General features: G+C 43.2%; 57 protein-coding genes, 2 tRNA genes and 1 CRISPR repeat array (1 of these 60 running past the window's edge). Of the genes, 31 read left to right on the plus strand and 28 right to left on the minus strand.

From position 1 onward, the window contains the following. Positions 1-487: 487 nt before the first annotated feature. On the minus strand, positions 488-682 hold the full coding sequence (locus NI461_RS04495) for a hypothetical protein (RefSeq protein ID WP_253156668.1): 195 nt from the start codon (positions 680-682) through the stop codon (positions 488-490). A 564-nt stretch (positions 683-1,246) separates the two neighbouring features. Here NI461_RS04495 and sbmA point away from each other — a divergent pair. Together sbmA and NI461_RS04505 are read left to right on the plus strand one after the other, a co-directional pair. Beyond that, entirely contained in the window at positions 1,247-2,440 is a 1,194-nt protein-coding gene (gene sbmA, locus NI461_RS04500; protein WP_253151043.1) for a peptide antibiotic transporter SbmA, read from the plus strand. 662 nt (positions 2,441-3,102) lie between these two features. After that, positions 3,103-4,020 carry a hypothetical protein gene (locus NI461_RS04505; protein WP_253151045.1) on the plus strand — a complete coding sequence of 306 codons (918 nt, stop codon included), beginning with the start codon at positions 3,103-3,105 and terminating at the stop codon, positions 4,018-4,020. A gap of 102 nt (positions 4,021-4,122) precedes the next feature. Here the strand turns inward: NI461_RS04505 and NI461_RS04510 are convergent, their stop codons facing one another. Continuing rightward, positions 4,123-4,701: a DJ-1/PfpI family protein gene (locus tag NI461_RS04510; protein ID WP_253151047.1), complete on the minus strand. Its 579-nt coding sequence runs from the start codon at positions 4,699-4,701 to the stop codon at positions 4,123-4,125. A gap of 225 nt (positions 4,702-4,926) precedes the next feature. On the opposite strand from NI461_RS04510, the gene NI461_RS04515 reads away from it, so the two are divergent. The 3 genes from NI461_RS04515 (at position 4,927) to NI461_RS04525 (ending at position 7,420) form a co-directional block, all read left to right on the plus strand. After that, positions 4,927-5,451, plus strand: a complete 525-nt coding sequence (locus NI461_RS04515) for a hypothetical protein (RefSeq protein ID WP_253151049.1) — start codon at positions 4,927-4,929, stop codon at positions 5,449-5,451. A 665-nt stretch (positions 5,452-6,116) separates the two neighbouring features. Next, positions 6,117-6,530 carry a TIR domain-containing protein gene (locus NI461_RS04520; RefSeq protein ID WP_253151051.1) on the plus strand — a complete coding sequence of 138 codons (414 nt, stop codon included), beginning with the start codon at positions 6,117-6,119 and terminating at the stop codon, positions 6,528-6,530. After that, the gene (locus NI461_RS04525) at positions 6,527-7,420 is read left to right on the plus strand and encodes a DUF4231 domain-containing protein (protein WP_253151053.1); all 894 of its coding nucleotides are present in this window, start codon (positions 6,527-6,529) and stop codon (positions 7,418-7,420) included. The genes NI461_RS04520 and NI461_RS04525 overlap by 4 nt, the downstream gene beginning before the upstream one ends. 46 nt (positions 7,421-7,466) lie before the next feature. On the opposite strand, the gene gatB is transcribed toward NI461_RS04525, so the two are convergent. From gatB to gatC, 3 genes are read right to left on the minus strand one after another with little or no spacing between them, the layout of a single operon-like run. Continuing rightward, positions 7,467-8,942 carry an Asp-tRNA(Asn)/Glu-tRNA(Gln) amidotransferase subunit GatB gene (gatB, locus tag NI461_RS04530; RefSeq protein ID WP_253151055.1) on the minus strand — a complete coding sequence of 492 codons (1,476 nt, stop codon included), beginning with the start codon at positions 8,940-8,942 and terminating at the stop codon, positions 7,467-7,469. After that, positions 8,942-10,420: an Asp-tRNA(Asn)/Glu-tRNA(Gln) amidotransferase subunit GatA gene (gatA, locus tag NI461_RS04535; protein ID WP_253151057.1), complete on the minus strand. Its 1,479-nt coding sequence runs from the start codon at positions 10,418-10,420 to the stop codon at positions 8,942-8,944. Before gatA ends, gatB begins: the two co-directional genes overlap by 1 nt. A gap of 52 nt (positions 10,421-10,472) precedes the next feature. Continuing rightward, positions 10,473-10,787 carry an Asp-tRNA(Asn)/Glu-tRNA(Gln) amidotransferase subunit GatC gene (gene gatC / locus NI461_RS04540; RefSeq protein WP_151205525.1) on the minus strand — a complete coding sequence of 105 codons (315 nt, stop codon included), beginning with the start codon at positions 10,785-10,787 and terminating at the stop codon, positions 10,473-10,475. 131 nt (positions 10,788-10,918) lie between these two features. Between gatC and NI461_RS04545 the strand changes: the two genes are divergently transcribed. From NI461_RS04545 to NI461_RS04570, 6 genes are all read left to right on the plus strand, one after another. Next, a complete protein-coding gene (locus NI461_RS04545) occupies positions 10,919-11,965 on the plus strand; it encodes a rod shape-determining protein (protein WP_151206476.1) in 1,047 nt (348 codons plus the stop codon). A 16-nt stretch (positions 11,966-11,981) separates the two neighbouring features. After that, on the plus strand, positions 11,982-12,839 hold the full coding sequence (gene mreC / locus NI461_RS04550; RefSeq protein WP_151203039.1) for a rod shape-determining protein MreC: 858 nt from the start codon (positions 11,982-11,984) through the stop codon (positions 12,837-12,839). Next, entirely contained in the window at positions 12,826-13,317 is a 492-nt protein-coding gene (gene mreD, locus NI461_RS04555) for a rod shape-determining protein MreD (protein ID WP_151206474.1), read from the plus strand. Before mreC ends, mreD begins: the two co-directional genes overlap by 14 nt. Next, positions 13,305-13,871 carry a Maf-like protein gene (locus NI461_RS04560; RefSeq protein WP_253151059.1) on the plus strand — a complete coding sequence of 189 codons (567 nt, stop codon included), beginning with the start codon at positions 13,305-13,307 and terminating at the stop codon, positions 13,869-13,871. Before mreD ends, NI461_RS04560 begins: the two co-directional genes overlap by 13 nt. 42 nt (positions 13,872-13,913) lie before the next feature. After that, positions 13,914-15,368, plus strand: a complete 1,455-nt coding sequence (gene rng, locus NI461_RS04565; RefSeq protein WP_151203036.1) for a ribonuclease G — start codon at positions 13,914-13,916, stop codon at positions 15,366-15,368. Positions 15,369-15,501: 133 nt separating this feature from the next. After that, entirely contained in the window at positions 15,502-15,675 is a 174-nt protein-coding gene (locus tag NI461_RS04570; RefSeq protein WP_162850565.1) for a PA1571 family protein, read from the plus strand. A gap of 188 nt (positions 15,676-15,863) precedes the next feature. Here NI461_RS04570 and NI461_RS04575 read toward each other — a convergent pair whose 3' ends face one another. Both NI461_RS04575 and NI461_RS04580 read right to left on the minus strand, forming a co-directional pair. Continuing rightward, positions 15,864-17,216 (minus strand): wax ester/triacylglycerol synthase family O-acyltransferase, encoded by a 1,353-nt coding sequence (locus tag NI461_RS04575; RefSeq protein ID WP_151206470.1) that lies wholly within the window; start codon positions 17,214-17,216, stop codon positions 15,864-15,866. Between the two features lie 175 nt (positions 17,217-17,391). After that, the gene (locus NI461_RS04580) at positions 17,392-18,126 is read right to left on the minus strand and encodes a phosphoadenylyl-sulfate reductase (protein WP_151203034.1); all 735 of its coding nucleotides are present in this window, start codon (positions 18,124-18,126) and stop codon (positions 17,392-17,394) included. Between the two features lie 205 nt (positions 18,127-18,331). Here NI461_RS04580 and thrH point away from each other — a divergent pair, with 205 nt between their 5' ends. Further along, positions 18,332-18,949, plus strand: coding sequence for a bifunctional phosphoserine phosphatase/homoserine phosphotransferase ThrH (thrH, locus tag NI461_RS04585; RefSeq protein WP_151203033.1), 618 nt, complete (start codon positions 18,332-18,334; stop codon positions 18,947-18,949). A 70-nt stretch (positions 18,950-19,019) separates the two neighbouring features. Here thrH and NI461_RS04590 read toward each other — a convergent pair whose 3' ends face one another. From NI461_RS04590 to NI461_RS04640, 11 genes are all read right to left on the minus strand, one after another. Beyond that, positions 19,020-20,405, minus strand: coding sequence for an OmpP1/FadL family transporter (locus NI461_RS04590; protein ID WP_253151061.1), 1,386 nt, complete (start codon positions 20,403-20,405; stop codon positions 19,020-19,022). Positions 20,406-20,807: 402 nt separating this feature from the next. Beyond that, positions 20,808-22,025 (minus strand): OmpP1/FadL family transporter, encoded by a 1,218-nt coding sequence (locus NI461_RS04595; protein WP_253151063.1) that lies wholly within the window; start codon positions 22,023-22,025, stop codon positions 20,808-20,810. Between the two features lie 338 nt (positions 22,026-22,363). Further along, positions 22,364-23,617 (minus strand): OmpP1/FadL family transporter, encoded by a 1,254-nt coding sequence (locus NI461_RS04600; RefSeq protein WP_253156670.1) that lies wholly within the window; start codon positions 23,615-23,617, stop codon positions 22,364-22,366. Between the two features lie 336 nt (positions 23,618-23,953). Next, positions 23,954-24,029, minus strand: a tRNA-Arg gene (locus NI461_RS04605). Between the two features lie 87 nt (positions 24,030-24,116). Then, the gene (locus tag NI461_RS04610) at positions 24,117-25,472 is read right to left on the minus strand and encodes an amino acid permease (protein WP_174659487.1); all 1,356 of its coding nucleotides are present in this window, start codon (positions 25,470-25,472) and stop codon (positions 24,117-24,119) included. 556 nt (positions 25,473-26,028) lie between these two features. Next, positions 26,029-26,952 (minus strand): CysB family HTH-type transcriptional regulator, encoded by a 924-nt coding sequence (locus NI461_RS04615; protein ID WP_151203028.1) that lies wholly within the window; start codon positions 26,950-26,952, stop codon positions 26,029-26,031. Between the two features lie 51 nt (positions 26,953-27,003). Next, positions 27,004-28,065 (minus strand): sulfate/molybdate ABC transporter ATP-binding protein, encoded by a 1,062-nt coding sequence (locus tag NI461_RS04620; RefSeq protein WP_151203027.1) that lies wholly within the window; start codon positions 28,063-28,065, stop codon positions 27,004-27,006. An 11-nt stretch (positions 28,066-28,076) separates the two neighbouring features. Then, positions 28,077-28,970: a sulfate ABC transporter permease subunit CysW gene (gene cysW / locus NI461_RS04625; RefSeq protein ID WP_151206460.1), complete on the minus strand. Its 894-nt coding sequence runs from the start codon at positions 28,968-28,970 to the stop codon at positions 28,077-28,079. Continuing rightward, positions 28,967-29,800, minus strand: coding sequence for a sulfate ABC transporter permease subunit CysT (gene cysT / locus NI461_RS04630; RefSeq protein ID WP_151203025.1), 834 nt, complete (start codon positions 29,798-29,800; stop codon positions 28,967-28,969). Before cysT ends, cysW begins: the two co-directional genes overlap by 4 nt. Before the next feature lie 86 nt (positions 29,801-29,886). Continuing rightward, on the minus strand, positions 29,887-30,492 hold the full coding sequence (locus tag NI461_RS04635; protein ID WP_174659489.1) for an alpha/beta hydrolase: 606 nt from the start codon (positions 30,490-30,492) through the stop codon (positions 29,887-29,889). Between the two features lie 28 nt (positions 30,493-30,520). Further along, positions 30,521-31,540 (minus strand): sulfate ABC transporter substrate-binding protein, encoded by a 1,020-nt coding sequence (locus NI461_RS04640; RefSeq protein ID WP_253151075.1) that lies wholly within the window; start codon positions 31,538-31,540, stop codon positions 30,521-30,523. 706 nt (positions 31,541-32,246) lie between these two features. Here NI461_RS04640 and pabC point away from each other — a divergent pair. The 4 genes from pabC to NI461_RS04660 all read left to right on the plus strand — a co-directional run bounded on the left by pabC (position 32,247) and on the right by NI461_RS04660 (position 35,251). Further along, positions 32,247-33,062 carry an aminodeoxychorismate lyase gene (gene pabC / locus NI461_RS04645; RefSeq protein ID WP_253151077.1) on the plus strand — a complete coding sequence of 272 codons (816 nt, stop codon included), beginning with the start codon at positions 32,247-32,249 and terminating at the stop codon, positions 33,060-33,062. A gap of 1 nt (position 33,063) precedes the next feature. Beyond that, positions 33,064-34,122: an endolytic transglycosylase MltG gene (mltG, locus tag NI461_RS04650; RefSeq protein WP_253151079.1), complete on the plus strand. Its 1,059-nt coding sequence runs from the start codon at positions 33,064-33,066 to the stop codon at positions 34,120-34,122. Positions 34,123-34,124: 2 nt separating this feature from the next. Continuing rightward, a complete protein-coding gene (gene tmk, locus NI461_RS04655) occupies positions 34,125-34,724 on the plus strand; it encodes a dTMP kinase (protein ID WP_253151081.1) in 600 nt (199 codons plus the stop codon). A 92-nt stretch (positions 34,725-34,816) separates the two neighbouring features. Further along, entirely contained in the window at positions 34,817-35,251 is a 435-nt protein-coding gene (locus tag NI461_RS04660; RefSeq protein WP_162850564.1) for a PaaI family thioesterase, read from the plus strand. 56 nt (positions 35,252-35,307) lie between these two features. Here the strand turns inward: NI461_RS04660 and nadB are convergent, their stop codons facing one another. Further along, complete coding sequence (nadB, locus tag NI461_RS04665) at positions 35,308-36,954, minus strand: L-aspartate oxidase (protein WP_253151083.1); 1,647 nt, start codon at positions 36,952-36,954, stop codon at positions 35,308-35,310. A gap of 228 nt (positions 36,955-37,182) precedes the next feature. On the opposite strand from nadB, the gene NI461_RS04670 reads away from it, so the two are divergent. From NI461_RS04670 to NI461_RS04720, 11 genes are all read left to right on the plus strand, one after another. Next, complete coding sequence (locus tag NI461_RS04670) at positions 37,183-38,568, plus strand: Do family serine endopeptidase (protein ID WP_253156673.1); 1,386 nt, start codon at positions 37,183-37,185, stop codon at positions 38,566-38,568. Positions 38,569-38,696: 128 nt separating this feature from the next. Beyond that, positions 38,697-39,158 carry a thioesterase family protein gene (locus NI461_RS04675; RefSeq protein WP_253151087.1) on the plus strand — a complete coding sequence of 154 codons (462 nt, stop codon included), beginning with the start codon at positions 38,697-38,699 and terminating at the stop codon, positions 39,156-39,158. 342 nt (positions 39,159-39,500) lie between these two features. After that, positions 39,501-41,318 (plus strand): translation elongation factor 4, encoded by a 1,818-nt coding sequence (gene lepA / locus NI461_RS04680; RefSeq protein WP_151203015.1) that lies wholly within the window; start codon positions 39,501-39,503, stop codon positions 41,316-41,318. An 18-nt stretch (positions 41,319-41,336) separates the two neighbouring features. Then, positions 41,337-42,164 carry a signal peptidase I gene (lepB, locus tag NI461_RS04685; protein WP_151206450.1) on the plus strand — a complete coding sequence of 276 codons (828 nt, stop codon included), beginning with the start codon at positions 41,337-41,339 and terminating at the stop codon, positions 42,162-42,164. Between the two features lie 24 nt (positions 42,165-42,188). Further along, entirely contained in the window at positions 42,189-42,560 is a 372-nt protein-coding gene (locus NI461_RS04690) for a DUF4845 domain-containing protein (protein ID WP_151203013.1), read from the plus strand. Continuing rightward, entirely contained in the window at positions 42,532-43,230 is a 699-nt protein-coding gene (rnc, locus tag NI461_RS04695) for a ribonuclease III (RefSeq protein ID WP_151206448.1), read from the plus strand. The genes NI461_RS04690 and rnc overlap by 29 nt, the downstream gene beginning before the upstream one ends. Further along, the gene (gene era / locus NI461_RS04700; protein WP_151203011.1) at positions 43,230-44,258 is read left to right on the plus strand and encodes a GTPase Era; all 1,029 of its coding nucleotides are present in this window, start codon (positions 43,230-43,232) and stop codon (positions 44,256-44,258) included. Before rnc ends, era begins: the two co-directional genes overlap by 1 nt. 26 nt (positions 44,259-44,284) lie before the next feature. Beyond that, positions 44,285-44,479, plus strand: a complete 195-nt coding sequence (locus NI461_RS04705; protein WP_151203010.1) for an NF038104 family lipoprotein — start codon at positions 44,285-44,287, stop codon at positions 44,477-44,479. Positions 44,480-44,490: 11 nt separating this feature from the next. Beyond that, positions 44,491-45,201: a DNA repair protein RecO gene (locus tag NI461_RS04710; RefSeq protein WP_253151089.1), complete on the plus strand. Its 711-nt coding sequence runs from the start codon at positions 44,491-44,493 to the stop codon at positions 45,199-45,201. A 13-nt stretch (positions 45,202-45,214) separates the two neighbouring features. Continuing rightward, complete coding sequence (pdxJ, locus tag NI461_RS04715) at positions 45,215-45,940, plus strand: pyridoxine 5'-phosphate synthase (protein WP_253151091.1); 726 nt, start codon at positions 45,215-45,217, stop codon at positions 45,938-45,940. 15 nt (positions 45,941-45,955) lie between these two features. Beyond that, on the plus strand, positions 45,956-46,609 hold the full coding sequence (locus NI461_RS04720; RefSeq protein WP_253151093.1) for a tRNA-(ms[2]io[6]A)-hydroxylase: 654 nt from the start codon (positions 45,956-45,958) through the stop codon (positions 46,607-46,609). A gap of 207 nt (positions 46,610-46,816) precedes the next feature. Next, positions 46,817-47,264: direct repeats of the CRISPR family, unit length 28 nt; unit sequence GTGTACTGCCATATAGGCAGCTTAGAAA. Positions 47,265-47,357: 93 nt separating this feature from the next. Here the strand turns inward: NI461_RS04720 and NI461_RS04725 are convergent. Continuing rightward, a tRNA-Asn gene (locus NI461_RS04725) sits at positions 47,358-47,433 on the minus strand. Between the two features lie 236 nt (positions 47,434-47,669). Between NI461_RS04725 and NI461_RS04730 the strand changes: the two genes are divergently transcribed. Beyond that, positions 47,670-48,110: a hypothetical protein gene (locus tag NI461_RS04730; RefSeq protein WP_253151095.1), complete on the plus strand. Its 441-nt coding sequence runs from the start codon at positions 47,670-47,672 to the stop codon at positions 48,108-48,110. A gap of 21 nt (positions 48,111-48,131) precedes the next feature. On the opposite strand, the gene NI461_RS04735 is transcribed toward NI461_RS04730, so the two are convergent. Beyond that, positions 48,132-48,563, minus strand: a complete 432-nt coding sequence (locus NI461_RS04735) for a PaaI family thioesterase (RefSeq protein ID WP_174659502.1) — start codon at positions 48,561-48,563, stop codon at positions 48,132-48,134. A 142-nt stretch (positions 48,564-48,705) separates the two neighbouring features. On the opposite strand from NI461_RS04735, the gene NI461_RS04740 reads away from it, so the two are divergent. After that, positions 48,706-49,071: a helix-turn-helix domain-containing protein gene (locus NI461_RS04740; protein WP_258170011.1), complete on the plus strand. Its 366-nt coding sequence runs from the start codon at positions 48,706-48,708 to the stop codon at positions 49,069-49,071. Between the two features lie 58 nt (positions 49,072-49,129). Here the strand turns inward: NI461_RS04740 and NI461_RS04745 are convergent, their stop codons facing one another. Continuing rightward, entirely contained in the window at positions 49,130-50,365 is a 1,236-nt protein-coding gene (locus tag NI461_RS04745; RefSeq protein WP_151203003.1) for a pyridoxal phosphate-dependent aminotransferase, read from the minus strand. A gap of 252 nt (positions 50,366-50,617) precedes the next feature. Continuing rightward, positions 50,618-51,445 carry a type I methionyl aminopeptidase gene (gene map, locus NI461_RS04750; RefSeq protein ID WP_151206440.1) on the minus strand — a complete coding sequence of 276 codons (828 nt, stop codon included), beginning with the start codon at positions 51,443-51,445 and terminating at the stop codon, positions 50,618-50,620. A gap of 206 nt (positions 51,446-51,651) precedes the next feature. On the opposite strand from map, the gene rpsB reads away from it, so the two are divergent. Further along, a complete protein-coding gene (gene rpsB, locus NI461_RS04755; protein ID WP_151203001.1) occupies positions 51,652-52,398 on the plus strand; it encodes a 30S ribosomal protein S2 in 747 nt (248 codons plus the stop codon). Between the two features lie 140 nt (positions 52,399-52,538). Then, positions 52,539-53,414 (plus strand): translation elongation factor Ts, encoded by an 876-nt coding sequence (gene tsf / locus NI461_RS04760; protein ID WP_151203000.1) that lies wholly within the window; start codon positions 52,539-52,541, stop codon positions 53,412-53,414. Positions 53,415-53,647: 233 nt separating this feature from the next. On the opposite strand, the gene NI461_RS04765 is transcribed toward tsf, so the two are convergent. The 5 genes from NI461_RS04765 to queF form a co-directional block, all read right to left on the minus strand. Then, complete coding sequence (locus tag NI461_RS04765) at positions 53,648-54,103, minus strand: DUF962 domain-containing protein (protein WP_253151096.1); 456 nt, start codon at positions 54,101-54,103, stop codon at positions 53,648-53,650. Between the two features lie 197 nt (positions 54,104-54,300). Next, positions 54,301-54,915, minus strand: coding sequence for a septal ring lytic transglycosylase RlpA family protein (locus NI461_RS04770; protein ID WP_151202998.1), 615 nt, complete (start codon positions 54,913-54,915; stop codon positions 54,301-54,303). Positions 54,916-55,204: 289 nt separating this feature from the next. Further along, positions 55,205-56,209: a lytic murein transglycosylase B gene (gene mltB, locus NI461_RS04775; protein ID WP_253151098.1), complete on the minus strand. Its 1,005-nt coding sequence runs from the start codon at positions 56,207-56,209 to the stop codon at positions 55,205-55,207. 287 nt (positions 56,210-56,496) lie between these two features. Then, positions 56,497-57,150 (minus strand): hypothetical protein, encoded by a 654-nt coding sequence (locus NI461_RS04780; protein ID WP_151202996.1) that lies wholly within the window; start codon positions 57,148-57,150, stop codon positions 56,497-56,499. Between the two features lie 19 nt (positions 57,151-57,169). Then, positions 57,170-57,671, minus strand: the 3' portion of a protein-coding gene (gene queF, locus NI461_RS04785; RefSeq protein WP_151206437.1) for an NADPH-dependent 7-cyano-7-deazaguanine reductase QueF. The gene runs 314 nt beyond the window's last position; the window shows 502 of its 816 coding nt (coding positions 315-816); its start codon lies beyond the right edge, outside the window; it ends in the stop codon at positions 57,170-57,172.

Below are 57,671 nucleotides of genomic sequence, written 5' to 3' on the forward strand. Positions count from 1 at the left end.
AGAATTAGGTCGTCCTCATACCCAAGTTGTCACTTGAATTCTGTTCAAATGAGCAGAGTGTTGTCTTTTAAATCTTTGTGCAACAAAGCCAATCAGAGTTATGAAGTTGAGACTTAATTAATGAACCTGATATGGGTCAGGAGTCAAAATAAATGCAAACAGTAAAGTTCTGATTTTAAGACCTGCCAAGTGTTGATCTTTAAAAGGACCTGAAGACAGTTTAGTCATCTACAGCAGACCAATATCATTTCAGACCATACAGCAAAATAAAATATTAGGCAGTTGACGAAATGGAACATGCCAGCTATTCACGCTGAAAGTGAGAAATACTGCCGGCCATTTGGTAGAGCTATCATTTTGTACACAGCAGCTTTGCTCTATAAGCCAATGATCAGAGTTTTTGAAACCTTGGCTTTAGCAGAATCTGGAGGAGGTATTAAATTCTTTCAGACCAGAATAAAGTCTCTGTCGAGCCGATTATTTTTATTTAAAGTACACGCCAAATCTTGTTTTCATCTTTTAAAGCAACAGTAAAATTAAAATCATCGTCCTTACTCACCAGCAGGCTGGTAGGAGTCTGCATCAGGACTTTCAGAACTGTACCTGTTTCAAATACCAAAGGAGGACAGTTTTCTTTTTCCAGTTTTACAGGCTTCAGCAGTTCGATGACTGATTTTTCCATTTTTTATCTCCCCGCGGTCAATGAATTTTTATAGGCCTAATCATAACATGTTTTGTGAAAATTCAACTGTTTCTATAAAAAATGAGAACTTTATCAATTATTTCATGATTAATTTCAGTAGATTAAAAAAACATATGCTACATAGAAAAGATAAAAATAGTATCTTGGTAATTTTCCATTCGATAAAAATTCTTTATTTTAACCCTTAAAATTATGAGAGCCAAAGATGCCCCAAAACTAAAGATAAAATTGAATGACTGAAGTGAAGAAGAGGGGAGGCGGCTATAGTATGATGGCTTATTCATGGAGAGTGACTGGGTTTTCTGTCTCGTCTAGCTCAGCATATATTTTGTCGCCCAGCTCGACCAAGTGCCAACACCCCCCTGTATTTAGAATAAATTTAATCTAAAAGAATAAATTATATTTAAGGCATCAATGTTTTATATTCATCTGTTGTTTTTTGCATTAAATTGAAAAATAATGCTGTCGCAGGTTCTCAGGCTAAAAATAAGAATACACTGTGCTTCATTTCTGAACCAGAGATAAAAGGAGAGTTATACCTCTATGTTCAAGTCATTTTTTCCGCAACCGGTCTGGTTTTTCAGCAGTCTGGTCTTGTGGTTTCTAATCAATCTCGGCCTTTGGCATAGCGGTGGTTCAGGCTGGGGTGTTTATCTCGGCTTGGCACAAGGGTATCAGGATGCAACTCTTCCTATTGGAATTAACCGCTTCTGGACCCCGAAATTTATCTGGTTTTATCTATGGTTCTTTGTCGCTACCACTTTGTTTGCTTTGTTTTGGCGGTTTAAAGCCCATCACCCATGGCAGCGCTGGTCCGTCTGGGGATCAGCTTTTATCCTGTTTAATATCTGGTTTGGCGTACAGGTCAATGTGGTGCTGAACGAATGGTACAATCCGTTTTATAACCAGATTCAGAATATGCTCAGTCAAGGTGGAGGGGATGTAAAGTTTCTTTACCAGGAGGCATTGACCTTTATTTATATTGCCATGATTTATGTCACGCTGGCAGTCTTTAACCTGTTTTTTGTCAGCCATTATGTATTCCGCTGGCGTACTGCAATGAATGATTATTACACTGCACACTGGGAAAAACTGCGTCATATTGAAGGGGCATCACAGCGTATTCAGGAAGATACCATGCGTTTTGCCAAGACCACCGAGCAGCTTAGTGTTTCCCTGATTGAATCCCTTATGTTATTAATGGCTTTTTTGCCTGTTTTGTACCAACTGTCCTCGCATGTAAAAGTTTTGCCTTTTGTCGGGGAGATTCAACATAGTTTGGTGTGGGCATCAATTGGTTGGGCGGCACTGGGAACGGTGATCTTGATAATCGTTGGCATGAAGCTGCCAGGACTGGAATTTAATAACCAGAAAGTAGAAGCTGCCTATCGAAAAGAGCTGGTTTACGGCGAAGATTATGAAGATCGTGCCCATCCTTTGACCTTGCAGGAACTTTTTAGCCGGGTACGCTGGAACTATTTCCGTTTATATTTCCATTATGCCTATTTCAATATGGTGCGGATCTGGTATTTGCAGCTCGATAATATTTACGGACTATTTATTCTGTTCCCAAGTATTGCTGCGGGCACGATTACGCTGGGCTTAATGATGCAAATCATGAACGTTTTTGGCAAAGTTCGCGAGTCTTTTCAATACCTGATTATGTCTTGGCCGACGATTATTGAACTCTTGTCGATCTATAAACGTTTGAAAGCGTTTGAATCCCATATTAAATAAATGAGATTTAAAATATTTAATTTTAAGGCCAAACCTTCAAAGTTTGGCCTTTTTTTGTTTTTCAGGGAAAGCGAGAAAATGAGCCAACAAATTCACTGCTCTATGTGCCGCTCAATGGTCGCAACCTCTCAGTGTCAGGATATTTAACCGTTTTTTCTTATCTAGTGTCTGAGAGATCAGTATGACTGCTGTTTTAATTTACATACTGGGTGTATATAAAAATATATTTTACATATTTGAAATGATTCAATTTTCTAATCTCATCTAGAGGATATAGAAGAAGTGAATCAATGTTTAGGGAGGCAATAAAGTAATAAAAAGATCTTGAGTATATTTAGAATGGATAACCGAACAACTCGTTTCTTCGGCTTTTAGGTGAGCAGGTTGTGGTTAAAATTTAAATATAGTGATTTGTCCAATTGATGAACCATTAAAATGTTAACAAAATCCATTTTTATAAAACAAAGGTTGTCATATTTAACACCTTTGGTGATGATCTGTGCGAATGTTTACTTTAATTCCGATATTTATCAATATCTTGTGATTGTCGTTTTTTTGTATTTGCTATATGTTATAGCTTAATCCGGGTTGAGATGTTTGCTGTGCAATTAAAATTCATCATTCTAACAATAAGTACAATAATTTTAGCGGGCTGTAATAGTATGATGCCCTCAAAACCCAAGGCTTTGCACCCTTTTGTTAGCCCTCAAGAAGTGATTGTCAAAAGAAATTTAAACTTAGAAAATGGTCAGGCAAAAGAGTATGTCTATGTATGGGACGCAGCCCGACAGCACCTGGAACCGCAATCTTTATATCCCCGTACCGTCCTCAGCCAGTATTGTCATGAACAGGGCGGGAAGTTTTCCCTGTTACATCGAAGCCGCCTAAGTCTGGTCAAAGAGAATGCCCAAAGAAGCAGTCTAAATAAAAATCGTTATGTCACCCAAGGGATTGGTGCCTATCAGTGCCATTTGTCGAGCCAGGCACAAAAAAACTGGATTGTATCGATTGAACCTGTTTCCGAGCGCCAGCAGGATAAGAAGGGCACGCGGGCAGTACGTTTATTGACACAGATGTTCACGTTGAATGAAGCGCATAATTTTTATCAGGCTCATAAGACCGCCTCTAAAGTCAGGAAACCGGGCAATGATAAAGCAGAAGCTAAAACTACTGTGAAAGAGGTCGAGAAAGCTGATCTTGATAAAAAAGAAACAGATAAACAAGCAAGTAAAGTATCTCCAGAACAGCCTGCAGTTGTAACGCGCCGTAAAGTGGAAACGCCACAACAGCAGCAGATGAAGCTCTATGTGGTAGCCCGTCGTGATATTAATAGCGGTAAAAATCTGAACAATGCCTGTAATAATGCGCAGCGTGCTTATAATTATGGCAAGTTACAAGGAACAGAAGGCACCCGGGTATATACCGAGTCGGGAATGCTGGTGGCGCGCTGCCTGAATGGTATTCCTGCTTATGCGAATCGCTTCCCGAACTCTAAAGCTCAGGCCAAGCGAGTGTTGCAAAACTTAGCGACTCACTATAATCATAGTGGTGCGAAGAATATGCTGAAGCAAATCAATTAGATGTTTTTCTTGATCAATGAGGTTTAAGCAGTTGCAATTATGATAGGAAAGATTCTAAACCCGCTTAGAGTCCAGCAAGTTTAGAATCTTTAGCATAAAGCATTAAAGGCGAATGGTGGCGCCTAAAGCTTTGATAAATTGTGCCATCCACGCCGGGTGAGCAGGCCATGCAGGCGCAGTAACCAGATGACCGTCGGTAACCGCTTCAGTAACAGCAATGTCGGCATATTGACCGCCAGCCAATTTGACTTCAGCAGCGCAAGCAGGATAAGCAGAACAGACACGGCCTTTTAATACATCTGCAGCGGCTAAAAGCTGCGCGCCATGACACACCGCAGCAATCGGTTTTTGTGCTGCATCAAATTGACGCACAATCTCGACCACACGATCATTCATACGCAAGTATTCAGGCGCACGTCCACCAGGAATGACCAGTCCCACATACTCCTGTGAATTTACCGTATTAAAATCATAGTTAATGGCAAAGTTATGACCGCGTTTTTCGCTATAAGTTTGCTCGCCTTCAAAGTCATGAATGGCTGTTGCAATGCTATCTCCCGCTTTTTTGTAAGGACACACTGCATGCACGGTATAGCCTAGGCCGCTCAGAAACTGAAATGGCACCATAGTTTCATAATCTTCGGCATAGTCGCCAACCAGCATCAGAATTTGCTTAGACATGTTTTTCCCCTCGAAAAGTATACTTTTACTGTTTTAGCGAACCTTAGCATAAGTAGGTGACAGTGATAAGAAAATGGAAACCTTCTTTGGTCGAATAAAAATAGTTTTTAAAATCATGGAATTTTGAGCTAAGTAAAAGAATAATATTTATTTTTACAGATAGGTAACAGGTGAGCAGAGGCGGTCTGTGATACAAAGAATTCATTGTTAATAGGAGTTTGCCTGATGTCTCGTAGTGTATTCATTGCTGTTCGCCACACATTTTCCCGTATGGGCTGTGCTGCTGTAATGGCGCTTGCTTTATGCGGTGCAACTCAACTTGCATCGGCCGGGCCAACGGTGGATCAGTTGAGTGATTGTCTGGTGAAATCGACCACAACAACGGATAAGACGATGGTGTTGCAATGGACCTTTGTGGCCTTGGGTAATCATCCTGACTTAAAGGCCTTTAGCAATGTAACTGCAACTCAAAAGGAAACACTGGATAGAAATCTGGCGACGGTGTTGCAGCGCATTTTAGTTGAACAATGTTCGGCACAGACCAAAGCAGTGATTCAGGCAGAAGGCTTGCCAGCTGTTGGTAATAGTTTTCAGGAGCTGGGCAGTATTACGGGGGAAGAAATTCTAAAAACTCCAGCAGTGAAAGAGCAGCTCAAGGGCGTGGTGCGATATATTGATTTAAATAAATTAGTGGTGACGTTTTTGACACCGGATGTGTGGAATAAGTTAGGGGTGATTCGAGAGGAATAAGTGGTTTTTGAGTTTATTTGAAGATAGCGATGATGATTTTAATCAGCCAGTAAATGGGGGAGAAGATCACTTCAGCTCCATAGGAAAATCTATCCGCGTTGTTTTCTACGGGGTTCAGGTTTTATTTCAGAGAGCCATTTACAGTTTTTAGGAACAATGAGCAAAAAGACAATAACAACTGCGAATATGTCAATTACTACTTGAATGATGATAAGTAAGAGTTCGGTTGTCATTTTTGTTTTTCTTAAGTGTTTTTGATTTTATAGCATAAATAGTAATCCTCGCTAATGTGTTTCTTTTTTAAAAATACCTCTCTCCCTAACCCTCACTTGCGCTTTGTTTTAAAAGCAGTGCTTTAAAACTCGCTCAGGAGAGGGAACGTCCATTACAAAATATATGGCGGTATTCAATTCGTAATGAAAGCTCCTTCTCCCACTGGGATGAGAAGCACTGCTTCGCAAGGAGGATGAGGGTTCTAGCCACACATGAAAAAGGACTTTAACAGTTGAATGCATCCCGAGTCTTCGAGTCTTCGAGTTTGGTGATTGAGGATACTTTTTTGATGGCTATAATTTTGAAATATTAAGTTACAATACAGACTATTGAAATACAAAAAATAATCATAATTTAGTATAAATACAACAAAATTATAGGACTTTATAACAATGTCACACCGTTTATTCATTAGCCATTCTTGGAAATATAGTGAAAAGTACTGTCGAGCTGTCAAATTTCTGAATGATGATCCCGATTTTGAGTGGACTAACAGTTCTGTACCTGAGGATAAGGCATTTATCGGTATGACTAATGCCCAATTAAAGGAGCAGATTACAAAACAAATAGCGTATGCCCAATGTGTCGTAATTCTAGCAGGCATGTATACTAATCATAGTGATTGGATTGGTTACGAAATTGATGAGGCACTTCGCATGAAGAAGCCAATAGTTGCAATTATTCCTTGGGGAGCAGAAAGAACTCCTTTAAGAGTAACCCTAGCTGCTAATGAAGTAGTTGGTTGGAATAGCAAAAGTATTACTTCAGCGATTAGAAAGTTAGTTGCTCAAGGGAAATTCGTATGAAATTGGATTTCCCAGGACTTTACAAATGTGCAAGTGATGTTTCTCAAAAAGCTCAAGATAAATACCTAAATTTGATTAGAGTTGAATACTTTTTTCTTTTCATTACAGCAATAACTGCTTTGATGAAATTTGAGGTTATATATTTCATTTGGACATTTGTGCTTGTCTGCGCATTACTATTTAGTCAGCTTTACCGACACTTTATAAAACCTGAACAAACTTGGTATCGAGCAAGAGCTTTAGCTGAATCTGTAAAGACAATTACTTGGCGTTATGTAATGGGTAGCTCACCATTTAATGATAAGTCTATAAAAAATGACGAAAAAATTTCTACGCAAGAGTTTCTAAATAGATTAGAGGAAATAAAAGAAGTTAATGATTTTGCTTCGATTGCACCTATTGCAGAAACAGACTTAGTTCACAGCAGTGCAATTACTGATTCCATGAAAGCTATCAGATTGTATAATTTGGAGGAGAAAAAAGAATTTTATTTAAAGTATAGGATTCAAGACCAAAAATTGTGGTATGCAAAGAAAGCAAGTTTTAATAAAAAAGCTAATAGAAATTGGATGATTACTATAGTTGGGTTAATAGTTTTATATTTGATTTCAATGATATTAATTGCTTCTAAATATATATTGAGTACTGATTGGTATAGTAATGTTGAACCAATTTTAGTATTAATTACTGCTTTAATAGGTTGGGTTCAAATTAAAAAGCATGGAGAGTTAGCTAGTTCATATATTTTAACAGCGCATGAAATTCAGAAACTAGCTGAAGAATTCTCATTATTAGGTTATGACCCAGATGAATTCGAACGCTTTGTAGATTCTGCTGAGCAAGCCTTTTCTAGAGAACATACCCAATGGGTTGCTCGGAAAAAGTTTTAATAAAAAACCCGCTCTAAAGCGGGTTTTTTATTAAAGAAAGATCAGATCAACCAATCAATTTCTTCATCAACTCATTCACTTGAGCAGGGTTAGCCTTACCACGTGACGCTTTCATCACTTGACCAACCAGGCCATTGAACGCTTTCTCTTTACCAGATTTATACTCATCAACCATCTTCTCGTTGGCAGCAAGCACTTCTTTAATAATTGCTTCAATCGCGCCTGTATCAGTTTCCTGTTTCAAGCCTTTCTCAGCAATAATCTCGTCCGCAGTTTTGCCTTCGTCCCACATAAAACCGAACACTTGTTTCGCGATCTTACCGCTAATGGTGTTGTCTACAATACGCGCGATCATACCGCCAAGTTTTTCCGCAGATACAGGAGAATCGGCTAAATCTAAGCCTGCTTTGTTGAGTGCCCCTGAGAATTCGCCCATGACCCAGTTTGCCGCAATCTTACCTTGTGCAGCGTCACCAGCAGCTTTAACCACGTCTTCGTAGAACTCTGACATTTCACGCGTTAGTGTAAGCACATGAGCATCGTACTCAGTCACACCAAAGTCCGCCACGAAACGCGCACGACGTGCCGCAGGAAGCTCTGGCAACGCAGCACGTGCCGCTTCAATTTGCTCGTCTGCAATGATCACAGGCAACAAGTCTGGGTCAGGGAAGTAGCGGTAATCGTTCGCTTCTTCTTTCGAGCGCATAGAACGGGTTTCCATCTTCACCGGGTCAAACAGACGCGTTTCCTGATCAATGGTGCCGTCCCATTCCAGAATTTCCATCTGACGCTCAATTTCAACATTAATCGCTTGCTCAATGAAACGGAATGAATTCAGGTTTTTCAATTCACAACGTGTACCGAACGGTTGACCCGGACGGCGTAACGACACATTACAGTCGGCACGGAACGAGCCTTCCGCCATATTACCGTCAGAAATACCTAACCAGCGTACCAGTGTATGAATGGCTTTAATATAAGCCACTGCTTCTTCGACCGAACGCATATCCGGTTCAGATACGATTTCAAGCAGCGGTGTACCTGCACGGTTTAAATCGATACCAGACATGCCTTCAAACTGGTCATGAATCGATTTACCTGCATCTTCCTCTAAATGCGCACGTGTTACGCCAATGCGTTTAACTGTGCCATCGTCCAGCTGGATATCGATATGACCGAGGCCCACAATCGGGTTGTCCATCTGGCTGATCTGGTAGCCTTTAGGCGAATCTGGGTAAAAGTAGTTTTTACGTGCAAATACAGAAGCCTGGTCGATATAAGCATCAATTCCCAAACCAAAGCGAATGGCAAGATCAACCACTTCCTTGTTCAATACCGGTAGTACGCCCGGCATAGCAAGGTCCACCAAACTGGCTTGAGTATTTGGATCTTGACCGAATTCAGTGGAAGAACCCGAGAAGATTTTAGATTTGGTCGCCAGTTGGGTATGGATTTCGATCCCAATGACAACTTCCCAACCATCAATTAAATTTGACTTTGGTTTTTTTTGAGCTTGAGCCATTATGCGTTCTCCTCAGCAATTGCCGCGCGTTTGGTATGCCAGTCTGTGGCTTGCTGGTACTGATGGACCACAGACAACAATTGAGATTCTGACCAGTAGTTACCAATTAGTTGTAAGCCAACTGGCAAGTGGTCTTGGTCAAAACCAACAGGCGCGTTAATCGCAGGAAGACCTGCCAGGTTCACTGCGAGGGTATAGATATCACCCAAATACATTTCCGTTGGGCTTAGATTAGCACCAATCTTATAAGCTGTAGTTGGTGCAGATGGTGCAGCAATCACATCTACATTTTCAAAGGCTTTTAAGAAGTCTTGCTGGATCAGGCGACGGACTTTTTGCGCTTTTACATAGTACGCATCGTAATAGCCTGCCGACAGAGCATAGGTCCCGATCAGAATACGGCGTTGTACTTCAGCACCAAAACCTTCAGAGCGTGAGCGTTTGTACAAGTCCATCAAGTCCACAGGATTCTCTGCACGGTAGCCATAACGCACGCCGTCATAGCGGGACAGGTTAGACGATGCTTCTGCAGGTGCGATCAGGTAGTAGGTCGGTACATAGCTTTCAGTCATGTTGAGATCAATCTTAACCAGAATGGCGCCCATGTCTTCCAGTTTTTTCAGGGATTCTTCAACACGTGCTTTCACATCGGCAGCCAAACCTTCAACATTGAAGTACTGCTTTGGAATACCAATGCGTAAACCTTTGACTGATGTGCCATTGAGGTTTGCCACATAATCATCTACTTCTTTATTGATTGAAGTAGAGTCTTTAGCATCATGACCGGCCATCACGTTCATCAGATAAGCACAGTCTTCAGCCGAACGTGCTATTGGGCCGCCTTGATCCAGTGATGATGCGTACGCGATCATACCGAAACGCGATACCCGGCCATAAGTCGGTTTCAGACCGGTCAGACCACAGAAAGAGGCGGGCTGACGGATTGAACCACCTGTATCAGTACCGGTTGCGATGGGTGCCAGATCAGCCGCTACAACCGCAGCAGAACCACCTGAAGAACCACCTGGAACATGATCTAAAGCCCAAGGGTTTTTGGTCGCGCCAAAGTAAGATGACTCGGAAGTTGAACCCATGGCAAACTCGTCCATGTTCACTTTACCAAGCGTCACCAGGCCCGCAGCTTTAGCTTTCGCTACAACGGTTGCGTCGTAAGGAGAGATAAAATTGTCCAGCATTTTAGAACCGGCAGTGGTTTTAATGCCTTGGGTACAGAAAATATCTTTGTGTGCAATCGGAATCCCAGTCAGTGCGGTTGCATTTCCGGCTTTAATGGCCGCATCTGCGGCATCGGCTTGCACCAGGGCTTGTTCAGCAGTGACAGTCACATAAGACTTCACCTGAGCATCAATCTTTTCAATGCGCTTTAAATAATGTGCAGTTAATTCGCGGGATGAAAACTGGGCATTGGCCAGGCCTTCACTAAGTTCACGAATGGATAAGCGATGTAAATCTGTCATGAGAAATAATTCTTTACGTTTAATTTAATAAAAAGAATGAACTGGGTAGTAATTACTCAATCACACGCGGGACGAGATATAAGCCGTCCTGTACTGCAGGGGCAATGGCCTGGTACTGCTCGCGATGATTGCTTTCCGACACGACATCTTCACGTAATGGCTGCGGGTGGTCGAAAGGGCTTTTTAGCGGCTCAACACCGTCTGTATCGATGCCTTTCAGGGTTTCCATCATGCCTAAAATTTTATTTAAACTTTGAGCATATTCAGCAGATTGCGTATCATTGAGAGATAACCTTGCGAGGTGGGCAATAGCTGAAACTGTTTCTGCATTTAAATCTGCAGAAGACTGTGCATCCGATGTAGACATAATATTACCTAATCAGTATTAAAAAATTCAAATTATCATGCGTTATGATAAGCGATTGACTTGTCCAAATCATCACATTTAGTTAAAGTGGCCACCTTGCGTCCATATAAAGTTTAACTGAGAACGTCCCCGTGATTCTAAAACGACTAATAGGCTTGTTTTCGCCAGATCTCGCTATTGATTTAGGTACTGCAAATACACTTATTTATGCGCCAGGACGAGGCATTATATTAAATGAACCGACGGTTGTAGCCATCCGTCATAGCGGTTCACATAAAATTGTTGCTGCTGTAGGTCTTGACGCGAAACAAATGCTCGGTCGTACGCCTGCAAATATCTCTGCAATTCGTCCGATGAAAGATGGTGTAATTGCAGATTTTGAAGTGACCGAAACCATGTTAAATCAGTTCATTGGTAAGGTACACGAAAAACGTTTATTTCCGCCAGCACCGCGTGTCGTGGTCTGTGTGCCATGTAAATCGACTCTGGTTGAGCGCCGGGCGATCCGCGAAGCTGTATATAATGCCGGTGCGCGTGAAGTCCGTCTGATTGAAGAACCGATGGCAGCAGCAATTGGTGCAGGCATGCCGGTAGAGCAGGCCTGTGGCTCCATGGTGGTTGATGTTGGGGGTGGTACGACTGAAATCGCAATCATCTCGCTACAAGGCTGTGTCTATGCAGATTCGCTGCGTATCGGCGGTGATGTATTCGATGAGCAGATCATCAACTATGTGCGTAAGGCACATGGCTGCGTGATTGGTGAAACCACAGCTGAAGTGATCAAGAAAGAAGTGGGTATGGCATTGCCAGATGAAGGTGAAAAGCCACTGGAAATTGAAGTCCGCGGCCGTAACCTCGCAGAAGGTGTGCCACGTGCGATTGTGGTGAATTCGGATGAAGTCACTCAGGCCATTTCTGATCCCCTACAAAATATTGTCTCAGCAGTCAAATCTGCGCTTGAACAAACTCCGCCAGAACTGTCTTCGGACATTGCTGAACGCGGTATTGTGTTAACAGGCGGTGGCGCATTGCTCCGTAACCTTGACAAGCTGTTAGCCAAGGAAACCGGCCTGCCTGTAGTGGTTGCTGAAGATCCACTGTCATGCGTGACCCGTGGTGGTGGCAAGGTACTCGAGTTCTTCGATAATCCAAATCACGACATGTTATTTGTAGGCTAAGACAAGGATTCGGCGGGTGCAAGCACATCTGTTTTCTCGACAACCGCCATCTTTTCGCTCTTTTATCATTGCATTGGTCACCTGTCTGGTAGTGCTGTTCTTTGACTGGCGCATGCCACATGTGGTCCAACCTGCACGGGATGTCTTGTACGCGGCTTATAATCCGATTTATGCCGTGGCCAGCTATCCGGTACTATCGCGAGAATGGCTGAATCAACAAACCAAATCTGAAGCACAACTGCGTCGTGAAAATACCGCGATGCAGGCTGAGCTGTTGCAGGCCCAAGTCCGACTGCAAAAAATTGCCGAGCTTTCTGCCGAAAATACCCGTTTACGTGGTCTGCTGGATACACCGCTGATTATTGATGGACGCATGGAAATTGCCGAGGTGATTGGCACAGATGCCGACCCCCTGCGGCATATTATCGTGATCAACCGTGGTTCCAGAAATGACCTGAAAGTAGGGCAGACCGTATTGGATGATAAAGGCATCATGGGGCAGATTATCAGTGTCTATCCACATAGTAGCCGGGTAATGTTGCTGTCTGATAAAGAGCATTCGCTGTCCGTACGTCTGGAACGTACTGGCATGCGTGCGATTGTATCCGGTACGGGCGATCTGGGACGTTTAAAGATGGAATATGTACCGACCAGTGCCAACATCAAGGTTGGAGAAAAAGTATATAGCTCCGGGTTGGGCCAGCATTTTCCGGCCGGTTATCTGGTGGGGACGGTGGCTAAAGTCCAACGGCATAATTCAGGCGAGTTTGCCCAAATTGACATGATTCCGGCAGCGCAGCTTGCGGGCGGGCATCATGTGGTGGTGTTATTCTCCGACTCACTGGCGATGGAGCAGCCGCATGTCAATCGCTAAGATGAAATCAAGAACACAGCGTGATCCTTTTCTGGCAATTGTAATATCGGTAATCCTCGCTTCGATCTTGATGGTTTATCCCTTGTCCTATACCTTGTCGGGCTGGCGTCCGCTGTTTATGCTGATGGTGATGCTGTTCTGGGTATTGTGTCAGCCCACCTGGTGCGGGATCTGGTTTGCTTTTGCGACCGGTATTTTTGCGGACTTGTTGCTGGATGCTCCTTTGGGGCTTAATGCACTCAGTTTTATACTTATCGCTTTTCTGGCACGTTTCCTGACCCGTGAACGCCGTATTTTGACCTTTTCCAATTTGTGGATCATCACTGCAATTGCCATTGTGGCCCATCTGATGCTGATCTTTTTTGCCCAGATTTTAGCCAGCGTACAGTTTTCCTTTGCCCGGCACTGGATTCCAGTGCTGACCAGTATTCTGGTCTGGCCTGTCCTTTACTATATGTTGAAGAAATGGCGCATATAATTCTTGCTTCTAGCTCGCCGCGACGTCGCGAGTTGTTACAGCAACTTGGGCTGAGCTTTGATATTTATAGTCCGGATATCGACGAATCTGTGCATGCAGGCGAGTCCGTCGCAATCTATGTGGAACGTCTGGCACGGGCCAAGGCTGATGCCGTGGCGGAGCGTTTTCCAGAAGCAATTATCATCGCTGCAGATACCAGTTTAGGCGTCGATGATGAAATTTTGGGTAAACCTGCATCAAAACAGCATGCGATTGAAATGTGGACAAAAATCTCAGGGCGGTGGCATGATGTTTACACTGGGGTGTGTGTGCGTACAAAAGATGAAAAATACAGTATAGTCGTCAGAACCCAGGTTGAATTTCAGATACTGAGTGTCCAGGATATGGAAAGTTATTGGGCAAGCGGTGAGCCGGTAGGAAAAGCAGGTGCTTATGCAATTCAGGGCATTGCCGCACGCTATATTCCAGGCATTCAGGGCAGTTATTCCAATGTGGTGGGATTGCCCCTTTATGAAACAGTACAGTTACTACAGAGAGTTAAGGCACTAAATTAACTACTGATAAAAAAGAATTTTTATAATGTTTTGAGTGTTGTTATGTCTGACGAATTGTTGATTAACGTCACGCCAATGGAATGCCGCGTTGCGTTAATTGAAAACGGCACAGTCAATGAACTGTTTGTCGAGCGCACGGCCAAGCGTGGTCTGGTTGGAAATATTTATAAAGGCAAAGTGGTCCGGGTTCTGCCTGGCATGCAAGCCGCTTTTGTCGATATTGGCCTGTCTAGAACTGCCTTTTTGCACATTAATGATATGGTCTGGCCGCGCAATCAGCCTACACCAAATGTGTTTGAGCTGCTGCAACCGGGACAAATTCTTACCGTTCAGGTTATGAAAGACATGTTGGGCACCAAAGGTGCGCGCCTTTCTACCGATCTTTCGATTCCTTCACGTTATCTGGTGCTGATGCCGTATGGCAATCATATCGGAGTATCCCAGCGGATTGAATCTGAAGATGAGCGCAACCGTTTACGTTCCATTATTGAGCATATTCAGGGTGAATATAAACTTCCGGGTTCAGTCATTGTACGCACGGCTGCCGAAGGGATTGAAGAGGCCGCTATTGCTCAGGATATGGCTTATCTGGCCAAGCTCTGGGAATATATTCAGCGTAAACAAAAAGTCATTGCAGTCCCTTCACTGATTTTTGAAGAACTCCCTTTACCTGAGCGGGTGATTCGTGATCTGGCAAATGAGAATACCGCCAAAATCTATATTGATTCACGTGAAATTCATAGCAAGTTGCAAGAGTTTGTCGAAGAATTCGTACCGAGCATGAAGGATCGTTTGCTGCATTATCCAGGTGAACGTCCGATTTTTGACTTGTACAATGTTGAAGAGGATTTGCAAAAGGCCTTGCAGACCCGTGTCGCACTCAAATCTGGTGGCTATCTAATGATTGATCAGACTGAGGCCATGACTACGATTGACATCAACACCGGTTCTTATGTCGGTGGCCGTTCCCTGGAAGATACCGTATTCAAAACCAATATGGAGGCTACCCAGGTCATTGCACGTCAACTGCGCTTGCGTAATCTGGGCGGAATTATCATTATTGATTTCATTGATATGCAAGAAGCCCAGCATCGTGAAGAGGTTATGAAGCAGTTTGAGCGTATGCTGGAACGGGATTATGCCAAGACCAAAATTACCCAGGTGTCTGAATTGGGTCTGGTGGAAATGACCCGAAAGCGTACCCGGGAATCTTTAGAACATTTATTGTGTGAAGCATGTCCAACCTGCCAAGGGCGAGGCTATGTCAAAACAGCAGAGTCAGTGTGTTACGAAATATTTAGGGAAATTCTGCGTTATGCACGGGCGTATGAGTCACAGAGTGGCTTTACTGTCGTTGCTCATCCTGCGGTGATTGATCGCTTGTTAACTGCAGAAGCACCAGCAGTCGCTGATCTTGAGCATTTTATTAATCGCGTGATTAAGTTCCAAGTGGAAAATTTATATACGCAAGAGCAATACGATATCATTCTGAGCTGAAATTGTAACAGAATATCGTTAAACACTTGTTACATCTGGAATTTTACAATTGGGTCGAGATTTACAATACTAGAAACATCAAATTAGCCAAAGCCATTTCTCCCCGTTCTAGGCTTAGCAAAAGGAGTATATGATGAGTATGAGTAAAGCGGTTGTAAATAAAAGCCTAAAACATGTACTAGAACCAAAAACTGTTCATGCTGGATATATTGTTGATGAGCGCGGTAATGAAGTTCAGATTACGGCTTCTATGATTCGTACGGTGTGCCATCAGTTATTAAAACAGTGTCGTACTATTAAGGGTTAATTCAGGTTTAACGATTTTATTCTCTGTATAAAAATAATTCACTTGGTGTAAATCAATAACTAAAGGGATCGATCAGATCCCTTTATTTGTCTTTGCAGGATTGGCAAAAGTGCTTAATGCCAAATTGTTGAGTTAACGTCTTTCTGTAGGGGATACAATTAAGCTACCGCTTGTAACTTCAGGGGGGATTAGCTCTCTATGAGTTGCTCAAAACGTTGAATTTCTTCTTCTAGATGAGTCAGCAGGTTTTGCATTTTCGGTAAGGCATTACGGCAGGCAGTGAGGCCGACTTCAAGTTTGTCCAGATAGCTGGTCATCGTGATATTCAGTGCCTGACCGTCCAATATAATCGAGGCAGGGTAGAGGGCTTCCAGACGCGCGCCATTCCAGTAAAGTGGCTCTTGTGGTCCTGGAACATTTGAAATGACCAGATTAAACGCCTGACGTTTAGGCATTAAACCCGATGCAATATTTAAACCGGCTGCACCATAAATAAATGCACTATAGTTTAAAATCTGATTGGCATTCATGCGTTTAAAACGTTCTTTGGCATTTAATACGCTGCGGCGTACAATGTCTAGACGCTCCAGTGGGTCATCTTTATGCGTACCGAGATTTGCCAGAATCATGGTAATCCGATTGGAAAGATCGGAGTCATCGCTGCGTACTGAAGCTGGTACCATGGCAATCAGAGGCTTTTTAGGTAGTGCATTCTGGCTGAGCAGATATTCACGTAAGGCGCCTGAGCAAATCGCCAGTACAATATCATTAATGGTCACCCCTAACGCTTTGGAAATGTGACGCAGGCGTGAAAATTCAAAAGATTGGGCGGCAAAACGGCGCGAGGAGCTGACCCGCTGGTTTAAAATAGAACAGGGAGCCTGAAAACTGGATACATAGTCGGGATTGCGTCCCATGTCTTTCATTATGGTCTGAGACAGCTCGTAAGCGACCCGTGGAGTACATTCAAGCTGCCCTTTAATAGTGCGCAGGATATTTTTTAGCCGGCTCACCTTCGGGGTCATTAAACGTTTAGCCCGTGGGCCCTGTACACACCAGGGAGGTACAATACTTTTTGCATCCGGATCGTGGGACAGTGATTTTTCGACTAGACGCATTCCGGCAATGCCATCTACCATGGCATGATGTATTTTGAAATACATGGCAAAACGGTTATCTTCAATGCCTTCAATAATGTGACAAGTCCATAAAGGCTTGGCCCGATCAATCAGTGCGCTATGCTCTTGGGAAATATAGCTGAGTAATTCACGAATACGTCCAGGTTTAGGCAGAGCGATATGCCGAAAATGATGCTCAAGATCAAATTCTTCGTCTTCGTCCCAAAATAGGCCGTTTAAGTAATTATTAAAAGGGGGAATCGGAGAAGATTTTGAATTACGAATATCGCTCACTAAGTCTTGAATAAAAGAGGCGGGTGCATGCTCAGGGATTTGAAACAGAAATAATCCGCCGACATGCATGGGTTGCTGGCGTTTTTCTAAAGTTAAAAAAATAAAATCAATTGGATGTAATGGACGCATAGCGTAGATTGCCTCACTGCATTTTCTTCAGCTGCTTTTGTGCAAGCAACCTTGTTAGAATTATTGGTATCGTAAGATAAAGTATAGCGATTTTGCCACATACATAAAAGGAGTACTTTTATGTAGCGGATAGGTTTACAAAAAAACCACCGACAAGGCGGTGGTTTTTACCAGATTATTTTTTTAAATTGTCGGCATGCAAACCGCATTCCTTATGAGTGGCTTCTTCCCACCACCAGCGACCTTCACGTTCATGCTGGTTTGGAAGTACAGGGCGGGTACATGGCTCACAGCCAATTGAAATAAAGCCTTTTTCATGTAGCAGATTATAAGGAATCTCCATCATACGGATATAACTCCATACATCGGCGCTTGACCAGTTCGCTAATGGATTATATTTGATCAGCTGTTTGCCGGGGCCAGAAAAGCCGGCATCCGCCTGTACCACTGGGATTTCCTGACGGGTGCCCGGACTCTGGTCTTTGCGCTGCCCGGTAATCCAGCCATCCAGCGTCGCCAGTTTTTTACGTAAAGGCTGAACCTTGCGAATCCCACAACATTCCTGATGACCATCTTGATAAAAACTAAACATACCCTTTGTTGTGGTCAGTTGTTGAACGGCTTCAGTTTCCGGAAAGCAGATTTCAATATCAATATGATAGTGTTTGCGAACCTGCTCAATAAACTGGTACGTTTCGGCATGCAGGCGGCCGGTATCGAGACTAAATACCCGGAACGGCTTGCCCAGATGTGAGGCCATATCAATCAGAACTACATCTTCTGCACCTGAAAAGGAAATCGCAATCTCGCCAGATTGATTTAGCGCAAGCGCCAAAATTTCACTCGGTGATTTATCTGCATATTCGGATGCCAGCGCATCCACCATATCAATAGTCGGGATTTTAGTCATAAGAGTCCTGGCAACATAGGCCTGGAAGTGACGCGGCCTATCAACTAATTTAATTTACAGGCATTTTAATAGACTTCACTTAAAGGACTTAGCACTAAAAAATAAATACTTATGAGGAAAATAGATTTTAAAAAGAGCAGTGCAAAATTTATTTCTTCAGCTATCATAAGACTGATTTTTTTAATACCGTTCAAAGGGGATAGTCATGGAAGTCGTATGTCTAGATTTAGAAGGCGTTCTGGTTCCAGAAATTTGGATTAACTTTGCAAAAAAAACCGGCATCAAGGAGCTTGAAGCAACGACACGCGATATTCCTGACTATGATGTACTGATGACTCAGCGTCTGAATATTCTTAAACAGCATGGTTTAGGTCTGGATGATATTCAGGCCGTGATTGCGGAGATGGGACCTTTTGAAGGGGCAAAAGAATTTGTAGAGTGGGTAAGTACACATTTCCAGCTGATTATTTTGTCAGATACCTTCTATGAATTTGCCCATCCTTTAATGAAGCAATTGGGCTGGCCAACTATTTTCTGTCATAAACTGGAAACAGATGGTAATGGCATGATCACAGACTATAAATTACGTCAGCCGGACCAAAAGCGTCAGGCTGTAAAAGCTCTGCATGGCCTGAACTTCCGTGTGATTGCAGCAGGTGATTCCTATAATGATACTACTATGCTAGGTGAAGCAGATCATGGTTTTCTGTTTGATGCACCTGAAAATGTGATTGCTGAGTTTCCACAGTTTCCGCCAATCAATGGTTATGATGCATTAAAAGAAGCGATTCGTAATGCGTCGGTACGTGATATTCCAGCTTAATTTTTTAGGTTAACAAGAAAGGGCGCTCATGGCGCCCTTTCTTGTTTAATCCTGATTTTTGTGATGTAAATTAGAAGCGATAACCAATTTTCATGCTGTAGCCGATTGCATCATTGTCTTCAAAATTAGCTGCATAGTTGTCTGTGCCAAAGTCTGATGCAACTTGTGATTTAGCATCCCCTAACCAGAAGTATTTAACTCCAGCTTGAATAAATGTTTGGGGAGTTGGGCTAAATTGACCACCCAAACCTAGGCTCCAATAGCCTTCAGTTGGTCCTAAAGTGGAGACAGGATTACCTGCGCCAGAGTCCCAACCCACCATCACTGTACCTGCCCATTGATCATTGAATTTACGGCCTACCCCCACGTTTGCAGAAATTTGATCTTTTTCATAAGCGATTAAGTCAAATCCACGTGGAGTACCAGCTACTGCTTGAGTTAACTGAGAGGATAATTGACCAAACTTGTAGGGACGAATTGCAAAACTCGACCAATCTACCCAACGTACTTGTGCAAAAGCAACAGTATTTTCCATGATGCCGGATTGAAGGTCTAAGTTTACAGACTGGGGGGTTGTAATTTGGGTATTGCCAGAGCTTGCATTGATGGCATTAATATTACTAGCCTGTAGTGGAGGGAAGCGACCAGATACTAAAGTATTGGTGACATAGCCTAAAGTTTCGTCGATATTAATGTCATGATCAATTTCAGAACGGTAAGTTACAGAAGCTTTAAGTGCAATTTCTGGAATTTGGAATGCTGCGCCTGCTAACCAGCCTACAGCAGAATCTTCACCAACACTTGCATCATAACCTTTAAATGGTGTTTTATCTGGACCAGTTGCGAGACCTGAACACATAACTGGGCAAAGCGCGCTGCCGTATGGGCCATATGCTGCACCACGTAGTTTAATATTACCTTTAACGGTTTGGTACACTGGGCCTGCGTAGATATTCCAATTCTCATTAGGTTGGAATCCAAAAATCATTGATAAGTTTTGAGTGCTTACATCAACTTCAGTACCTTCACCGCCCGCAAAGAAAGCGCCTGACTCTTTTAGTGCTGATTGGCCTGTACCGATGTCAGAATAGTTGGCATCAGTAGTTGAATATTTAGCCTTTGCGCCAAAAGGCTGATCATAGATTAAGCCGAAAGAAAAATGATCAGTTAATTGAACTTTAAGCGCTGCATTATAAAACTGGTAGCTTTCAGCCATATCTGATAATTCAGTACCCCCTAAACCTTTGCCTTGAATAAGGGAGTTTGGCGGCATCCAACCTTCACGCATCTGACCTGATACATCTGCATCTAGTACAGAAACCCCTGCTTCAAAGTAGTTGCCTGGCTGAAGAAAGGCACTAATAGACTGGCCAGAACGGTCCAAGGCGGCTGCAAAAACTCCTGAGGTTGAGATGCAGCTTAATAGAATGGCACTGGTTAAAGTTTTTAACTTCATTTTTCTACTTTCCTAGTATAAAAAACGCTTCAATGCGTTAATAACAATATAAGATATGTAATTTATTTTTTAATCATATCTATGTGCAAAACATAGCATAAAGAAAAAAAGAGTAAAGGCTCTAATTTGAATTTTTAATAAAATAAAGATGTTGCAAAATAAAGCTAAATAAAGTAAGAATTCTAATTATGTGCATATTTTTATTCATAAAATTGTTCTTTTGTGTTTGATCTATATTGCTTTGGCTTATAGCTAGCAGGAATTTTAAAGAACTAATAGCAAATAATTTAGATGAGTCATGCAATAATGAATGTGTAAATTTTAATGGATTAAGGGTATAAAAAAAGAGCTTCTAATGAAGCTCTTTTTAAAAGGGAGTTGGCTGGTATTTATACCTTGGGATTAGAAGCTGTAACCCATATTTAAACCATAAGCAATTGCATGGTTGTCTGAGAATATGCCTGCTGGTGTATGCGCTCCCGTTACAGCATCAGCATCGCCTAACCAGAAATATTTTACGCCAGCGCCAATAAAGTAATTTGTAGCAGGGGAGAAGCGTACGCCAGTGCCGACATTCCAATAGCCGTCAGTTGGACCTAAGGTGGTCACAGGATTACCGGCGCCAGAATCCCAGCCTACCGATACATTTGCAGCCCAATGATCTGTAAACTTACGGCCCACACCTACTGTTGCTGAGATCTGATCCTCTTTATAGTCAATCAGGTTAAACCCATTTGGTTTGTTAGGAACAAGGTTGTTTTGTCCTAAATACTGAGATAATTTACCAAATTGATAAGGCTGCACTTTAAACTTCGACCAATCGACCCAGCGTAAATTTGCAAAAGCTACAGTATTAGTCATGATTCCTGTTTGGAAATCGATATTAAGAGATTGAGGGGTGGTAAGTTTAGTTTCCGAATTAGTACGAGTAATCATAGAAATTACAGGGTTTAGCGGATTGTCTTGAATAGCCGTAGAGCCAAAATTCTCAGAAGCATTCATTTTATGCTCGATTTCAGCACGGTAAGTTACCGATGCTTTAAGTGCTATTTCCGGAATTTGATAGGCAACACCTGCTAACCAACCTACAGATTCATCCTCGCCTGTTCTAAAATCATATCCATTAAATGCTGAATAAGTTTCACCACGTAAAAGAACAGTACCATCTACTGTTTGATATACAGCACCTGCATAGAGATTCCAGTTTTCGTTCGGTTGATATCCAAAAAGTAAATTTAAGTTTTGAGTATCGACAGTAACAGATGTGCCGCCTTGAAATGGAACTGGCGGGTTTTCTACAAATCTGTTGTTACCAGAATATTCTGCATCCGCACCGAAAGGTTGATCATAAATAAGACCAACAGAGAAATGATCTGTGGCTTGAATTTTTAGAGCAGCGTTAGGGAAGTAGTAGTCACCTGCCATGTCACCTGTTTTGTTGCCATTTGTATCCTTTCCTTTTACTTCAGGGTCAAGGATTGAAATACCTGCTTCTGCATAATTACCCGGCTGTAAAAATGCAGAAATGGACTGACCTGAACGATCTAAACCGGCAGCGAATACAACAGAAGTAGGGAGTGTGGACAGGAGAATCGCGATAGAAATTGGCTTAAGCTTCATGGCTCATCCTTGACAGAGTTACATTAAAATTATTAAAAGTTGTGGAAAAGTAACACAATTTTAAAAAGAGTAAATACTCAGCTTTGTCGAAGAAGTGAACTATAGCGGTTAAGGAAAATGCTTGTCTAGAGTATTTATACTAGATTTTTTTGCTTAAATATATGAAAAATATAAATTTAATATAGGGTCGATCAAAGGCAGAATAATGTAAAAGTACTAATTTTTTATGAGTTTTAATTGTAGTAAAAACCAGCAACTGAGATAGAGATGTAGGCAATCAAGCTTAACCAATAAAAGACCATTCGAAAATGGTCTTTTATTATGTTGTCTAGATTACATTAGAAGCGATAGCCTATTTTTAAACCGTAGCCCCAAGCATCGTTATCTTCAAACTCGGCAATTGCATTATTTGTTCCAAACATAGAAGCAGGTTGAGCATCTGCATCGCCTAACATGAAGTATTTAACACCACCAGCGATAAAATAATTTGGAGCTGGAGAATATTGCAGACCTAAACCAACGTTCCAATAACCCTCAGTTGGACCAAGCGTTGAAACTGGGTTACCTGCACCAGAATCCCAGCCAACTGAGGCATTACCGGCCCATTGTTCATTGAATTTACGACCTACACCTACAGTCGCTGACCATTGGTCATCTGTATAAGCAACTAAGTCAAAGCCATTAGGATTATCAGGAGTTTGTCCGGCAGCACCTAAAATACGGCCTACTTGATCAAATTTTTCTGGACGGATAGAAAAGTCTTCCCAATTGACCCAGCGTATGTTTGCAAAAGCCACTGTATCTGCCATGATCCCAGTTTGGAAATCCAGATTCACAGATTGCGGAGTTGTAATTTTGGTCGTTGTATTAACATCATATAAAGCAGCTGCTGGATTTTGTGTTACAACAGCAAGGATATTACTTTGACCATATTCACGTGTCGCAGCTTCATGATCAATCTCTGAGCGATAGGTTAGAGATGCCTTTAACGCAATTTCTGGAATTTGGTAGGCGACACCCGCTAACCAGCCAACAGCAGAATCTTCTTTCATGGTTGCGTTATATTTACCTAAACCGTTAGCAGAACCATAAGCAGCTCCACGAAGTTGTACGTCACCTTCCACAGTTTGATAAATGGCGCCACCATAAATATTGATATTTTCAATTGGCTGGAAACCTAGAATGAAAGATAAACTTTGTGTAGTTACATCTACTTCAGTGCTTTCGCCATTAAGATGGAATAATCCAGTACCTGCTGCAACTAACGGATCAGAGTTCGAATAAGCCGCATCTGCCCCAAATGGCTGGTCATATAAAATACCTACAGAGAACTTTTCGGTTGGCTGGAATTTAAGGGCAGCACTTGGAAAATAGTAATCCCCTGCCATATCAGATAATGTTCCGCCCCCAGAAGCTGCTTTTGCTTTACCAGAAACATTTGGGTCTAGAACTGAAATTCCTGCCTCAAAGTAATTCCCTGGTTGCAGGAAGGCTGCAATAGATTGACCTGAACGATCTAGGGCTGCTGCAAATGCCCCAGTCATTGGTACAGTCGCGAGAATCATTGCAGTCGTTAATGTTTTTAATTTCATTTATGTCTTTCCTTGAGGTACAAATTTATAGCTAGCGTTGTTGTTTGCACTTGTTGAATTTGTGGAGACTTTAGGGGGATGAACCGCAATCATTTGTTACTCCATGTGACAAAAATAGCACAATTAAAATAAGAGTAAATGCTCTAGAAAAAACTAATTGGTTCAAAAAAGCATCAAAATAGAGTTTTTACACCAAAATATAAGAGTTGGTTAGGTTAAGTTATTGATAGTAAAAGGCATAAAATAATGAGAAGAAAATGTTTTTTTGTTTAAAAAATATTCTAAAAGGATGCAATTTCATGTTTTTTTATGCGGAATAAATCACATTTTTATTCTTGGTGCGCCCTGCGGGACTCGAACCCACGCCGGTCGCTTAGGAGGCAACTGCTCTATCCAGTTAAGCTAAGGGCGCAAACAGAAGTTTATTTTACTGCAAAATGCATAAAAAAAGTTACTGCCGGAGCAGTAACTTTTTAAATATACAAAATAAATCAGCGTATCAAGTATTTTTTGGCTTAAGCAATTTAAAAACACACAGCATGGTAATGATCCAGATTGGAATCATCAGTACAGATTCCTTGAAGCCCTGTGTCCACATGATATACAAGATCATAGCAATAAAGCTTAAGACCAAGATATTGCCTGCAGGTGACCAAAGTGCAGGGAAACTGGTTTTTTGTCCTGATTTCTTCATGCTCTGTAAAAACTTGAGATGGGTGAGGGAAATCATGGCCCAGTTTAAGACCAGCGCACCGACCACAATATAAATCAGATGGCTTAGTGCATTTTCAGGAACAAGGTAATTAAGCAAGACACAACCGAAGATCAGTAGCGCAGAGAAAAGCACTGCAGGAACCGGCACTCCCTGTTTATTGACTGTTTTGAACACTTTAGGGGCATTCCCTTGATGTGCCAGGCCGTACAGCATACGGCTATTTGCATACATTCCACTGTTATAGACAGAAAGCGCAGCAGTCAAAATAATAAAGTTAAGCAGATGAGCAGCCCAGCCAATACCAAGCTGGCTAAAAATCATGACGAATGGACTTTTATCCAGACCACCAAGTTCAAGCTGGTTCCAAGGTACCAGAGACAAGAGAATGGTCAAAGCACCCACATAGAAGATCAGAATACGGAAAACCACCTGATTAATCGCTTTAGGAATGGTTTTTTCCGGATCATCAGCTTCTGCTGCTGCCATACCAATCAGCTCAATCCCGCCAAAAGCGAACATCAGAAATGCAAGCATATAGAACAAGCCTTCAAAGCCGTTCGGGAAGAAGCCGCCTGCCGTCCAAAGGTTACTAAAAGACGCTGTTGAGGAGGCATCTGCTGTTAAAATCAGATAGAGGCCAAAGACAATCATCGAAACGACCGCAGTCACTTTAATAATTGACAGCCAGAATTCTGATTCACCATAGAATTTTACATTGCCGAGGTTAACCAGAGTAATCACAATAAAGAAAAACAAAACCGATGCCCAGGCAGGGATATGTGGCCACCAGTAGTTAATATATTTTGCGACAGCAGTCAGTTCGGTCATGGCAACCAGGATATACAAAATCCAGTAGTTCCAGCCTGCAAGAAAACCCGGGAATTTCCCCCAATATGTATAAGCAAAATGGCTAAATGAACCGGCAACCGGTTCATGAACAATCATTTCACCTAATTGGCGCATGATTAAGAATGCGATTAATCCACCAATGGCATAGCCTAAAATAATAGAAGGGCCAGCTGATTGGATCACCTGTGCGGAACCTAAGAATAAGCCTGTGCCAATTGCACCGCCCATGGCGATCAACTGAATATGACGGTTCTTTAAGCCACGCTGAAGTTGTGAAGACTCGTTATTCAAAGTTTTCAGCCCGACAATGGAAAATAATAAGTCGCTGATTGTAATAGATCAAAGATAAGAAGCCTAGTGCATCATAAAAATCAATGATGGCTATAAAAACAATAATGATTATTTATGGTGGTAAATTAAATATAATATCAATTAATCAAAGGCTTATTTTTATTGACACGATAATTGACGGATTTTTACTTTTTGCCGGCGAATAGGCTACAAACCAGATGTGACGTCTGAGTAATGGGATAAAAACTCAGATATACTGGAATATTCGGATTTTTAATTTGTAATTTGAAAGTTTTCAATGTCCTCATATCTGTAACTTTTCAAGAAAAAAAGACAGAATTTATTCTGCTTGAAATAGTAAAAATGAATCCGCCCGCAAGTACAGAAACTTATTTTTAGGCCACTTGAGTCGATTTAAAGGACGATAAACGAAAATAGAGGAAGGGAATAGCGCTGTTTTCTTGATTGTACTTGTGCCTTGAATCTGTCGTATAGACAGAAGATCAACACGCACTCATTAAAAAAGAGGCCATAGTGCCTCTCAATTTTTTAGTTTCTATTCATCCGGATAAGCGACTCTCTTTAAGGCTTTAATATCGGCATCGGGCGAGCAGAGTGAAATAAACTCATAACCATACCCCCGCAACAGATGACCTTTACGAACTGCGATCCAGGTGGTATTTAAGCCAAAAATCTCAGTTTTAATCTGTTTTAGGCGATAATCACGTTCTGAATCATAAGCCACATCATTGACGATTCCCACGCCCATATTCAGCTCCACATAGGTCTTGATCACGTCGGCATCAAGTGCAGACATTACAATATTGACATCAACACCTGCATCTTCAAACGCTTTGTCAATTTTAGAACGGCCAGTAAAACCACCATGATAGGTAATAATCGGGTAGCTGGCTAAGTCCTCAATCTGAATATGCTCTATAGCTGTTAATGGGTGATTTTGCGGGGTAATAATGCTGTGCTGCCAGGTATAGTAAGGAACGCTCACCAGATTGTCTTCAGTTGTAAGCGCTTCGGTGGCAATCCCGATGTCAGCCTCACCTTGCAGCAGCATTTCAGTAATTTCGACTGGACTGGCTTGCTGTAGAATCAGATGGACTTTAGGAAACTCTTTTTTAAACTGGTTTACGATGGGCGGCAAAATATAACGTGCCTGCGTATGGGTCGTGGCAATCGTCAGTGTGCCTTCATCGACTTTGTTAAAGTCATCCGCCAGACGTTTGATATTGTCCGCATCGACTAGCATACGTTCGACAATGCCCAATAGAGCCTGACCCGGTTCAGTCAGACCAAGTAAGCGTTTGCCTTTGCGAATAAAAAGCTGTACCCCCAGCTCATCTTCCAGATCTTTAATGTGTTTGCTTACTCCAGATTGTGAAGTATAAAGTGCTGCTGAAGCTTCAGTTAAATTAAATTTCTGTCTAACCGTTTCCCGGATAATTCTTAATTGTTGGAAATTCATGATGATATACTCTATAAGAGGATGGGGCATATTATCGCCCCACCTTTGGTCTTAAGCGACCTGATTTTCAAACAAATGCAGATTTAATGCACTTAACCAAACGGTCTGATTTGGTCTGAACTGATGTGCTCTGGCTTCTTCTGGGGTCAAAGAAATTTCAATCAGGTTGTCTTGACGATCAGTGAGCTCAGCAATTACTTTGCCAGCAATCCAGACCTCACGCAAGAAAGTCGCCTGAATGGCATTGTCCTGCGGCTGCGCATGTATACGCAGTTCATCGGGACGTGCAAAAACAATGACATTGCCTTGGGCTGACTGTTTGGCGGCATCAAACTGGATGCGGTCCTCACCCAGTTGTAAAATACCGCCATGATTTTGTCCTTCAAAGCGGTTGGCCTGTCCCAGAAAGTCAAATACAAAGGGTGTGGCTGGAGTTTCATAGACTTCACGCGGTGAACCAATTTGCTCGACATTACCTTTGTTCATTACAATAATTTGGTCTGCTACCTCAAGCGCTTCTTCCTGGTCATGAGTCACGAAAATAGAGGTGATATGCAGTTCATCATGCAGGGTGCGTAGCCAGCGGCGCAGTTCTTTACGCACTTTGGCATCCAGCGCACCAAAGGGTTCATCCAGTAACAGGACACGTGGCTCAACTGCTAAAGCACGCGCCAAAGCAATACGTTGACGTTGGCCGCCAGAGAGCTGTGCCGGATAACGGTCAGCCAGAAAACCTAACTGAACCAGATCCAGCAAACGGGTGACACGTTTTTTAATTTCTGCTTCGGAAGGGCGAGTGGAACGTGGACGTACACGCAGACCGAAAGCGACGTTGTCAAAAACCGTCATATGGCGGAATAGGGCATAGTGTTGAAATACAAAGCCCACTTCACGTTCACGCACATGTACCCGGGTTGCATCCTGGCCTTCTAAAATAACCTGACCGCCATCGGCTGATTCCAGACCGGCAATAATCCGCAGCAGGGTGGTTTTACCACAGCCCGATGGACCCAGGAGTGCAACGAGCTGACCATCTGGAAAATCGAGGGAGATATTTTTCAGTGCATGAAATGCACCAAAGTGTTTTTCAATATTTTTAACTTGAATACTCATGTGGGCATTCCTTAAGAAACTGTTGAATCTTCATTACGTTTGCTTTGTCGTTCCTGACGCAGCTCCACCCAGGTTTTTAAAATCAGGGTGATAATCGCGAGGAAAGCCAGCAGTGAGGACACAGCAAACGCAGCACTAAAGGTATATTCGTTATAGAGAATTTCGACATGCAGTGGCAAGGTATTGGTTTCACCGCGAATATGACCGGAGACGACCGATACGGCACCAAACTCACCCATTGCACGGGCATTACACAGAATCACGCCGTAGATCAGCCCCCATTTGATATTAGGCAGGGTGACTTTCCAGAAAGTCTGCCAGCCCGATGCACCCAGTACAATCGCTGCTTCTTCTTCTTCAGTTCCTTGTGCTTCCATTAGCGGAATCAGCTCACGTGCCACAAAAGGTACAGTAATAAAGATTGTGGCCAAGACAATGGCAGGTACTGCATATAAAACTTTAATGTCATGATCCATCAACCAGCCGCCGAACCAGCCTTGACTGCCAAAAATTAGGACCAGCATCAAACCTGCAATCACCGGCGATACAGAGAACGGCATGTCAATGATGGTGGTTAATATCGATTTGCCACGGAAGTTAAATTTCGCCACAGTCCAGGCTGCCGCTACACCAAATACCACATTCATAGGTACTGCAATTGCGGCAGTCAGTAAGGTCAGCTTCACGGCAGACAGGGTATCTGGATGTACCAAAGCTTGAGCATACACCCCGACCCCTTGTTTAAATGCTTCTACAAAGACTAAAACCAGAGGCAGAATCAGGCAGCTCAGGAAGAAAATCATGGCAATCGTGATCAGGGTATAGCGCACCCAGGTCGGCTCTCGAGTCGCATCGCGTGATTGTAGTTTTTCAGCCAGCGCATTGCTGTTGGTATTTAAACTCATCGCGCAGTTCTCCCGGTACGACGGCTGGCCCAGGCTTGGACTAAGTTAATCAGGAACAAGATTACAAAAGACAATACCAGCATGACCACCGCAATGGTGGTGGCACCGGCATAATCATATTCTTCCAGACGGGAGATGATCATTAAGGGCGCAATTTCCGTTTCAAAAGGCTGGTTACCCGCAATAAAAATGACCGAACCATATTCCCCGACACCGCGAGCAAATGCTAAGGCAAAACCGGTAATTAACGCTGGCAATAAAATCGGGAAGATGATTTTAGTAACAATCTGCAAACGGTTGGCACCCAGCGCAGATGCTGCTTCTTCCAGCTCGGTTTCCAGATCGCTCAGAACCGGCTGAACCGTACGCACCACAAAAGGCAAACCGATAAAGATTAAAGCCAGGGTAATACCAATTGGTGTATAGGCCACCTGAATTCCAAGTGGCTCAAGGTACTGGCCAATCCAGCCGGTCGGTGCATATAAAGAAGTTAGGGCAATACCCGCCACTGCAGTGGGCAGGGCAAAAGGTAAATCGACCAGAGCATCTATAATGCGTTTACCCGGGAAGCTGTAACGTACCAGACACCATGCCAGTAACAGGCCGAAAACCACATTGACCAGTGCTGCAATAATGGCGGCACTAAAGCTTAGCTGTAATGATTTTAAAATACGTTCAGAGCTCAGGATTTCCCATAAGCCATCCCAGCCAATGCCCAGTGATTTAATAAAAACGGCAGAAAGCGGAATCAGAACGATTAATGATAAATACGCTAGGGTAAAGCCTAGAGAAAGACCAAATCCTGGCAGCACTCGGGATCGCTGCGACATGATTACTCCTCAAAAGAGAGAATGCTGGTGGAAGCTGACCAGCGAAAATTAGAAAACAAATTTGGCACAAGCATAGTTAGCAGCATCTAAAATGCAAATTTAAATAAATACTTGCAGTCATCAGCTTTACTGATATGTGGCATAGTCTTTTCTGAAATTAAGTATTGTTCAATTTCAGGAAAAGGCCCAAAACCGGAAGAGACATTGACATGACCGACCTGACCTAAATTAATTGGTTTGATGTTCCAGGCTTTGGCAAGTTGCAGGGCATCTGCAAAATTTAGCCAGGGATCATTTTCACTGATCAATAAGCGAGTCGGTACCTGAATCTTGAGTTGCTGAAAATAGGCGCGGTAATCCGTCAGGCTATCATCTGCAAACCCATTTTCACCAAAACGTGCCGGATTGGCAGGTGCAACCAGCACCAGATTTTTGATTTTGGCCTTCAGTTCCGGATACCGGGCAAGGGCCGCCAGACTGGTCAGACAGCCAAAACTATGCGCTACAATCTGCACATCATCTGGAATGGCTTGAAGGGTTTTGACACACTCGGCCACCCATTCATTCAGGACAGGATGATGCCAGTTTTTTTGCTGTACCCGGGAGCAGCGCATCAGACGATGTTGTAACCATGTCTGCCAGTGGCAGTATTCACTTCCACCCACACCTGGAACAATAAGCGTATGTGTCATATCGATGCTCCTTAAAAGTAATGAGTTGTTATTTCGCTTGATTGGCTTTGACGATCTGGTCGAAAATTCCGCCATTTTCAAAATGGGTCTGTTGTACCTTAGTCCAGCCGCCAAATTCCTGCTCAATCGTCACCAGTTTTAGTGGCTTAAAAGTCTGCTGGTATTTTTTAAGTACTGCTTTATTGCGCGGACGGTAATAGTTTTTTGCTGCAACTTCCTGACCTAATGGGGAATAGAGGAAATTCAAATAACCTTTGGCCAGGTAGCTATTGCCTTTTGCCTGGGCATTTTTCTCGACAATAGCAACCGGTGGTTCAGCCAGAATAGAAAGAGAGGGCGTCACAATTTCAAACTTGCCGGGCTGTTCACGCAAGGCCAAATGTGCTTCATTTTCCCAAGTCAGCAAGACATCTCCGATACCGCGTTCAGCAAAAGTCGTGGTTGCACCACGTGCACCTGAATCCAGAACTTTGGTCTGCTTATATATTTGACGCACAAAATCGCGGGCTTTGGCATCATTGCCACCTTTCTGGTGTTTGGCCCAAGCCCAGGCAGCAAGATAGTTCCAGCGTGCGCCGCCGGAAGTTTTTGGGTTTGGCGTAATAATGGCCACGCCGGGTTTAACCAGATCATCCCAATCCTGAATCCCTTTGGGATTGGCTTTACGAACCAGAAAGACAATTGTCGAGGTATATGGGGTTGAGTTGTGCGGTAATTTTTTCTGCCAGTCTGTGGGTAGCAGCTGGGCTTTCTTTGCCAGCACATCAATATCGGCTGCCAGTGCGAGAGTAACAACATCTGCCTCTAAGCCATCCAGCACAGCACGTGACTGTTTGCCTGAACCCCCATGCGACTGTTTAAAATTAATTTTCTGACCGGTACGGCTTTCCCAGTATTTGCTGAAATTTTTATTGATCTCTTCATACAGTTCCCGGGTCGGGTCATAAGAAACGTTAAGAAAATCCTGTGCTATCACACCAAAAGAGCTTGCCGAAATCGCTATAGCTAAAACCCCAAGTTTTAATGTCTGTACAATGCTCATCTGCATCCCCGCTCTTTTCTATGTTTTGTAACTTAAGCGCAGCATAATCCTATTAGCTATGCATAAAAAATAACTAAAAATGAATTCAATATGAAAAAAAGAGATAATAAGCACTTAAGTACTGGTCATGAGTCTATGCTTATAAAAAAAGCCTAACTGAGTGACCAGATGAGTCAGGCTTTTGTGTGATTGCTTGTGCTCCTCTCATCAAAGGCCCGATAGTGGTCTAACTGCTATTTTTGTCCCTGAGTTTAGGCATTATTTTTTCTGAAGGATGGGCGCTTTTAATGACTTGAGTGCAGGACTCTCTTGCTTCGATACCTTGGTATTGCGAAGAGCAATGCTTGATCAGAACCAGTATCCGATGGTTAAGAGGAATCATTGGATCGGTAGTTTTTTCCAGCATGGACTCAATTCTTGATTTAAGCTGTCGTACAATTTGCAAGTTGGTTCATCAAAAATATTCAGGCAAACTTTTGCAGGTATACTTCCTGTCCCGACTGACAGTAGTGCTGCCAGTTCCTTGGGCTTGTTAATTACTGAAGATGTATGCCGGCCTTGGCTCCTTTGGTTTTGGTTAGATGAGGCGGATATGGCGTGATATTTTTGTATAAAAAATAATGAAAAACCAATGTAAGCTGGGTAACAGAGATAGCGGGACTAGGCTTATAATTTCACTACCTCACTTTAAGGCTTGAGAGGCGATCTAAGGATGCTATGTTTAAAAAATGCTCAAATTGTCAATAATATAGATTTGTTAGATCGTGCCTTTCATTATGGAGATGGCTGTTTTACCACAGCCCGCATCCGGCACAATCGCATTGAGTTAGCTGAACGTCATCTGGCTCGCCTAAGAATGAGCCAGCAAAAACTAAGCTTAGATGTTGATCTGGGGCTGATTACAAAAAGCCTAGTGGTCTTGCTTGAATCAGAACCTGCACTGAATGGCACATTAAAAATCGTACTTAGTCGTGGTATTGGTCAGCGAGGTTATAGCCTGCCAGACCATCCTGCGGACCTGTGGATGTTTTATTATCCGCAAGCCGTATCAGACTTTAATTATGAGCAGATTCAGAGCGGCGTGCTACAGCAGGCTATAGGCCTGAGTATGCCAAATCTGGTCGGACTAAAAACCCTGAACCGGCTGGAACAGGTCTTACTCAAGCAGGAAGCAGATTTACGCGCTTGGCCTGAAGCCTTGGTGACCAATGTACAGGGGGCAATTGTTGAAGGGGTGAGCAGTAATTGCTTCATTCGTATAAACAATCAATGGGTCACGCCGAAACTTCGTTATAATGGCGTCTTCGGTGTTATGCGTGCAGAAATTATGCAACGGATGCAAGAGCAGCAAATCGTCTGTCAGCAACGTGATGTGGAAATAGATGAAATTCCACATATTGACAGTCTGTTTTTTTGTAATGCACTTAGCCCGATGAAAATTGCCACTCAATTTGAGCAACGCGCTTTAAATGTAGATGCTTGTATTGAACTTTTTAACCGTCTTCGATTGAATCAGATGTCGTATTAATATGTCAGCTTCCAAGTCCAGCAGTAAAAAGACAAATAAAACCAACTCGACAGGTTTTCTAAAGGGGATCGCCTTAGTACTGATCGGAATCATTCTGGTTCTCGGCCTGATCCTGAAAAGCAGTCTATGGAAAGCCTATCCGGTCGAGGGGCAAAAACAGCTATTGGCGATTGGTTCAGGTGAGACCTATTCGGGTTTTATTGACCGTCTGGCAAAAGAGGGACAGGTCAGCTTTCCGCTTGTTTTAAAGCTTTATCAGCGCATTATGATTCATGACACCATGAAGGCGGGGGGTTATGAAATCCGTCAAGGCATGAGTATGCGTGAAGTGATGGAGATGATTTCCAATGCTGAAAATGCCCAGATGAACCGTATTCTGGTGATTGAAGGCACCACCTTCAAACAGTTAATTGATGCTTTAAAGCAAGATGAGCTGGTCACCAAGGAAGTGGTGCACCTGCCTACTGAACAGCTGCTCAAGGAACTTGATATTCCCTTTTCGCATCCCGAAGGGCTATTTGCGCCAAATACCTATTTCTTTGCCAAAGGGGAAACTGACCGCAAGATTTTGACCAATCTCTATCAGCAACAGATCAAAACACTGGATCAAGCCTGGGAGCAACGCGCATCAGGTCTACCGTATCAGAATAAATATGAAGCGCTGATTATGGCATCGATTATTGAAAAAGAAACCAGTGTTGATAGTGAGCTGCAACAGGTTTCTGGTGTGTTTGTACGCCGTTTGAACATGGGCATGCGTCTGCAAACCGACCCGACGGTTATTTATGGTATGGGCGATGCCTATACCGGCAATATTACCCGCAAAGATCTGCGTACTCCAACGCCTTATAATACTTATACCATGGCAGGTTTACCGCCAACGCCGATTGCATTGCCAAGTAAGAAAGCCATTGAGGCTGCCATGCATCCGGATAACTCACAAAATATTTATTTTGTTGCTACAGGCAATGGCGGACACAAATTCAGTAGCAATCTGCAAGAGCATAACCAAGCTGTGCAGGAATACCTTACCGTTTTACGCTCGAAAAATAAGGAATGAGTATGTTTATTAGCTTTGAAGGCACAGAAGGGGTAGGCAAAACGACGCTCATTCATCGAATTTATGCTGATCTGATGGCACAAGGCAAAGAAGTCATTCTGACCCGTGAGCCGGGGGGTACGCCCATGGCAGAGCAAATCCGGGCTTTATTGCTCAGTGTTAATCATGATGAGGCCATGTGTCATGATACCGAATTATTACTGATGTATGCTGCACGTGCCCAGCATTTGGCACAGGTCATTCTGCCTGCCTTGTCCGCCGGTAAAACCGTTCTATGTGATCGTTTTACTGATGCCAGTTTTGCCTATCAGTGTGCGGGACGTGGCGTGAGTGAAGATAAGCTGAATTTGCTGAATAAAAGCTTTGTAGCACACATGCCTGATCTGACGTTCTGGCTGGATGCTCCGATTGAACTGGGAATGACGCGTGCCCGCGAGCGCGGTGCACTGGACCGCTTTGAACAAGAAAAAATTACTTTCTTTGAAAAAGTCAGAACAGGTTATGCGACCTTATGGCAGCGTTATCCTGAACGGATCAAACGTCTTGATGCTACTTTGCTGCCTGATCAGGTATTTGAGCAGGCCTTTCAGTATCTGAAATAAGTAATTTTCAATTATACTTTTGATCTGGTTTTTCCCTCGATTTTTACCAGCAAAATCTTCTATAGTGTAGGAAATCAGGAAGATTAAATATGATGAAAAGTACACGAGAAGAAATTATTCAGTTTTTGGAGCAGGAGTTTCCTCAGAGTCTGGAAAAATGTGAGATTGAAGCCGTTGTTCCTTGCGGTGCCACGATGCTGTATCGGGTTGGCGAGCAGGAATTACGTCCAGGGGGAACCGTTTCTGGACCCACAATGATGACGCTGGCGGATTTTGCCTTATATGTTGCAATCTTGGGAGAGATCGGTCTAGTCGGTTTAGCGGTCACTACCAATATGAATATTAATTTTTTACGTAAACCTTCGGGTGGCGTGAACTTGCGGGCAGAATGTAAATTAATGAAAGTCGGCCGGGTACTGATCGTGGGCGAGGTCTGGATCTATTCAGTTGATCAGGAACAGCCGGTCGCGCATGTAACCGGAACCTATTCTGTGCCGCCCCAGCCGGCTTCTGCAGTGCAAGCATAATCAGCTATAAAAAACCGGAACTTGTTTCCGGTTTTTTATACAAGCTTAAATCCTCTTTAAGCTTCTACGGTATTGACCAGCACCTGCTCTACTTTAAAGCTCGGTGGAATCAGCACCGTCTTGCGTAGCTCTGGTAAAAGCTGCGGATAATCCAGAGTAAAGTGCAAGCCCCGCGATTCTTTACGCTCAATGGCACAACGTACAATCATTTCTGAAACCAGAACCAGATTACGCAGTTCAATCAGGTTTTTGCTGACCTGATAGTCCTGATAATATTCTGCGATTTCTTTTTTAAGCATCTCAATGCGGTGTAGCGCACGTTGCAGACGTTTGGTCGTACGGACAATACCGACATAGTTCCACATGGTTTGACGTAATTCATCCCAGTTCTGCAAAATGACCACATCTTCATCCGGGTTGGTGACCTGTGAATCATCCCAAGCGGGCACCGAAGGAGACTGATAAGATCCCTCAAAATGCGTTTCAATATGTCGGGCAGCACTGATGCCATATACAAAGCATTCTAAAAGTGAGTTACTGGCCATTCGGTTAGCACCGTGTAAGCCGGTATAAGAGGTTTCTCCAATTGCATACAGTCCCTGAATATCTGTTTGGCTGTTTTCATCGACCACAACGCCCCCGCAGGTATAGTGCGCAGCTGGAACAACCGGGATCATATCCTTGGTAATATCAATGCCAAGTTCGAGCAGGCGTGTATACAGTGTCGGAAAGTGAGTTTTGACAAAATCTGCATCTTTATGAGTAATGTCGAGCCAGACATGACGAATCCCGAGACGTTTAATTTCATAGTCAATCGCACGCGCCACAATATCTCGGGGCGCCAGTTCAGCCCGCTCGTCAAAGCGCAGCATAAAACGCTCACCGTCCGGTAAACGTAAATAGGCGCCTTCACCACGCATGGCTTCAGTAATTAATAAGGAGCGTGCCTGGGGATGATATAAACAGGTGGGGTGGAACTGGTTAAATTCCATATTGGCCACACGGCAGCCTGCCCGGTAAGCCATGGCAATCCCATCACCGGTTGCAATATCCGGATTTGAGGTATAAAGATAAGCCTTCATCGCACCGCCACAGGCGAGGGCAGTAAAAGGTGCTAAAAAGGTATGTACTTTTTCCGTTTTTTCATCCAGTGCATATAAGCCGAGCGCACGGTTGGCCTGATCTGCAAGACCAAGTTTCTGTGAGCAGATCAGATCAATGGCAATATAGTTTTCAAAAATCGTAATATTGTCTTTTTCCTGAGCGCGCTGTACCAATGTGGTGGAAATTGCGCGTCCAGTGGCATCCGCTGCATGAATGATACGGCGTTGGGAGTGGCCGCCTTCACGGGTCAAATGCAGCTGCTCCTGTTCATCCAGTGTGAATTGCACCCCATGCTTGAGCAGGAAATCGACAGAAGGCTTGCCGCCTTCGACGGTATGTTTAACCGCGTCCATTTCACACAAATGGACTCCTGCAATCATGGTGTCATCAATATGCTGTTGAATTGAATCAGTTTCATCCAGTACGGCAGCTACGCCGCCCTGAGCATAGAAGGTACTGGCATCCGTAAGACTGGATTTTGCCAATACTGCAATATTAAAATGTTCTGGCAACGATAGTGCTAAACTTAAGCCGGCGCCGCCACTGCCTACAATAATCACGTCAAAATGATGGGTGAGATGTAAATTAGACATGTCCATCAGCTAATTTAAAAGAAGTCTGGTAATGACAGCGCTTTTTTGCATAAAAGGCAAGCTTTTAAATACAGATTTATTGATCAAAAAACTAATAAAAGCCTTAACTTAATGCAGTAGAAAAACCAAGATAGCAGTATTCTGACATGCGAACATATTGTTACTTAAAACCAATGATGTTTATGATAAAACCTATTTACATAAATTTATCAACAATTTGAGTGAATAATTTATATGAAAATTCTGGACTTAAAAAAAGGATTATTTGCAGCTACTGTCACTCTGAGTGCTGCCCAGCTACAGGCTGCTAACCCTGTAGACTTTTCAAATCTGGTCGAGAAGGTCAGCCCGGCTGTGGTGAGTGTCAATGTTGTCAAGAAAATGAGCGAAGAAGAGCTCCTGCAGCAACAAGTGCCTGAAATTTTACGGCGCTTTTTTGGCAATCAGGTGATTATTCCACAGCCACGGATGCCACAGGAAAAAACCGGCTATGGAAGTGCCTTCTTTATCAGTAAGGATGGCTATTTACTGACCAATCATCACGTAGTTGAAGATGCGTCCAAAGTGACTATTACTTTAAATGATCGCCGTGAAATTGATGCCACGGTTGTCGGAAGTGATGAGCGGACAGATGTTGCCCTACTTAAAGTACAGGGTGCTAATTTCCCCCAATTAAGCACGGGCGATGTAGACCGTTTACGGGTAGGGGAGCCAGTGCTGGCGATTGGTTCTCCTTTTGGCTTTGATTATTCAGCCTCTGCCGGGATTGTCAGTGCCAAAATGCGAAACATGATGGGAGAAACGGCAGTTCCGTTTATTCAGACCGATGTAGCCTTAAACCCGGGGAACTCCGGGGGGCCATTATTTAACCAGCGCGGTGAAGTGGTGGGGGTCAACTCACGGATCTTTAGTGGTACAGGTGGTTATATGGGACTGTCTTTTTCAATCCCGATCGATGTGGCCATGGAGGTTGCAGAGCAGTTAAAACGAAACGGAAAAGTGACCCGTTCCTATCTGGGAGTCAGTTTGCAGGACATTGACCGTACTCTGGCGGAATCTTATAAGCTGTCTAAACCGGAAGGTTCGCTGGTGACCCAGGTTGAGCCAAACTCTCCGGCAGCTCAGGCCGGACTACGCCCTGGAGACGTGATTCTAAAATATAATGGAACCTCTATTTCAAGAACCAGCGAGTTGCTGAATTACCTGAACCGTACTGCCCCGAAACAACGCGTTCAACTGGAAGTGTTGCGTGATGATAAACGCCGTCAAATTGCGGCAACTTTAGTCACCGCTCCAGACAATACACCAGCCAAAACGGCTACCCCGGCTCGGCCTTCCAAAGGCCCGATCTTGGGGGTGACCATCCGGAATCTGACCCCGGCGGAACTGACTGGGCTGGAAATTAAAGGAGGGGTGGTGATTCAGGATATACGCCCGGGCGGAATTGCAGCTCAAGCCCGGATCATGCCGAATGATGTCATTACCCAGGTCAATAATGCACCGATACAGGATACCAATGGCTTTATTGAAGCTGTTTCAGAGTTGAAAAAAGGCACAGTTGCACGGGTGACCTTAATCCGTCAGGGACAGCGTGCAATAGTGGGAATGCGTATTTCCTGAAGTTAAGAAGTTCTATTTAAAAACCGTCTTTAAGTGAAGACGGTTTTTTATATTTTGCAATTTACCCCAGTGAAAATTTCTGTAGACTGAGGCAAGCCAGAACAGTTGAATGAAAGGACAAATAAAAAGTGTCAGGTATTTTTGATCAGGTCTTAGAGGTAAAAAACGAGCATATTGACGCTTTGGGGCATGTTAATAATGTGGTTTATGTGCAATGGATGCAGGATGTAGCCTCAGCACACATCGAGCATTTGGGGCTGGGACTCAAAGAATACCTACAACTTAAACATGCCATGGTCGCTGTGCAACATCAGGTGCAATACCGGAAGGCTGCCTTTGAGGGTGACAAGATTATTTTACGGACCTGGCTGAATGATTTAAATGCCTTGTATTTATTCAGACAATATGCATTTTACCGTCCTCAGGATCAGGCTCTGCTATTTACAGGAAGTACACAATGGGCCTGTATAGAAATCGAGACAGGACGTCCCAAACGTATGTCACCAAGCTTTACCCAGGCTTATCAGCCTATTTCCGCTGAGCTAAATCCGCTTGATTTTTCTCAATCTTATTGCATAGAAACTGCCTGATTCGCTTTTAAACCAGATAGGTTTTGTTATTCTGCCGAGCGGACTGAATCATAAAGATCCGAGATATTTTAAGTGGCTTGCTACGACCTGAAAGCAGGGTTTTTATCAAGAAAAATGATCTGGGTTACTGGCTCATTCAAGCACAAGTGATCTGAACAGCAAAAACATATGCTTGAGTTGCCACAGTAAACAATCAGCAGGGCGGAGTGGCGACTTAAAAGCAGGAAAAGATAATCCTTTTTCTGTATCATCATTCTGCTATAATCCTCGGCAATTTCTATTCGGTTTTTGTTGTGCAGTATCTTTTTTAATTGCATGACACGTTTTTTCTCAAGGTAGCCCATGGCGCAAGCTAAAAAATCTGTTGATATTAAAAATATTCGTAATTTCTCGATTATTGCGCATATCGACCACGGTAAATCGACTCTTGCAGATCGTTTTATTCAAACTTGTGGTGGTTTGCAGGATCGTGAGATGCAGGCCCAAGTTCTTGATTCAATGGAGCTAGAGCGCGAACGTGGGATTACCATTAAAGCCACCTCCGTGACGCTATACTATACGCATCCAAATGGTCAGGAATATCAGCTGAACTTTATTGACACTCCGGGACACGTGGACTTTTCTTATGAAGTTTCACGCTCTCTGGCAGCATGTGAAGGGGCACTTCTGGTGGTGGATGCCGCACAGGGAGTAGAAGCCCAGTCTGTAGCCAACTGCTATACTGCGATTGAGCAAGGTCTGGAAGTACTGCCAGTCCTTAACAAGATTGACTTGCCGCAGGCTGAACCTGAACGTGTGATTCAGGAAATTGAAGATATTATTGGCATTGAGGCGACAGAAGCTCCAACCTGTTCAGCGAAAACGGGTCTGGGCATTGAAGGCGTTCTGGAAACTCTGGTCAATGTGATTCCACCTCCAACAGGTGATCGCGAGGCACCCCTTCAGGCGCTGATTGTTGACTCATGGTTTGATAACTATCTGGGCGTTGTCTCTCTGGTTCGGATCAAGCAGGGTCGTGTGCGTAAAGGCGACAAGATGTTGATGAAATCAACAGGGCAAACGCACATCATTACGTCGGTAGGTATCTTTAATCCAAAACATACTGAAACTGACATTTTGGAAGCGGGTGAAGTTGGCTTCGTCATTGCAGGGATTAAAGACATTTTTGGTGCACCAGTCGGGGATACGATTACCTTGGCGACCACACCAGAAGTTGAAATATTACCCGGATTTAAAAAGGTGAAACCACAGGTCTATGCGGGGCTTTTCCCGATTGATGCCAGTGACTTTGAACCATTCCGTGAAGCCTTGCAGAAACTACAGATCAATGACTCGGCACTGTTTTTTGAACCGGAAAGTTCAGATGCACTTGGTTTTGGTTTCCGCTGTGGTTTCTTGGGCATGCTGCACATGGAGATCGTACAGGAACGTTTAGAGCGTGAATACGATCTGGACCTGATTTCATCTGCACCGACGGTCATTTATGAAGCGGTGATGAAAAACGGTGAAATCCTCTATATCGACAGTCCTTCAAAAATGCCGGATGGTACAACCGTTGAAGACCTGCGTGAGCCGATTGCTGAGTGTCATATTCTGGTGCCTCAAGAGTATCTAGGGAACGTAATGACTTTGTGTGTAGAGCGCCGTGGCGTACAAAAAGACATGAAGTTCATGAGTAATCAGGTCTCTATTACCTTTGAAATCCCGATGGCTGAAGTGGTCATGGATTTCTTTGATAAATTGAAGTCGTGTTCACGCGGCTTTGCTTCGCTGGATTATAACTTTGTGCGTTTTGAAAGCTCCTCACTGGTGAAGGTGGATGTCCTGATCAATGGTGAAAAAGTTGATGCGCTGGCCATGATTTGTCACCGTCAGGATGCCCGTCATCGTGGTATTGCCCTGGTTGAAAAAATGAAAGACCTGATTCCGCGTCAGATGTTCGATGTGGCGATTCAGGCGGCCATTGGCGCACAAATTATTGCTCGTTCAACTGTAAAAGCGATGCGTAAAAACGTATTGGCAAAATGTTATGGTGGTGACGTCTCGCGTAAGAAGAAACTGCTTTCGAAACAAAAAGAAGGTAAGAAACGTATGAAACAGGTGGGTAGTGTTGAAATCCCGCAAGAAGCGTTCTTAGCTGTATTGAAAGTCGAACGCTAAATAATAAGGATAAAGCCCATGGATTTTGATTTTAATTTGATTCTTGTTCCTGCGACCTTAATCTTTGTCGCAATCTGGTTGCTGGATAAGTTTGTACTGAAGCAGCGGCAGACCCGGGGCAAGGGCAATGAAAATTTTATCATCACATGGGCTTATGACTTCTGGCCAGTGCTGACAGTGGTCCTGATCTTACGTTCGTTTTTGTATGAGCCTTTCAATATTCCATCAGATTCAATGGTGCCGACCCTGGAAACGGGTGACTTTATTTTGGTCAATAAATTTGACTATGGGGTAAAACTGCCGATTGTAAACACCAAAATTATTGATACCGGCCATCCGGAACGCGGTGATGTGGCGGTATTCCGCTATCCGCCACAGCCAACGATTAGCTATATCAAGCGTATCATTGGTTTACCCGGCGATCATATTGTTTATGATCATGGTCAGCTTATTATTAATGGTCAAAAAGTCGAAAAAGTTCCGGTAGAATTTAGCCGTGAAAAAGACCGTATGGATACACCAAATTCGATGTATCATAAAGAAACCATTGGCGAGCATACGTTCACCATGCGTGAACTTGAAAACGTGAATGTTGCACGTCAGGCACCATTTATTAACTATGTGGACAATGGCAAGTATTCCACTGAAAATGGATTATATTGGGAAATCAAAGTACCAGAAGGGCACTATTTCGCGATGGGGGACAACCGCGATCAGAGTGCTGATAGCCGTTTTTGGGGATTTGTTCCGGAAGAGAACTTAACAGGTCGAGCATTCTATATCTGGATGCATAAAGAGCCTGGCTTTAAAATGCCATCGTTTAATCGAAACGGAATGATTGATTAATTGTTTCAGTCAGGAAAATAAAAAATGAAACATCAACAGGGTGCTTCTTATATTGGAATTTTGGTTGCAATTGTAGGCTTTGCATTTCTTGCAAAAGTGGCAATTGCAGTGTGGGGGCCGTATTTCGATGACCGTATGGTTGATAACCAGGTTGAGGAGCTGCTTAAGACTGCTCCCGCCAACATGGCACCATCACAATTCAGTCAACAGATGGATCAGCGCTTACAGATGAATAATATTCGTGATCTGAAGTTTGATGACATTGCCCGAGTCACCAATACGGATGGCTTGCAGGTACACAAGAATTATGAAATTCGCAAAAATTTTGTAATGAATATCGATTTAGTGATGAAGTTTGAGAAAGAGTTTGATCAAAGCACAGTCAAAACTAAATGATGAACGTCTGACCAGACGAATTGGTTATCAGTTTAAACAGGCTGATTTACTTAAGCTGGCCCTGACTCATCGTTCAGTCAGTCATAAACATAACTATGAGCGCCTAGAATTTCTAGGCGATTCACTTTTAGGAATGATCATTGCGAACTATCTGTTCACAGCTTATCCGCACGAAAATGAAGGGCGCCTCACGCGTATGCGTGCGACCTTGGTGCGTCAGGAAGCGCTGGGTAGAATCGCCAATGATTTAAAACTTAGCCAGAATTTAATTCTCAGTACGGGTGAATTGAAATCTGGCGGTCATCATCGCGAGTCTATACTTGCAGATACGGTCGAGGCGATTATTGGTGCCATCTATGTTGATTGTGGCGATCTGAATATCCTGGAAGCGGTTGTGCTAAAATGGTATGAACCATATTTGGACAATATTGAGCCCACCGACCAGTTAAAAGACCCGAAATCACGCTTGCAGGAATATTTACAAGCTCGTAAAAAACCTCTCCCGGTTTACGAGGTGGTCGATATTCAGGGTGATGCCCCGAATCAACATTTCAAGGTGGAATGTCAGGTTCAGGGGATGTCAGTAATGACCGGGGAAGGTTCAAGCCGCCGATTTGCCGAACAGGCTGTAGCGGCAGATATTTTAAAACTTTTGGAGCATAAGTCTTAATGACTACTCATTCCGATCACATCGATGCTGATCACGAGTCGCAAAGCGACAGCAATGACTTGATTAGTCAATTCTTTAGTGCAGAAGGTACTGAGATTCCTTCGGATTATCGTAGCGGTTTTGTTGCGATTGTTGGCCGGCCAAACGTGGGTAAATCTACCCTGATGAACCATTTGCTCGGTCAGAAACTTTCCATTACTTCACGTAAGCCACAAACCACACGTCATAAAATTGTGGGAATTGATTCACGTGAAAAATCTCAGGCGGTCTTTGTGGATACGCCAGGGATGCACAAGAAAGAAGTCCGTGCCATCAATAAAATGATGAACCGTGCTGCACATTCGGCCTTACGTGATGTGAACCTGGTGCTGTTTGTGGTCGATGCACAGAAATGGACCCAGAACGATGAGCTTGTGCTGGAAAAATTAAAGAATGCCGAGATGCCGGTAATTCTGGTCATCAACAAGCTGGATACGTTTGAAAACAAGAATCAGGCCTTACCGCTGATTCAGGAACGTGCCAAGTTGATGAACTTTGCGGAAATCGTACCAGTATCTGCACTGCGTGGTGCCAATCTGGAGCATTTACGTGACACGATTGCCAAATACCTGCCATTTCAGCCACCGCTTTATTCGCTAGATCAACTAACAGACCGTTCAGAACGTTTCCTGGCTTCTGAAATTATCCGTGAAAAAATCATGCGCCAGCTCGGTGAAGAACTGCCATATGACCTGACGGTTCAGATTGAATCTTTTAAAATCGAAGAGCCGGTACTGAATGAAAAAACAGGGCGTATGAAGCCTGCCTGTACCTATATCGATGCCACAATTTTTGTTGACCGTCCGGGACAAAAAGCCATCGTAATTGGTGAAAAAGGATCTAAACTGAAAAAAATCGGTATGGATGCACGGGTGGATATGGAAAAAATGTTCGAGCAAAAAATCATGCTGACGCTTTGGGTGAAAGTCAAAGGCGGCTGGTCTGACGATGAGCGTGCATTGAAGAGCCTTGGTTATAGCGATATTTAATCACTGAAATTTTACAGGTAGAGTGCATGATGAAAGTTTTAGCCCTTATGGTATGTGTCTTGTTCTTGCAGGGCTGTATTCACAAAGTCGTGACTGTACCTGTAAAAGTGGCCTATAAAACCACAAAAGGGGTGGTCAAAGGTACTGCGGCCGTCGTTGGTGCCGTCATCCCGGACGGGGACGACGAAGATGAACAACAATCTAAAAAAGATCGTGATTAAGCCAGCAGTCTATGCGTAATGAAGTGCTGCATGGCTATTTGATTCATCATCGTAAATACCGCGAACGTAGCCATATTGTGTACCTGTTTACGCAGGAATATGGCCGGATGGATGGCATACTTCGACAAACTCCACCCCCTCAATATCAGCCGATCAGTTTGCAGGCTTCAGGAAAATCCGAACTGAAAAACTTTATCAAGCTTGAAATTGTTAATCAGCCTATTTTCTTTTTTGGTGATGCCTTCTTTTCCGGTTTTTATCTAAATGAAATTCTGCTGCGGCTGTGTCCCCTGGAAGTGGAAATGCCACAGACTTATGCCAAATATGGCGAAACGCTAGTGGCTTTGCAGCAGCTTTCTGTCCAGACTGATCCTCATAGTTATTTAAAGCAAATCCTGCGCCAGTTCGAGCATGTGCTGCTTGAAGAGTTGGGCTACGCTTTGGACTTTTCAGTCGATGCCAATCAGGTGCCTATCAATCCCTCGCAGCATTATTATTTTCAGTTAAATGATGGCTTTATGCCTACCGCCAAGCCATCTCGCTCAAATTTGTCGGGCCAGCAGATTTTAACCATGCTGCACTATGAAAGTGGTAGGGATTTTAGCCCAGAACAGTTACAATTACTGACGAAGCTTTATCGACAGGTGATTACTGCCTTGCTTGGCGATCGCCCCTTGAAAAGTCGACAATTGTGGATTCAAAACTCTCAATCTCAATCGTAGTTAGGAAGATATTATGGCTGCATTACTTGGTGTCAATATTGACCATGTCGCAACATTAAGACAAGCACGTGGTACGACCTACCCAGACCCAGTCAATGCTGCATTGATCTGCGAGCAGGCAGGTGCGGAGGGCATTACTTTGCATTTGCGTGAAGACCGCCGCCATATTCAGGATGATGATGTACGTCGTATGCGTCCCGTACTCAAAACCCGGATGAACCTGGAAATAGCGGTGACGGATGAAATGGTGGCTTTTGCCAAGGAAATTCAGCCACAGCATGTTTGTTTTGTGCCGGAAAAACGCCAGGAAGTCACTACCGAAGGTGGGCTGGATGTGGTTGGTCATTTTGAAGATGTGAAAAAGGCGACTCAGGAATTAACAGCGATTGGTTGTGATGTTTCACTGTTTATTGATGCCGATCTGGCACAGATCGATGCCGCAGTGGCATGTGGTGCGCCAACAATTGAGATTCATACCGGTGCCTATGCCGATGCAGAAACACCAGCAGCCCAGCAGGCTGAGCTTGAGCGTATTATTCAAGGCGCTGAATACGCAGTTTCTAAAGGTCTAGTGGTCAATGCTGGCCATGGCTTGAATCTGGATAATGTCACTCCGATTGCTGCCATTCCACAGATTCATGAACTGAATATCGGTCACTCCCTGATTGCAGATGCTGTCTTTGTTGGTTTGGCGCAGGCAGTGCAAGAAATGAAAGCCGTAATTAAAGCTGCCCGCTAAGATTAAAAGATCGTTATGTCAAATATAAATTATGATGAACTCATGAAGCCCGTGATTGGCTTCCTGGGTTGTGAAACGCCGCAAGCCTGGCTCAATGAAGCACTGAATAATCTGGATATTCTGATGCAGGATCATGCCAACTGTGAGAAAAAAGCCGCCAGTACGGCGATGAATCTGATGTTTCGTTACAGTTTCTTTGTAGATTTGCAGGTGAAACTGGCACAGCTGGTCCGTGAAGAGATGCTGCACTATGAGCAAGTGCTGGAATTTATGAGCAAACGTGGTCAGCAATGGATTGGTCTTAGTGCGGGGCGTTATGCAGGTGGCCTACGTAAAGAAATTCGGACCTATGAGCCAGAAGCCCTGATTGATGTATTGATCATTGGTGCCTTTGTGGAGGCCCGTTCTTGTGAGCGTTTCTATGCACTTGCACCTTTGGTCGATGAAGAGCTGGGCCGTTATTATCGTTATCTGCTGAAATCCGAATCCCGCCATTATGAGGATTATCTGGCACTGGCGATGGATGTGGCAAAAACCGCAAAATGGAAAAATCCAGAAGAGAATATCCGGAGCCGTATTGAGCATATCCGGGAAGTAGAGAAGAATCTGATTTTAAGTCCAGATAAGCTTTTTCGTTTTCATAGTGGTGTGCCCGTACAGGCAGCATAAGTTTGACATGATGCAAGCGGGACAAAGTTCCCGCTTTTTCTTTGGGCTGAAGTTGATTAAATAGAGGCTTTATTTAACCCAAAATATTTTTATTCTATAATTAAATATAAAAATCAGAAACTTATAGATAGATAGGAATAAGAGGGCTATTGGGGTATATTTAAGATAATACTATGTTTTTTATCTGGTTTTAGGTATTTTGGTTGTGTGTACTGCCATATAGGCAGCTTAGAAATTCATAAGTAAAGCTGCCTGCATCCTCAGAAGGTGTACTGCCATATAGGCAGCTTAGAAATTGCCTGCAATAAAAGGCTTGTACTTTTGAGCGTGTACTGCCATATAGGCAGCTTAGAAAATCCACTTTAAATGCTGGAAATGGCAACTTACGTGTACTGCCATATAGGCAGCTTAGAAAAAATTGATCATGCTGTGCTATATGCTTTGAAAGTGTACTGCCATATAGGCAGCTTAGAAAAATGTGCAAGCAAAAGCATAGAAATATGCTTTGTGTACTGCCATATAGGAAGCTTAGAAATTAATGGTGTATCATTTGCAACAACTGTGTCAGTGTACTGCCATATAGGCAGCTTAGAAAACTGGTTACTTCTTTTACATCCTTGTGACCAAGTGTACTGCCATATAGGCAGCTTAGCAAAGCGAGTTGATGATTTTAAGGTCGCTAAAAGAAGGGAGGGCATAAAATAGAAAATAAAAAAGCCCGCTTTAATGCTGCGGGCTTTCTTGAATTTGGCTCTCCCACCTGGGCTCGAACCAGGGACCTGCGGATTAACAGTCCGTCGCTCTACCGACTGAGCTATGGGAGAATCTGCATGCGATTATAGAGACATTTTGACAAGGGTCAAGCAAAAACTTTCATATTTATGACAAATCATATTTATCTGATTTTAATTTAAACAATTGCATAAAAATATTGAAAAATACTTGTCAGGAGAATATCCAGTTGCTAGATTGAATCCATAAAGTCGTTTGATCAAATGGTCAAACAGTGTGGATTTAAACCGACTTGCCAGCACAAAAATGGCTAAACTGGAGAAAGCGAATGAATACGCTCACAATCCCCCAAATTTTCGCGCAGTGGTCTTTCTATCAAGAGCATTATCTCGATATTATTCAAGATTCGAGCCAATATTTTACTCCTGTTACAGGTGCTGAAATCTGTTTATGGCCCTTAGCGAATCAACAGTTATATCTCGGGGATCTCTTGCAACTGTGGTTTTCAGAAAAATGGTTGGCTAAAAAAGAACCGCAGTTCAGTTTTGAAATATTCCTGCATGTTCCTGAAGTCTCAAAAAAAGATTTATATATTTATGCAATTTCAGGTAATTTTTTGACTGGATCGAATCAATCTAAAGTTTGGCAGGCATCGACTGGCCAAACTCAGGAGTTGAGTCTGGCGCATATCTCGAAACATTATTTTGAATATCGTGCTTTAACCCGACCGAAATCTGTGAAACTTGCAGATAGACTGGGGGCGCTTTAAAGCATAATGTACTGTAAATATTTAACGAAGAATCATACATGTGGCTGTTGCGTGTGCATAAAGTTTGCCATCTTCATCCACAATTTCTCCTTCTGAAATCGCAAGATTTTTACTCATATTAATCAGCTTGCCAATAGCAGTCAGCGGTTGGTTTTGTGGAACAGGGCGGCACATTTTAATATTCAGATCAATGGTGCCATATCCAATGCCTGCTTCTAAAGCGCTGTGAACAGCACAACCTGTTACGGTATCGAGTACGGTTGCAGCAAAGCCACCGTGTACACCACCTAAAGGGTTTAAATGACGTTGATCAGCCTGTACTTCAAAGGTGACCTGTCCACTTTCAATTACGGTTGGTTTCATGGGGATCGTCTGGCTGATACTGGCAGGAGGAATATGGCCGGCGGCCATGGCTTGCAGAAGTTGTAGTCCGGTCATTTCTTTAGGATTCATGGTTATTCCTTTGCGTCACTGTTTTATCAATATGATTAGATTGTTATTTACAAATTTTCAAGTTCTAAAGTAGAACTTGTGTCGAGAGGAGTCAATTGTTTAAAGTAGAGTCAGTAAAATAATTCTCCGCGGACTTACATTTATGAAATGGACTGAAGCAACTGAGCAAAACTGTCCGATTGCTAAAAGTCTGGCAATTTTTGGTGATCGCTGGACCTTGTTAATTATTCGTAATGCCTTTTTAGGCATGACCCGCTTTGAACAGTTTCAGCAGAATCTGGGCCTGACCCGTCATGTGTTATCTGATCGTCTGTTGCGTCTGGTGAATGAAGGGATTTTAGTTAAACAGGCCTATGTTGACCGGCAGCAGCGTTTTGAATATGTACTGACTGAAAAGGGGAAGGCTTTGGCGCCTATGTTGCAAGCCATGATGCAATGGGGTGTAAACTGGACTGATGCTCAAGTCCCAGAAAAATATCGTGATGCTTTAACAGCTGTAAATGTTTAAAATTAAAAAACCCGCACTCATATCATGACCGCGGGTCTCTTTAATCTAATAATTTAGATTATTTTGCAGCTTTTTCAGCTTCAATTGAAGCAATCGCTTCATCAACGCCTTCAATAGAGTCAGCCGCTTTCTTAATACGTGCAAGCGCATCGACCAGTACTTCATCAGCAGTTGCATAAGAGATACGCATGAAGCCACCCAAGCCGAATGCATCGCCAGGAACAACTGCAACACCCGTTTCTTCCAGTAACCAGGCAGAGAACTCTGTGCAAGATTTCAAGCCTTTGGCACGAATCAACGGTTTGATGTTGGCATAAGCATAGAAAGCACCATCAGCAGGTAAGCAAGAAATACCCTTGATGTCATTCAAGCCATTGACCACGAGGTCATGACGACGTTTGAAAGCTTCAACCATTGGCTCAAGTACATCTTGAGGACCGTTCAATGCAGCTTCTGCCGCAACTTGTGAAATCGAAGTCGGGTTAGAAGTTGATTGAGACTGGATTTTTTTCATCGCGCCGATAAGTTTTGCAGGACCCGCTGCGTAGCCGATACGCCAGCCAGTCATTGCATAGGCTTTAGACACACCGTTTAATACGATGGTGCGCTCATAAAGATCTGGTGCAACTGTTGCGATGTTATAGAACTCGTCAGTCCAGCGGATTGGCTCGTACATGTCATCCGAGGCAATAAAGACGTCTGGATGTTTGCGTAATACCTCAGCCAAAGCTTCAAGCTCAGCTTTGGTATAAATCATGCCTGTCGGGTTAGATGGACTGTTTAATACCACCAGACGGGTTTTTTCAGTGATGGCCGCTTCTAATTGTGCAGGGGTAATTTTGAAACGTTGCTCTTCACCACATTTCACAATTACTGGTACACCTTCAGCGATGATGACCATATCTGGATAGCTAACCCAGAATGGCGCAGGGATAATCACTTCATCGCCTTTATTTAACAGGGCAAGCGCCAGGTTAAAGAAAGATTGTTTACCGCCACAAGATACCAGAATCTGGTTCGCTGCATAGTCAAGGTTATTGTCACGTTTTAATTTAGCAATGATTGCTTTTTTAAGACCTGGCGTGCCGTCAACAGCGGTGTATTTGGTGAAACCGTTGTTAATCGCTGCAATTGCTGCATCTTTGATGTGTTGCGGTGTATCAAAATCTGGCTCACCTGCGCCCAGACCAATGACATTATGACCGGCAGCTTTTAATTCAGCAGCCTTATTCGTCACAGCAAGGGTTGGGGACGGTTTGATGGCATTTACACGATCAGAGAGACGTACGTCCACGGCAGTATTCCTTCTTATGGGGATTAAAAAATAAAAAGCACATTATCTTAGCTCAAAATACTCAATATAGGGCAAAAGAATTTGAAAAACTTGATGAAAAAATAGAGGAGTTGTCAAAGTTTATCCTGAGTTAAAAATGCTCAGGCAAAGCCCGATGTGCTTTATTTATAAGTTTAATATTTGATTAATAGATGAAATATAAAATAAAAATGGCCACTTTAAAGTGGCCATTGCTCTGTTTAAGACTTGCAGTTATGCGGTAAAACGTGACAAATCTTCTTCGGGACGAGCGGTGAGGACTTCAACACCATCTTTTGTTACTAAAAGAGTGTGTTCATATTGTGCTGATAATTTATGGTCTTTGGTGACTACGGTCCACTTATCCCCCAGTAGTTTGGTTTGCCAAACGCCGGCATTTACCATCGGTTCAATCGTAAAAGTCATGCCTTCTTCAAGGATCATGCCGGTATTCGGTTGGCCATAATGAAGTACCTGCGGTTCATCGTGGAAAGTCGTGCCGATGCCATGACCACAATATTCACGCACTACACTAAAGCGTTCAGATTCAACATATTGCTGAATCGCATGGCCAATATCACCGATGGTTGCACCCGGCTTAACTACAGCGATACCCCGGTACATGGCTTCCTGTGCCACTTTGCAGAGACGGTTGGCCAAAATTGAGGTTTCGCCACCGACGATATACATCATGTTGGTATCACCATGGAAACCATCCTTGATGACAGTTACATCAATATTCAGGATGTCACCTTTTTTCAAGGTTTTGTTTTCCGAAGGAATCCCATGACAAACCACATGGTTCACCGAAGTACAGATGGTGTGCTGAAAAGCAGGACGACCAGGAGCCGCACCATAGCCCAGACAGGCCGGAATTGCGTCTTGTACATTGACAATATAGTCATGACAAATCGTATCCAGTTCCAGGGTGGTGACGCCGGGTTTGATATGCGGTTTGATCATATCCAAAACTTCTGCTGCCAGTCGTCCAGCCACGCGCATCTTCTCGATATCTTCTGCGGATTTGATTAAACGAGGGGGAGCTTGATAAGTCGTGTTCATGATCTCTAAAAACTTTTGGAAATTTGTGTGTAGCTATGGTATAAATAGCCGCCCATTTTATCAAATGCTTTTTCGTGAATATATTTGCGAGGCTAGATGAATGGTGTATTAAAATCCGCACATATATCGACACATTACTCTGGGTGCCCTACGGGGTGGAGAATGCGGATATATGGAGGCCTAACCCAAACTTTAAGGTAAAGAAAATGGCAGATTACAACGTAAGCATGCGCGACCTTCTTCAAGCAGGCGCACACTTTGGTCACCAAACACGTTTTTGGAACCCAAAAATGCGCGAATACATCTTCGGCGCGCGCAACAAAATTCACATCATTAACCTTGAGCACACTGTTCCTGCGTTAAATGATGCTTTGAACTTTGCTAACAACTTGGCTAGCAAAAAGAACAAAGTTTTGTTCGTTGGTACTAAACGTGCAGCTTCTGCAATCATCCGTGAACAAGCGCAACGTGCTGGTCAGCCATATGTAGACCACCGTTGGTTAGGTGGTATGTTGACGAACTGGAAAACACTTCGCCAATCTATCAACCGTTTAAAAGACCTTCAAACTCAATCTCAAGACGGTACTTTCGCTAAGCTGACTAAACGTGAAGCTTTAGAGCGTAGCCGTGAGATGGAAAAACTTGAGCGTGCTTTAGGCGGCGTGAAAAACATGGGTGGTTTACCTGACGCATTATTCGTAATTGACGTTGACCACGAAGCGATTGCAATTAAAGAAGCCAAAAACCTTGGTATTCCTGTAATTGGTATCGTTGATACAAACTCTAACCCAGACAACGTAGACTACGTTATTCCGGGTAACGACGATGCGATCCGTGCAGTAACTCTTTATGCTTCTGCTATGGCTGATGCGATTATTGCTGGTAAAGAATACGCTCAATCACAAGCAAATGCACAAGCTAAAGCAGAAGAAGCTCCAGCTTCTGAGGCTTAATGCGTTTGACGCTAGCTTGTCATTTTTGCGACATGTGACAGTGGCAAAGTAAGCGTTAAGTATGCAGGCGGCCCATGAGAATCCTCTGGGCCGTTTCTGTTCTAAAAGATTTCATTTTCTACCGTATTTAGGAGATAAACATGACTGCAGTTACAGCAAGCATGGTTAAAGAGTTGCGTGATCGTACAGGTCTTGCAATGATGGAATGTAAAAAAGCATTGACAGAAGCGGGCGGTGATATCGAACTGGCGATTGACAACCTTCGTAAATCTGGTCAGGCAAAAGCTGCTAAAAAAGCAGGTAATATTGCTGCTGATGGCGCGATTACCATTGTTCAAGAAGGTAACAAAGCAATCCTTCTAGAAGTAAACTGTCAAACTGACTTCGTTGCTAAAGACGCAAACTTTGCTGATTTCTCTAACAAAGTTGCAGCAGCTGCACTTGCTGCCAATGAAACTGACGCTGCTAAAATTGCTGAACTTAAACTTGAAGATGGTGCGACTGTTGAAGAAGCACGTATCGCTCTTGTTCAAAAAATCGGTGAAAACATCCAGGTACGTCGTGCTTCAATCCTTGAAGGCGAAAAACTGGCTGTTTATAAACACGGTCTGCGTATCGGTGTTGTTGTATCTTACACAGGTGATGCGGATACTGGTAAAGGCTTGGCAATGCACATTGCTGCATTCAATCCGGTTGCCGTAAATGCTGAACAGGTTCCAGCTGATCTGATCGCGAAAGAGAAAGAAATTGCTGAAGCGAAAGCACTTGAATCTGGCAAACCAGCAAACATCGTTGAAAAGATGGTGGTAGGTTCTGTTGAGAAATACCTGAACGAAGTTGTTCTTGAGCGTCAAATGTACGTAATTGACAACGACAAAAAAGTTGCTGACGTTCTGAAAGCAACAGCTACTACTGTAGCTCAATTCGTTCGTTTCGAAGTGGGTGAGGGTATCGAGAAGAAAGCTGAGCTTTCTTTCGCTGAAGAAGTTGCTGCTGCTCAGGCTGCTGCACAATAATTCGGTTAAGAATTTAAAAAAGCCCCATTTGATGGGGCTTTTTTTGGCCTGAACAAAATTTTAGAGGGTGAATCGGTTATTCACTGACTTTAAACCCAGCGTACAAAATAATTTGCTTTAAAGGGTTTTGAAGTTACGCAACAAGCTATGGGAAAGGGCCTAAATTTACCGGGAAAACCGATTGCGGAATAGCACTTTCCCGGATTTATAAGTGTAATGATATTACATACGCTTCAAGTGGGCTGTAAGGCCTCAGATTGACGAGATCTCCAAGATGGTAGGACTTTACCTAGATATGCATCCATGCACCAGATTGGGCCAATGAGAAGGAATTGCAGGTCTTTAAAGAAAGAGGGCTTTTTACCTTCAATTTTATGACCATAAAACTGACCAATCCAGGCAAAAATGAAAAGAACAATAAAGAATCCGCTGCCCATCGGTAAAATCCAGATCAGCCAAGCCATGACCAGCGTCAGTGCTGCCATCGCGACAGCCAGTACAATATCAAGGCGAGCATAGAAGATAAACGCTAAAGCCAAGAGCACAGCCGTTAGTAGAGCGCTAAAATGCGCCAGAATACCGATAATCGAAAAATAAATAGTCGGGACACACACCCAGTGAATCAGTTTATTGGTTTTATTCTGGTGGCTTTCGCTATATTCAGCAAACCATTCCGATACTGTTTTCATTTTTCGCTCCATCCTTGAACATATTCTAATTAAATCTGAATATAGAACAGAAGCAAGCGTTGGTCAAAATGAAATCGATAGCAGGCAAGTTGATCAAGTTGAAGTTTCGGAAAAAAACTAAGGTCTAGGGTTTTGGTATCAATAAAAAAAGCCGCATATTACCTGCGGCTTTTGTTAAATGTATTGCAAGTTAAATCTTAAGAATTTGGACCGGCAACACGTTCAATATTTACGTTTGCAGTTCCGGCACTGGTGATTCCCAGCTGCTTTGCTGCACCGTAAGAAAGGTCAAGAACACGGTTGCCATGGAATGGACCACGATCGTTTACTTTCACAACGACACTTTTACCATTGTTCTTGTTCGTGACACGGATATAACAGTTCAACGGCAAGCTACGATGGGCGGCTGTTAAAGCATTCATATCGAATGTTTCACCGCTTGCTGTTTTACGGCCATGGAATTGACGGCCATACCAGGATGCAGTACCTGTTTGGCTAAACTTGCGTACTGTCTTGGAAGCAACAGTATTCAGCTTTTCAATCACTGAAGGCTCTTCTGCAGGTATTTCAATTTTTGCTGCAATGGTTTCACGACGAACTTTATCGCCTGAACGTTCAGTGATTGAAAGACTGTTCAAATTGGTGAAATTTGAATTGAAGCTTTGAGCTTCTTTATTTAACACTCGTGCAGCTAGACGAGAATTGTCATTTTCATGATTGAATGAAGATGACGGAACCATATCTGCCTGTGACTGGGCCAGTGTGACCGTCGCGGCAATAGCCATAAAATACTTCAAAAAAGAAGAATGCATCGAATCAACTCCTAACAGCATATTTAGATTGATTTGTCTAAGTTATTGAAAAATCAACCAAACCTGCCTGACATTTAACTTATGCAACTACATTTAACGAAAAGGATGATATTCATGCTGACAATAAGCTGTCTAGTATTTAATTAAAATATTGAAAAAAAGAACGTAAAATACACAGTGATTGATTAAAAAATAATCAATATTGTAACATTGTATTAAAAACGCCTATTTATCGCTCATATTTTCTTATAAAAAACTTGACTTTAATAATTTGTAGCAAAAATTACTGTTATCGGCTCGTAATTTCTGTACCTAAAAGCCATAAAGCGGTCGCATACATGCGGCTGCGGTTATAGGTCGTAATTACTTGAAAATTAGGATAAGTAATATAGTAAATTGGCCCAGAGCTTTCTTGTAATTGAATCAGGCTCACCATGTCCAGATCGTCAATTTTTACGATCGGATTCATCGGGCTGACTCCTTGGCTTTTTAGTACTCCATAAGGTACAGGCTGGGTTAAATCCTTGGCAATCACTGCCTCTGGATTAGAGCCACTATAACGCGCCGGAAATGCCACTGGCTGGTTGCGCTGCCAGCCATACTGGGCCAGATAGTTGGCAATGGAACCAATTGCATCCACAGCAGAATTACGCAGGTCAATATGACCATTACCATCATAGTCCACACCAAATTTTGGAATATTGCTTGGCATGAATTGTGGGTAGCCAATCGCACCGGCATAGGAACCGACCACTGATGAAGTTGGAATGCCATCTGTATAGGACCAGGCGATTAAAGCCGCCAGCTCATCCTGGAAATACTGTGCACGACGCTCATAGCCAAAACCTAAAGTGGCTAGGGCATCACGGGTAATAAATGAGCCTTTGTTGCTCCCAAAACCAGTTTCTACTCCCAAAATGCCTAAAATGATCGCCTGAGGTACTCCAAATTGCTGCTCAGCACGGTTAAGGGTATCTGCATACTGCTGTTTAAAACGTACGCCACGCTGAATGGTAGACTCAGCCAGAAAATTGGTTTTATAGGCATACCATGGCTTACTTTCGCCCGGACGATTCATGATATTGATAATATTCGGAAGATTTTTTGTCCCAGCCATCGCGGAATCGATTTGCCCTGCGGTCAGGCCGTATTTTTGCATGGTACTTTGTTTAAAGCTGGCATAGGAAGGATGATGTTGAAAGTCATTGGCAGAAACAATACTGCTGCTCAGGCCCAAGGTGGCAAATAGAATTGAATATTGTTTCAATTTTTTATATAAATCAAATTTCAACATCTTGCTATGATTTCCAAATTTCTGGTGAGTTTGTGGCTATGTCATTTGAATCATGCCGCAAAAATAGAAGAATTTGTTTTTCTCAATTTTCCGGCTTAAAGCTGTGAATAAAGATAACATTGCCGCGAATATGAGTCATAGAAAGTGTGGTAAAAATAAAGAAATGTTGGCTGTTTTTAAAGCACATTTCATTTTTATGGCCTTTAACTGTAACAAGCTATTTCATGGAGACTAAAAAGCCTGACCGGAGTCAGGTTTTTTAAAGGGAGCATGTTCAGGCTGAGACATTACTCGGTATAGAACAAGGTGTCATGATATTCCGCCATAATCTGCAATTCTTCTTTGGTTAAATTCAGAATGATTTTATCAGCGGCAATATTAACGGCTTTAATTACGGCAGCAGCGCCAATATCTGCTGCTTTGCGTTTGATCATCCCCAAATCGAGGGTTTTATTAAAGTCGACCATAAAATGACGTACAGTGGCTTCAGCAAACTGTTTATACAGGTTACTCAGCGTTTGCTTGTCTACCGTATTGCCAGCTTTGAGTTCAGCAAATTGGTGCTTCAGATTAGTGACCAGACTGGCGTCGAGCGTTTCACCGATACGCATATGGCCAGCCGGGTCTTTGAACAGACTACGCTCAGAGAAGGCAATCGACTCTTTCACCACCTCATTTGATGCTTTACCCAGCAACTGCTTGAGTAAAACTGCAACAGTCGACTTGATATAACCCGCCAGTTTTTCTGCCGTATCACGCTTGTCGCTGGCAGGAAAACGGCGTACCAGTTCCGTGAGAATCGCGTCGAGGATTTCATCATTAATCATCAATGCGGTTTTGTCACGTAAAGGATAAAGCGGTTCACTTGAGTTTTTATTTTTCTGTGCAGTCTGAATAGTATTTAATAGTTCTGCAGAAGGAATAAAACCAAAAAATGGCATTGTTAAACCTCAATGTTTTTTATTGTCGCGCTAAACGTATAGGGCGAGGCATCCATGTTGAATCCGATACACGACAAGGATTGATGTCCAATCCACCACGACGTGTATAGGTGGCGTAAACCATCAGCTTTTCTGGTTTCAGCTGTTGCCAGATGTCGGCAAACATCTGTTCCACACACTGTTCATGAAAACCATTGTGCTGACGATAAGAGATAATATAAGCCAATATACTCTTATAACAAGGTTTTTTGCCCTGATAACGTATAAAAACTGTTCCCCAGTCTGGCTGGCCAGTCACCGGGCAATTACTTCTGAGCAAATGAGAGTAAAGCTGGATTTCGCCTTCTTGTGGATTTTCCAGATCCAAAGCCAGCAGGTTGGCATTGGGATGATTTTCCAGACGTTCTGGCACCAGATCATCAATAGAAATGCCTTCCGGCTTGGAAACTTCAAGCTCATCTACCTGAAACAGTTCTAGCGTCACTTCCGCTTCAGCCACGCGGGATAAATCCTGTTCTACC

This window comes from Acinetobacter sp. S4400-12 (assembly GCF_024129495.1).
Lineage (GTDB): Bacteria > Pseudomonadota > Gammaproteobacteria > Pseudomonadales > Moraxellaceae > Acinetobacter > Acinetobacter lwoffii_C.

Bases quoted from the DNA above. Each gene is read 5' to 3' on its own strand.
- NI461_RS04740 (WP_258170011.1), top strand. From the start codon at position 48,706: ATGAAATGGACTGAAGCAACTGAGCAAAACTGTCCGATTGCTAAAAGT.
- NI461_RS04515 (WP_253151049.1), top strand. From the start codon at position 4,927: ATGTCTCGTAGTGTATTCATTGCTGTTCGCCACACATTTTCCCGTATG.
- NI461_RS04770 (WP_151202998.1), bottom strand. From the start codon at position 54,915: ATGCATTCTTCTTTTTTGAAGTATTTTATGGCTATTGCCGCGACGGTC.
- NI461_RS04635 (WP_174659489.1), bottom strand. From the start codon at position 30,492: ATGACACATACGCTTATTGTTCCAGGTGTGGGTGGAAGTGAATACTGC.
- NI461_RS04600 (WP_253156670.1), bottom strand. From the start codon at position 23,617: ATGAAATTAAAAACATTAACGACTGCAATGATTCTCGCGACTGTACCA.
- NI461_RS04660 (WP_162850564.1), top strand. From the start codon at position 34,817: ATGAAAAGTACACGAGAAGAAATTATTCAGTTTTTGGAGCAGGAGTTT.
- cysT (WP_151203025.1), bottom strand. From the start codon at position 29,800: ATGTCGCAGCGATCCCGAGTGCTGCCAGGATTTGGTCTTTCTCTAGGC.
- pdxJ (WP_253151091.1), top strand. From the start codon at position 45,215: ATGGCTGCATTACTTGGTGTCAATATTGACCATGTCGCAACATTAAGA.
- NI461_RS04505 (WP_253151045.1), top strand. From the start codon at position 3,103: ATGATGCCCTCAAAACCCAAGGCTTTGCACCCTTTTGTTAGCCCTCAA.
- NI461_RS04495 (WP_253156668.1), bottom strand. From the start codon at position 682: ATGGAAAAATCAGTCATCGAACTGCTGAAGCCTGTAAAACTGGAAAAA.
- sbmA (WP_253151043.1), top strand. From the start codon at position 1,247: ATGTTCAAGTCATTTTTTCCGCAACCGGTCTGGTTTTTCAGCAGTCTG.
- rpsB (WP_151203001.1), top strand. From the start codon at position 51,652: ATGGCAGATTACAACGTAAGCATGCGCGACCTTCTTCAAGCAGGCGCA.
- mltG (WP_253151079.1), top strand. From the start codon at position 33,064: ATGTCAGCTTCCAAGTCCAGCAGTAAAAAGACAAATAAAACCAACTCG.
- pabC (WP_253151077.1), top strand. From the start codon at position 32,247: ATGCTATGTTTAAAAAATGCTCAAATTGTCAATAATATAGATTTGTTA.
- NI461_RS04575 (WP_151206470.1), bottom strand. From the start codon at position 17,216: ATGCGTCCATTACATCCAATTGATTTTATTTTTTTAACTTTAGAAAAA.
- mreD (WP_151206474.1), top strand. From the start codon at position 12,826: ATGTCAATCGCTAAGATGAAATCAAGAACACAGCGTGATCCTTTTCTG.
- NI461_RS04510 (WP_253151047.1), bottom strand. From the start codon at position 4,701: ATGTCTAAGCAAATTCTGATGCTGGTTGGCGACTATGCCGAAGATTAT.
- NI461_RS04710 (WP_253151089.1), top strand. From the start codon at position 44,491: ATGCGTAATGAAGTGCTGCATGGCTATTTGATTCATCATCGTAAATAC.
- NI461_RS04595 (WP_253151063.1), bottom strand. From the start codon at position 22,025: ATGAAGCTTAAGCCAATTTCTATCGCGATTCTCCTGTCCACACTCCCT.
- mltB (WP_253151098.1), bottom strand. From the start codon at position 56,209: ATGTTGAAATTTGATTTATATAAAAAATTGAAACAATATTCAATTCTA.
- NI461_RS04620 (WP_151203027.1), bottom strand. From the start codon at position 28,065: ATGAGTATTCAAGTTAAAAATATTGAAAAACACTTTGGTGCATTTCAT.
- era (WP_151203011.1), top strand. From the start codon at position 43,230: ATGACTACTCATTCCGATCACATCGATGCTGATCACGAGTCGCAAAGC.
- thrH (WP_151203033.1), top strand. From the start codon at position 18,332: ATGGAAGTCGTATGTCTAGATTTAGAAGGCGTTCTGGTTCCAGAAATT.
- gatC (WP_151205525.1), bottom strand. From the start codon at position 10,787: ATGTCTACATCGGATGCACAGTCTTCTGCAGATTTAAATGCAGAAACA.
- NI461_RS04670 (WP_253156673.1), top strand. From the start codon at position 37,183: ATGAAAATTCTGGACTTAAAAAAAGGATTATTTGCAGCTACTGTCACT.
- tmk (WP_253151081.1), top strand. From the start codon at position 34,125: ATGTTTATTAGCTTTGAAGGCACAGAAGGGGTAGGCAAAACGACGCTC.
- NI461_RS04720 (WP_253151093.1), top strand. From the start codon at position 45,956: ATGTCAAATATAAATTATGATGAACTCATGAAGCCCGTGATTGGCTTC.
- NI461_RS04615 (WP_151203028.1), bottom strand. From the start codon at position 26,952: ATGAATTTCCAACAATTAAGAATTATCCGGGAAACGGTTAGACAGAAA.
- rng (WP_151203036.1), top strand. From the start codon at position 13,914: ATGTCTGACGAATTGTTGATTAACGTCACGCCAATGGAATGCCGCGTT.
- NI461_RS04765 (WP_253151096.1), bottom strand. From the start codon at position 54,103: ATGAAAACAGTATCGGAATGGTTTGCTGAATATAGCGAAAGCCACCAG.
- NI461_RS04525 (WP_253151053.1), top strand. From the start codon at position 6,527: ATGAAATTGGATTTCCCAGGACTTTACAAATGTGCAAGTGATGTTTCT.
- NI461_RS04570 (WP_162850565.1), top strand. From the start codon at position 15,502: ATGAGTATGAGTAAAGCGGTTGTAAATAAAAGCCTAAAACATGTACTA.
- gatB (WP_253151055.1), bottom strand. From the start codon at position 8,942: ATGGCTCAAGCTCAAAAAAAACCAAAGTCAAATTTAATTGATGGTTGG.
- lepB (WP_151206450.1), top strand. From the start codon at position 41,337: ATGGATTTTGATTTTAATTTGATTCTTGTTCCTGCGACCTTAATCTTT.
- NI461_RS04690 (WP_151203013.1), top strand. From the start codon at position 42,189: ATGAAACATCAACAGGGTGCTTCTTATATTGGAATTTTGGTTGCAATT.
- NI461_RS04560 (WP_253151059.1), top strand. From the start codon at position 13,305: ATGGCGCATATAATTCTTGCTTCTAGCTCGCCGCGACGTCGCGAGTTG.
- map (WP_151206440.1), bottom strand. From the start codon at position 51,445: ATGAACACGACTTATCAAGCTCCCCCTCGTTTAATCAAATCCGCAGAA.
- nadB (WP_253151083.1), bottom strand. From the start codon at position 36,954: ATGGACATGTCTAATTTACATCTCACCCATCATTTTGACGTGATTATT.
- NI461_RS04640 (WP_253151075.1), bottom strand. From the start codon at position 31,540: ATGCAGATGAGCATTGTACAGACATTAAAACTTGGGGTTTTAGCTATA.
- NI461_RS04705 (WP_151203010.1), top strand. From the start codon at position 44,285: ATGATGAAAGTTTTAGCCCTTATGGTATGTGTCTTGTTCTTGCAGGGC.
- NI461_RS04580 (WP_151203034.1), bottom strand. From the start codon at position 18,126: ATGACTAAAATCCCGACTATTGATATGGTGGATGCGCTGGCATCCGAA.
- NI461_RS04590 (WP_253151061.1), bottom strand. From the start codon at position 20,405: ATGAAGTTAAAAACTTTAACCAGTGCCATTCTATTAAGCTGCATCTCA.
- lepA (WP_151203015.1), top strand. From the start codon at position 39,501: ATGGCGCAAGCTAAAAAATCTGTTGATATTAAAAATATTCGTAATTTC.
- NI461_RS04735 (WP_174659502.1), bottom strand. From the start codon at position 48,563: ATGAATCCTAAAGAAATGACCGGACTACAACTTCTGCAAGCCATGGCC.
- tsf (WP_151203000.1), top strand. From the start codon at position 52,539: ATGACTGCAGTTACAGCAAGCATGGTTAAAGAGTTGCGTGATCGTACA.
- gatA (WP_253151057.1), bottom strand. From the start codon at position 10,420: ATGACAGATTTACATCGCTTATCCATTCGTGAACTTAGTGAAGGCCTG.
- NI461_RS04520 (WP_253151051.1), top strand. From the start codon at position 6,117: ATGTCACACCGTTTATTCATTAGCCATTCTTGGAAATATAGTGAAAAG.
- NI461_RS04730 (WP_253151095.1), top strand. From the start codon at position 47,670: ATGAATACGCTCACAATCCCCCAAATTTTCGCGCAGTGGTCTTTCTAT.
- cysW (WP_151206460.1), bottom strand. From the start codon at position 28,970: ATGAGTTTAAATACCAACAGCAATGCGCTGGCTGAAAAACTACAATCA.
- NI461_RS04780 (WP_151202996.1), bottom strand. From the start codon at position 57,150: ATGCCATTTTTTGGTTTTATTCCTTCTGCAGAACTATTAAATACTATT.